At 45.9% G+C, this 57,671-nt stretch carries 43 protein-coding genes and 1 tRNA gene (2 of these 44 only partly in view); 14 read left to right on the plus strand and 30 right to left on the minus strand.

Annotated features, from left to right (window positions below):
- Positions 1–72, minus strand: the 5' portion of a protein-coding gene (locus ESB13_RS15950) for a hypothetical protein (protein WP_129004630.1). 180 nt of this gene lie to the left of the window's left edge; 72 of the gene's 252 nt are visible here — the first part of the coding sequence; its start codon is at positions 70–72; its stop codon lies off the left edge, out of view.
- Positions 73–279: 207 nt separating this feature from the next.
- Between ESB13_RS15950 and ESB13_RS15955 the strand changes: the two genes are divergently transcribed.
- Complete coding sequence (locus ESB13_RS15955; protein WP_164974233.1) at positions 280–1,392, plus strand: UDP-N-acetylglucosamine--N-acetylmuramyl-(pentapeptide) pyrophosphoryl-undecaprenol N-acetylglucosamine transferase; 1,113 nt, start codon at positions 280–282, stop codon at positions 1,390–1,392.
- A gap of 111 nt (positions 1,393–1,503) precedes the next feature.
- Here the strand turns inward: ESB13_RS15955 and ESB13_RS15960 are convergent, their stop codons facing one another.
- The 10 genes from ESB13_RS15960 to ESB13_RS16005 form a co-directional block, all read right to left on the minus strand.
- On the minus strand, positions 1,504–1,998 hold the full coding sequence (locus ESB13_RS15960; RefSeq protein ID WP_129004632.1) for a SixA phosphatase family protein: 495 nt from the start codon (positions 1,996–1,998) through the stop codon (positions 1,504–1,506).
- 45 nt (positions 1,999–2,043) lie between these two features.
- Entirely contained in the window at positions 2,044–3,891 is a 1,848-nt protein-coding gene (locus tag ESB13_RS15965) for an amidophosphoribosyltransferase (protein ID WP_129004633.1), read from the minus strand.
- Between the two features lie 57 nt (positions 3,892–3,948).
- Complete coding sequence (locus ESB13_RS15970; protein WP_129004634.1) at positions 3,949–4,509, minus strand: NADPH-dependent FMN reductase; 561 nt, start codon at positions 4,507–4,509, stop codon at positions 3,949–3,951.
- Between the two features lie 107 nt (positions 4,510–4,616).
- Entirely contained in the window at positions 4,617–5,285 is a 669-nt protein-coding gene (locus ESB13_RS15975) for a YceI family protein (protein ID WP_246022578.1), read from the minus strand.
- A gap of 33 nt (positions 5,286–5,318) precedes the next feature.
- Positions 5,319–5,846: a YceI family protein gene (locus ESB13_RS15980; protein WP_129004635.1), complete on the minus strand. Its 528-nt coding sequence runs from the start codon at positions 5,844–5,846 to the stop codon at positions 5,319–5,321.
- A 75-nt stretch (positions 5,847–5,921) separates the two neighbouring features.
- A complete protein-coding gene (locus ESB13_RS15985) occupies positions 5,922–6,371 on the minus strand; it encodes a MarR family winged helix-turn-helix transcriptional regulator (RefSeq protein WP_129004636.1) in 450 nt (149 codons plus the stop codon).
- 152 nt (positions 6,372–6,523) lie between these two features.
- On the minus strand, positions 6,524–7,891 hold the full coding sequence (locus ESB13_RS15990) for a peptidylprolyl isomerase (protein ID WP_129004637.1): 1,368 nt from the start codon (positions 7,889–7,891) through the stop codon (positions 6,524–6,526).
- A gap of 163 nt (positions 7,892–8,054) precedes the next feature.
- Positions 8,055–11,363: a translation initiation factor IF-2 gene (infB, locus tag ESB13_RS15995; RefSeq protein WP_129004638.1), complete on the minus strand. Its 3,309-nt coding sequence runs from the start codon at positions 11,361–11,363 to the stop codon at positions 8,055–8,057.
- A 61-nt stretch (positions 11,364–11,424) separates the two neighbouring features.
- Positions 11,425–12,672 carry a transcription termination factor NusA gene (gene nusA, locus ESB13_RS16000; RefSeq protein ID WP_129004639.1) on the minus strand — a complete coding sequence of 416 codons (1,248 nt, stop codon included), beginning with the start codon at positions 12,670–12,672 and terminating at the stop codon, positions 11,425–11,427.
- A gap of 55 nt (positions 12,673–12,727) precedes the next feature.
- Positions 12,728–13,198, minus strand: coding sequence for an LSm family protein (locus ESB13_RS16005; protein WP_129004640.1), 471 nt, complete (start codon positions 13,196–13,198; stop codon positions 12,728–12,730).
- 313 nt (positions 13,199–13,511) lie between these two features.
- Here ESB13_RS16005 and ESB13_RS16010 point away from each other — a divergent pair, with 313 nt between their 5' ends.
- A complete protein-coding gene (locus tag ESB13_RS16010) occupies positions 13,512–13,784 on the plus strand; it encodes a DUF4834 family protein (protein WP_129004641.1) in 273 nt (90 codons plus the stop codon).
- Between the two features lie 91 nt (positions 13,785–13,875).
- On the opposite strand, the gene ESB13_RS23815 is transcribed toward ESB13_RS16010, so the two are convergent.
- Both ESB13_RS23815 and ESB13_RS16015 read right to left on the minus strand, forming a co-directional pair.
- Positions 13,876–14,028, minus strand: coding sequence for a hypothetical protein (locus ESB13_RS23815; RefSeq protein ID WP_164974234.1), 153 nt, complete (start codon positions 14,026–14,028; stop codon positions 13,876–13,878).
- A gap of 263 nt (positions 14,029–14,291) precedes the next feature.
- Complete coding sequence (locus ESB13_RS16015; RefSeq protein WP_129004642.1) at positions 14,292–14,906, minus strand: HAD family hydrolase; 615 nt, start codon at positions 14,904–14,906, stop codon at positions 14,292–14,294.
- Positions 14,907–14,989: 83 nt separating this feature from the next.
- On the opposite strand from ESB13_RS16015, the gene ESB13_RS16020 reads away from it, so the two are divergent.
- The 4 genes from ESB13_RS16020 (at position 14,990) to ESB13_RS24200 (ending at position 19,942) form a co-directional block, all read left to right on the plus strand.
- Positions 14,990–16,168: a PepSY-associated TM helix domain-containing protein gene (locus tag ESB13_RS16020; RefSeq protein ID WP_129004643.1), complete on the plus strand. Its 1,179-nt coding sequence runs from the start codon at positions 14,990–14,992 to the stop codon at positions 16,166–16,168.
- 61 nt (positions 16,169–16,229) lie between these two features.
- A tRNA-Ile gene (locus tag ESB13_RS16025) sits at positions 16,230–16,303 on the plus strand.
- Between the two features lie 222 nt (positions 16,304–16,525).
- Positions 16,526–17,902: a T9SS type A sorting domain-containing protein gene (locus ESB13_RS16030; RefSeq protein ID WP_129004644.1), complete on the plus strand. Its 1,377-nt coding sequence runs from the start codon at positions 16,526–16,528 to the stop codon at positions 17,900–17,902.
- A gap of 21 nt (positions 17,903–17,923) precedes the next feature.
- Positions 17,924–19,942 (plus strand): DUF7151 family protein, encoded by a 2,019-nt coding sequence (locus tag ESB13_RS24200; RefSeq protein WP_220399687.1) that lies wholly within the window; start codon positions 17,924–17,926, stop codon positions 19,940–19,942.
- Positions 19,943–20,069: 127 nt separating this feature from the next.
- On the opposite strand, the gene ESB13_RS16040 is transcribed toward ESB13_RS24200, so the two are convergent.
- On the minus strand, positions 20,070–21,035 hold the full coding sequence (locus tag ESB13_RS16040) for a hypothetical protein (protein ID WP_129004645.1): 966 nt from the start codon (positions 21,033–21,035) through the stop codon (positions 20,070–20,072).
- Between the two features lie 132 nt (positions 21,036–21,167).
- On the minus strand, positions 21,168–22,388 hold the full coding sequence (locus ESB13_RS16045) for a hypothetical protein (protein ID WP_129004646.1): 1,221 nt from the start codon (positions 22,386–22,388) through the stop codon (positions 21,168–21,170).
- Between the two features lie 178 nt (positions 22,389–22,566).
- Between ESB13_RS16045 and ESB13_RS16050 the strand changes: the two genes are divergently transcribed.
- Positions 22,567–23,109 (plus strand): LOG family protein, encoded by a 543-nt coding sequence (locus ESB13_RS16050; protein ID WP_129004647.1) that lies wholly within the window; start codon positions 22,567–22,569, stop codon positions 23,107–23,109.
- An 83-nt stretch (positions 23,110–23,192) separates the two neighbouring features.
- On the opposite strand, the gene ESB13_RS16055 is transcribed toward ESB13_RS16050, so the two are convergent.
- The 15 genes from ESB13_RS16055 to ESB13_RS16125 all read right to left on the minus strand — a co-directional run bounded on the left by ESB13_RS16055 (position 23,193) and on the right by ESB13_RS16125 (position 46,391).
- A complete protein-coding gene (locus ESB13_RS16055) occupies positions 23,193–24,035 on the minus strand; it encodes an endonuclease/exonuclease/phosphatase family protein (RefSeq protein WP_129004648.1) in 843 nt (280 codons plus the stop codon).
- Positions 24,036–24,146: 111 nt separating this feature from the next.
- Complete coding sequence (locus ESB13_RS16060; protein WP_129004649.1) at positions 24,147–24,929, minus strand: hypothetical protein; 783 nt, start codon at positions 24,927–24,929, stop codon at positions 24,147–24,149.
- A gap of 116 nt (positions 24,930–25,045) precedes the next feature.
- On the minus strand, positions 25,046–28,543 hold the full coding sequence (locus tag ESB13_RS16065; protein WP_129004650.1) for a carbohydrate-binding protein: 3,498 nt from the start codon (positions 28,541–28,543) through the stop codon (positions 25,046–25,048).
- Positions 28,544–28,564: 21 nt separating this feature from the next.
- On the minus strand, positions 28,565–30,010 hold the full coding sequence (locus ESB13_RS16070; RefSeq protein WP_129004651.1) for a RagB/SusD family nutrient uptake outer membrane protein: 1,446 nt from the start codon (positions 30,008–30,010) through the stop codon (positions 28,565–28,567).
- Between the two features lie 18 nt (positions 30,011–30,028).
- A complete protein-coding gene (locus ESB13_RS16075; protein WP_164974235.1) occupies positions 30,029–33,301 on the minus strand; it encodes a TonB-dependent receptor in 3,273 nt (1,090 codons plus the stop codon).
- Positions 33,302–33,603: 302 nt separating this feature from the next.
- Entirely contained in the window at positions 33,604–34,824 is a 1,221-nt protein-coding gene (locus ESB13_RS16080; RefSeq protein ID WP_129004653.1) for a FecR family protein, read from the minus strand.
- A gap of 100 nt (positions 34,825–34,924) precedes the next feature.
- Positions 34,925–35,521, minus strand: coding sequence for an RNA polymerase sigma factor (locus ESB13_RS16085; RefSeq protein ID WP_164974236.1), 597 nt, complete (start codon positions 35,519–35,521; stop codon positions 34,925–34,927).
- A 142-nt stretch (positions 35,522–35,663) separates the two neighbouring features.
- On the minus strand, positions 35,664–36,914 hold the full coding sequence (locus ESB13_RS16090) for a thioredoxin family protein (RefSeq protein ID WP_129004655.1): 1,251 nt from the start codon (positions 36,912–36,914) through the stop codon (positions 35,664–35,666).
- A 63-nt stretch (positions 36,915–36,977) separates the two neighbouring features.
- The gene (locus tag ESB13_RS16095; protein ID WP_129004656.1) at positions 36,978–37,478 is read right to left on the minus strand and encodes a hypothetical protein; all 501 of its coding nucleotides are present in this window, start codon (positions 37,476–37,478) and stop codon (positions 36,978–36,980) included.
- Positions 37,479–37,489: 11 nt separating this feature from the next.
- Complete coding sequence (locus ESB13_RS16100; protein ID WP_129004657.1) at positions 37,490–38,353, minus strand: hypothetical protein; 864 nt, start codon at positions 38,351–38,353, stop codon at positions 37,490–37,492.
- A 30-nt stretch (positions 38,354–38,383) separates the two neighbouring features.
- A complete protein-coding gene (locus tag ESB13_RS16105) occupies positions 38,384–39,502 on the minus strand; it encodes a TlpA disulfide reductase family protein (protein ID WP_129004658.1) in 1,119 nt (372 codons plus the stop codon).
- A 3-nt stretch (positions 39,503–39,505) separates the two neighbouring features.
- On the minus strand, positions 39,506–40,876 hold the full coding sequence (locus ESB13_RS16110; RefSeq protein WP_129004659.1) for a RagB/SusD family nutrient uptake outer membrane protein: 1,371 nt from the start codon (positions 40,874–40,876) through the stop codon (positions 39,506–39,508).
- A gap of 28 nt (positions 40,877–40,904) precedes the next feature.
- On the minus strand, positions 40,905–44,438 hold the full coding sequence (locus ESB13_RS16115) for a SusC/RagA family TonB-linked outer membrane protein (protein ID WP_129004660.1): 3,534 nt from the start codon (positions 44,436–44,438) through the stop codon (positions 40,905–40,907).
- 111 nt (positions 44,439–44,549) lie between these two features.
- Positions 44,550–45,725 (minus strand): FecR family protein, encoded by a 1,176-nt coding sequence (locus ESB13_RS16120; protein ID WP_129004661.1) that lies wholly within the window; start codon positions 45,723–45,725, stop codon positions 44,550–44,552.
- 66 nt (positions 45,726–45,791) lie between these two features.
- Positions 45,792–46,391 carry an RNA polymerase sigma factor gene (locus tag ESB13_RS16125; protein ID WP_129004662.1) on the minus strand — a complete coding sequence of 200 codons (600 nt, stop codon included), beginning with the start codon at positions 46,389–46,391 and terminating at the stop codon, positions 45,792–45,794.
- 104 nt (positions 46,392–46,495) lie between these two features.
- Between ESB13_RS16125 and ESB13_RS16130 the strand changes: the two genes are divergently transcribed.
- From ESB13_RS16130 to ESB13_RS16160, 7 genes are all read left to right on the plus strand, one after another.
- Positions 46,496–47,086, plus strand: coding sequence for an RNA polymerase sigma factor (locus ESB13_RS16130; protein ID WP_129004663.1), 591 nt, complete (start codon positions 46,496–46,498; stop codon positions 47,084–47,086).
- A gap of 99 nt (positions 47,087–47,185) precedes the next feature.
- Positions 47,186–48,412: a FecR family protein gene (locus ESB13_RS16135; protein WP_129004664.1), complete on the plus strand. Its 1,227-nt coding sequence runs from the start codon at positions 47,186–47,188 to the stop codon at positions 48,410–48,412.
- Positions 48,413–48,642: 230 nt separating this feature from the next.
- The gene (locus tag ESB13_RS16140; RefSeq protein WP_164974237.1) at positions 48,643–51,957 is read left to right on the plus strand and encodes a SusC/RagA family TonB-linked outer membrane protein; all 3,315 of its coding nucleotides are present in this window, start codon (positions 48,643–48,645) and stop codon (positions 51,955–51,957) included.
- Positions 51,958–51,966: 9 nt separating this feature from the next.
- Entirely contained in the window at positions 51,967–53,382 is a 1,416-nt protein-coding gene (locus tag ESB13_RS16145; protein ID WP_129004666.1) for a RagB/SusD family nutrient uptake outer membrane protein, read from the plus strand.
- Positions 53,383–53,402: 20 nt separating this feature from the next.
- Positions 53,403–54,161, plus strand: coding sequence for a DUF4843 domain-containing protein (locus ESB13_RS16150; RefSeq protein ID WP_164974238.1), 759 nt, complete (start codon positions 53,403–53,405; stop codon positions 54,159–54,161).
- Between the two features lie 26 nt (positions 54,162–54,187).
- Positions 54,188–55,714 (plus strand): PKD-like family lipoprotein, encoded by a 1,527-nt coding sequence (locus tag ESB13_RS16155; protein WP_129004668.1) that lies wholly within the window; start codon positions 54,188–54,190, stop codon positions 55,712–55,714.
- A 22-nt stretch (positions 55,715–55,736) separates the two neighbouring features.
- Positions 55,737–57,671, plus strand: the 5' portion of a protein-coding gene (locus tag ESB13_RS16160) for a TlpA disulfide reductase family protein (RefSeq protein WP_129004669.1). 45 nt of this gene lie beyond the right edge of the window; only the first 1,935 of its 1,980 coding nucleotides appear in the window; its start codon is at positions 55,737–55,739; its stop codon lies beyond the right edge, outside the window.

A 57,671-nucleotide genomic window follows, 5' to 3' on the forward strand; every position in this document is an offset into this window, starting at 1 on the left:
AGTTTCCTGTGCACCCGGATCATGGGTATTACTTTTTGTCAGCACCAGCAAGTCCCTGTTTGGGGTATTCATACACACGTTGTTTTCAAAATATCGGATTAATAACTATTCAATTTTCGCTAGCCTACAATGCCCCTTCTGGGAGGACAGCCGCAGCCATGTTTTTTGGACGCACCGCATGATGCCATCAGTACGCTCAATAATAACAATAAAAAAATACTTTGGTTTATCTTACGCCTCATAATATGTATTTCTAAATTAAGTCTTTTCTCTGCTTTGATGAAAAAAAATAACAAGGGGACGGCGCTGGTTGCCCCTCTCGATTGGGGGCTGGGTCATACCACACGCTGTATACCTGTGATTAAACTATTGCAACAGAATGGTTATAAGGTAATTGTAGCTGGAGAAAAGCGACAGGTGCAATTGCTGCAGCAGGAATTTCCCGATCTTTTTGCGCTTGATTTACCAGGATACCGGATCCGTTACACGCAATATAAACGATTACTTCCACTTAAAATTTTATGGCAACTGCCTAAAATTCTACGGGCCATAAACCAGGAACATAAGTGGCTGAAAAAGACAATAGTTGCACATAACATACAGCTGGTAGTTTCCGATAACCGCTTTGGCTTATGGAGTTCCGGCTGCACCTGTGTGTTTATGACGCACCAGTTGGCTATTCAAATGCCTTTCAACTGGTTAGGCCGTATCACCCAACGTCTTAACTACCAGTTTATCAATCGCTACGCTGCTTGCTGGGTGCCCGATATGGCTTCAGCAGGCGTGAACCTGGCGGGAGCGCTCTCGCATCCCTCTCTCCTGCCGCGTATACCGGTTCGTTATATCGGCCCGTTGAGCCGCATACAACCTGTTAATGCAAACAATAATGAACCTTATAAATACAAATGGCTATTTGTGTTATCCGGCCCCGAACCCCAACGCAGCCTGCTCGAACAAAAACTACTTGCCGCAGCAGCCATACTACAGGAGCCGGCATTACTCTTAAGAGCTTTGCCCGGAGATACGGCTTTACCCAACGCCCCATCGAATTGCACCGTAGAGAATCACCTGCCCGGTAATGCCATGGCACAGGCGTTTGCCGACAGCGAATTCGTGGTAAGCCGCTCTGGCTATACTACCGTGATGGAATTATTGACTTTGAAAAAAAAATCGGTGCTGATTCCCACACCAGGACAAACCGAGCAGGAATACCTTGCCGGACATCTGCTTCGCCAGCAGTGGTGCTATAGCTGTGACCAGGATGACGATATTACCTTACATCTTAAAAAAGTAAACCGCTTTGCCTACATCGAACCGGAAGACTTTAAGAGTAATCTGCAGGAAGCGCTTGATCAACTGAACATGCCGGAACTTAACACGCACGGGCAGTAATAATAACGGCAGCATACATGTTCCCCGCCATAAGGCTACAAGTTTGAAATTCGGAAGACACAGCGGATTTCCCGTTTTTGCTTTAACATTCAGACAAAGCAATAAAAACTGCTACAGCACATTCTTGGGATAATCGAAAAAGAGAAAAGACTTAGCAGCTGTTTTAAAATCCTGCCAGCGTTCTGTTGCTACTTCTACCGCAAAAACAGCACAGGTGGGCATATTATCCAGGCGCACCTGGGTTAACCCGTTCACAAATTCGGTGATACCAGGATTGTGTGCACACATGATCACCGTTTGCAATTGATCGTCAAGTTGGACAATAAGCTCATCGAAAGTTTGAGGGGGGGCATGGTACAAACGAGGTTCACGCACTATTGCAGCCGATTTTAGACCATAAGCTTCCGCAAAATAACCAGCTGTTGTCATGGTGCGTTTGGCTGCACTCGACACAATGGCATCTACCTGCGGCAGGCGTTCTTTTAAACGCATTGCCATCACCGGCGCATCACGAACTCCTCTGTCGTTCAACGGACGGTCAAAGTCGGTTTCAACACCTGAACTCCAGCTGCTTTTAGCATGACGGATGAGGATCAGCTTTTTCATAATATCGGCTATTTTACCTGGCTATTCCAGCAAGGATTATTCCCATTAATAGCCCCTCACGTTCTTACCATCCATATAGTTGATGAACGCTTTGTTCACTACACGGTTACCACCAGGTGTGGGATAGTTACCGGTAAAGTACCAGTCGCCCAGGTTGGTGGGACAACTATCATGCAAATCTTCAATGGTCTGGTAAATCACCTGAACGGGAATAGACACGTCGGAAGGAGTAATCAGTTCTGCTATTTTTACCGAGATCTCTTCAGGTGTAAAAGGCTGGAAGACCTTCCTCACCACGTTTTCGGTATGCAGTTGGTTGGTACGCTGTAATTCCTTGCAGCGGTCGTAAATATCGGTCAGGGATTGTTCCATGCCTCTCTCCTTCAGCAGTTCAATAGCAGCACGGAAGGCGATGAAATCACCCAGTTTGCTCATGTCGATACCATAGCAATCGGGATAACGGATCTGGGGAGCGGAGGAAACAACAATGATCTTTTTGGGATTCAGTCGTGCCAGCATACGTACAATACTTTGCTTGAGCGTAGTACCCCGTACAATGGAATCGTCGATCACAACCAGGGTATCTACGCCTTTTTTAACGGTACCATAGGTGATATCGTACACGTGCTGTACCATTTCGTTACGGCTCGCGTCTTCAGTAATGAAGGTGCGCAGTTTCACGTCCTTGATGGCAATTTTCTCCTGGCGGATCTTACGGTTGATCATTTCGCTCAGCTTCTCCTCGTCAAAGTCTTTACCCCAGCTCATGATACGCTGGATCTTGATTTGGTTGAGGTAGTCTTCCATACCTTTTACCAGGCCGTAGAAAGCCACTTCGGCGGTATTGGGAATATAAGAGAAGATGGTATTCTTAAGATCGTAGTTAATGTCTTCCAGCACCCTTTTGCTCAGGTGATGGCCAAGGGCAATACGTTCGCGGTAGATCTTTTCGTCGCTTCCGCGGCTGAAATAGATCCTCTCGAAGCTACAGGCCCTTCTTTCCCTGGGGGCGATGATCTCTTCGATAGCGTAATCACCTTTTTCGTTTACGATGATGGCAGTACCGGGCATAAGCTCGTGTACTTCGTTCTCGCCTACATTAAAAGTGGTTCTGATAGAAGCCCTTTCACTGGCGGCAACGATCACTTCATCGTCGATATAGTAATAGGCGGGGCGGATACCATGGGCATCACGCATCACAAAGCTATGTCCGTTACCCAGCAGGCCTCCGATGGTAAATCCACCGTCGAAAAGCGGGGTTGCTTTCCTGAGCACTTCGGTAACATTTGCCGCGTTAGGACTAACGGTATCGGCCTGGGTGAGGAAGTGATGGACCACTTCCATCATGGCTGCCAGATCGCTTTGCTTCTGGAAAACCCCTGGATCTATATTAATGAGGTCGAATAATTCTTCTGTATTTACCAGGTTAAAGTTACCGGCAAGGGCCAGGTTTTTACCCGGAACGAGGTTACGTTTGATGAAGGGATGGCAGAACTCTACATTGTTTTTGCCCTGGGTGCCGTAGCGCAGGTGCCCTAACAGCAACTCGCCCAGCATGGGCAGGTGACCTTTCATAAGTTCAGGATGTTCTTTGATATCGGGCTGATATTTTTCAAACTCCTGGAGTTCCTGGCCTATTTTGAAAAAGAGATCGGCAATAGGCTGCGGAGCATTACTACGCATCCGCTGCAGGAAGGGTGAGCCTGTTGCCACATCAAGTTTAACAGCAGCGATACCGGCGCCATCCTGGCCGCGGTTGTGCTGTTTTTCCATGAGGAGATATAGTTTGTTAAGACCGTACATGACGGTTCCGTACTTCTGAAGATAATAGGAGAACGGTTTCCGGAGGCGAATGTAGGCCAGGCCACATTCATGTTTGATTTCTTCGCTCATGGTTATTAAAAAGAAGCCGCAAAGTTACGATTGTTCCGCTTTCAGAAAAGAGTTTTATTACAAAGCCTTCGTCGCCGGCGTTAAACTTTCGGCCAGCCAGAGGAATTCAGATACAAAAACATCTATATTTTTCTGAAAAGAGGGGTCAATAAGATTACCTGCCTCATCAAATTTTTTATCGATATGGGGAGTAATAAGCATATATGGCGATCCAATGCCAAATAAACCATTGATAAGCAACTGCATTTGCTGACTGGCCCTGATTCCGCCCAAGGCGCCGGGAGAAGCAGTGACTATTCCAAATGCTTTATGTTCCTGTTTGGGAAAATGATCGAAAAGGATCTTTATTGCCGGGGTATAACTGCCGTTGTATTCGGGACTGACCATTATAAAGGCATCGGCATTAAACATGCGGGAGGCCAATGGTTGTAAAGTTTCAGGGGTACTGCTTACGCTGGTAAAAACTTCTTCCTGCAACAGGGGCAGTGCCCAGTCTCTCACGTCCAGGAGCTGCACCTGGTGATTAGAGGTAGCGGAGAGATGTTGTTGGAGATAACGGGCCACCCGGCGGGTTTTGCTCTGCACCCTGGGGCTGCCTGCTACGATTTCTATATTCATAGCTCAAAAATAAAAAGGAAATGCCTTTTCTTCCCACCCTGCGTCTCCACCATTCCTACTCAAACACACACAAAACCATTATCACGGGAAGAAAAGGCATGATTTCCTTATTTCTTAGCCTGGAGGTTCAGCTTCAGGTTCACTTCTTTCTGGATCATCCAATCCTGTGGATTGTTAGGTCCTTTATAGTTCATACCCCAGATGGTACGGTCGATGTTGAAATTAGCTTCAGCGCTTACAGCATCTGCAGTAGCAGTTACTTTGGCAGGGAAGGTTACATTTTTAGTGCTGTCTTTCAGGGTAAGGTTACCGCTGATCAGGTGCGTAGCACCAGCCAGCAGGCTTTTTTGCCTGGTACTGTCGTAAGGCTCCACCTTAGTGATCTCGAACTTCGCAGTAGGATATTTCGCTACGTCGAAGAAATCAGCGCTTTTCAGGTGACCTTCCAGCATCGCACGCTTAGCGGTATCGGTGAGATCGATATCACGGATAGAAGCAGTGCTGATCTCGAAAGAACCAGCGGTAAGGTTACCGTTGTCTACTGATAAAGTACCAGAAGTAACGGATAAAGTACCGGTATGAGGATCTACACCACCTTTGTGGGCAGTATGCCATTCAAGGCGGGTAGCAGCTGTGTCGATTTTTAAAGCAGCGCCTGTAGTAGCAGCAGCTTCTTGTTTTTCACCGGTTGCAGCTGCGTCGGAGTTAGTTCCGCCGCCGCAGGAAGTAAGTACGATAGCGCCAACTATGGCAGCAGAAAGTGCTTGTTTCAGCATTGTCAAAGTTTTGAGTGGTTATGTAATTAAAGATTAAGCTTGTTTGATCATTTGAATGTTCAGCAACAGTTTCACTTCGTCGCTCACTACCAGTCCACCCGCTTCAGTTACAGCGCTCCAGCTTAAACCAAAGTCTTTCCTGTTGATCTTACCGGTTGCCTCAAAACCTGCTTTGGTTTGGCCGTAAGGGTCAACTACCGTACCAGTATACGTAACGTCGAGGGTAATGGATTTTGTATTGCCGCGAACTGTGAAATCACCGGTTAATTTATACTCGTCATCGCTGATCTTAGAGATGCCGGTAGAAACAAAACTGATCTTGGGAAATTGATCAGCCGCAAAGAAATCTTCACCTTTCAGATGACCATCACGCTGTTCATTTTTAGTGTTGATGCTGTTTACGTCTGCTTCAAAACTTACTTTGGCATCGGAAAAGTCTTCTTTCTCTGCCTCCAGGGTAGCGTCGAACGAAGCGAAACTGCCTGTTACGTTAGTGATCATCAGGTGTTTTACCTTGAATTCGATGTCGGAGTGTGCGGGATCAATTTTAAAAGTTGCCATGATTGTATTTTTTTGAGTACGATAATGTTTATTTAATATGAGTGTATATACATCTATTAGTATAAAAAAAAGGTATTAGTCCCTGAACCGATCTAAAAGATCGTTCAGTTGTTCCAATTCGTCATCATTAAGCTTGCAGCTGCTCTCATTCACATTTTCCATTACTTCATTCACCGTATCGAGCATATTGATACCTGCCAGCGTCAATGTTATTTTTGTTTCCCTTTTATCTTCGGCCGAAGTGTTGCGTTTTACGAGCTTTTTCACTTCCAGACGGTCTATGATCCTTGGTACGTTTGAGCTGCGTTCCAGCATCCTTCCGGCAATATCTCTAACACACATTTGCTCAGGATGTTTGCCTTTCAGTATTCTTAATACATTATATTGTTCGGGTGTTAGCCCGTATCCCTTTAATGCATCACTTACAGAACACCGAACCTGGTAAGCAGTGTACATGATATTTAGTACTGCTTTCACTTTCTGATTTTTAAATCCCCTGGTTTGTATGGCTGTTTCTAACTTCACAACACAAATGTATGTACATACATCTAATTAGCCAAAATAAAATTGTTAATACTATATACAAAGAGGGTGTATCAAAATTTGATACACCCTCTTTTATTGAAAATCAGCTTTTTATTTATCGATTGCTGTAGCAGGTGAGCCGCAGCAGCTTTCTATTTCGCCTGGGCCGATACTACATGCATCCATTCGCCAAGGTTAGAGCAGCCTCTGAACTCTTCATCAATATTTACGTAGTAACCGGGAATATGCTCCTTAAACCATTTGCGCATTACCTGTTCTTTTTTCTCTTCAAGTACCCTTCTGGCAATACGGTCGTAGTCGTCTTTCATATTTTCCCTGTGCGGGTTAGACTTTGTTTTCAGCATAACGATACGTACCACTTTACGGCCACGTTCATCGGTATAGGCCATTGGAGCGGAGATATCACCTACTTTCATAGTACTCAGCGCCTGAACGATATCGGCGCTAAGCTGATCGATGGGCACCTGGTTGGAACCATCCTGCTTGTTGGTAATGATACCACCATTAAATTTACCGGCTTCGTCTTCGCTGAATCGCACCGCTTCATTAAAAGTAAAGAGACCAGCTTCGATCTTTGATTTGATACTGTCGAGCTGAGCTTTCGATTCGTTTACTTCTACATCGGTAACGCCGGGAATACGGAGAATATGTCTTACAATAGCGTCGTCGCCGGAACGGCTAACGAGCTGAATGATATGATATCCGAACTTTGATTTTACGGCAGAGGAGATCTGGCCTTCTTTCAGGCGGAAAGCGGTAGAAAGGAAAGTAGGGTCCCACATACCTTTATCGTTACGGTTAAGGCTGTACTGGCCGCCGTTTTCTTTCACACCGGGATCCTGGGAATAGAGTTTTGCCAGGGCTTCAAAGCTTTTTCCGCCGGTTTCTACCTGCCTTTTGATATCATAAAGCTGTTTAATGACATATTCGTCTACGTCTTTATTGGCTTTGGGATATAATACGATCTGGCTTAATTCCAGCTCACTTTCATAGAAAGGAAGGCTGTCTTTAGGGATCTTGTCGTAGTAGGCCTTTACTTCTACGGGGTTCACCTTAACGTTGTCGAGGATCTTACCGCGCATTTGTTCTGCGAGTTTTCTTTCCCGGAATATCACACGGAAATCGTCTTTCAGCTGGTAAACAGTTTTACCGGCAATTTCTTCCAGCACCTGCTGTGAACCATACATATTGATGAAGCCACGCACCTGGTTATCGAGCAGGGCTTCAATTTCGTCTTCAGTAACAACAAGGGAGTCGCGCTGGGCCTGGAGCACAAGGGCTTTGCGGATGAGTTCAGATTCCAGCATTTCGCATTCAGTAGGAATAACAGTAGCGCCTTGCCTTTTGTAATCGGCAATCGCGTTCAGGATATCTGAGCGGAGGATGATTTTATCACCTACCTGGGCAGTGATCTTATCTGCCAGGATCTTCTTACTCTGGGCCTGGGAAACAGAAACAACGCCCAGGGCAACCAATGAACAAATGAGTAATTTCTTCATATTCTATATAGATACCGTCAAAAATAACCATTCAGCGTGTGCGAATGGCGGGAGATACATCTTTTAACAAAAAAAAGAATGCGGATTGGGGATTAGTTCTTAAAGCACTACGCCAACCCTGGGGTTGGCGTAGTTTATTGACGATGAGTATCCCGTTCAGGGATTACAGCGTACGTTTTACTTCTTCTTCTTCGAATGCTTCCACGATATCGCCTACACGGAGATCGTTGAAGTTTTTGATGGTTAAACCACACTCGTAGCCTGTAGCCACTTCCTTCACGTCGTCTTTGAAACGTTTCAGGCTGCCCAGGTCGGCATGTGCACCTTCGCCTTTGGGGAATTCAACGATACCATCGCGGATAACCCTGATCTTGTTGTTACGGGCGATCTTACCGTCGAGCACGTAACAACCGGCAACAGTTGCCTTGTCGAACCGGTACACTTCACGTACTTCAACGTTGGCCACGATTTTCTCCTGGATCTTGGGTTCCAGCATCCCTTCCATCGCGCTCTTGATTTCTTCGATCGCGTTGTAGATGATGGAGTAGAGTTTAATTTGTACACCTTCATTTTCAGCCAGTTTATTGGCCTGCATGGAAGGACGTACGTTAAAGCCTACGATCACCGCGTCGGAAGCTGTCGCCAGCAATACATCGCTTTCTGAGATCTGACCTACTGCTTTATGCACTACGCGCACTGCAATTTCCTGCGTGCTAAGTTTTTGTAAGGAGTCGCTCAACGCTTCTACCGAACCATCCACGTCACCTTTGATGATGATGTTAAGCTCTTTAAAGTTACCAAGCGCCAGACGACGGCCGATTTCATCGAGTGTGATATGTTTTCTTGCACGTAAACCTTGCTCACGCATGATCTGTGCACGTTTGGTAGCAATATCTTTTGCTTCGCCCTCATCGGCATAAACTTTCAGTTTCTCACCTGCCTGTGGAGCGCCGTTCAAGCCGAGGATCACTACAGGTGTGGAAGGTGGTGCCTCCTGAACCCTTTGGTTCCTTTCGTTGAACATGGCTTTTACGCGGCCAAAGTATTGACCCGATACCAGCAGATCGCCCTGGCGTAAAGTGCCGTTCTGAACCAGGATAGTAGCTACATAACCACGTCCCTTATCAAGCGATGCTTCAATAACGGAGCCTGAAGCTTCCCTGTTGGCGTTGGCCTTCAGGTCAAGGATCTCGGCTTCAAGCAGGATCTTTTCAAGCAGCAGGTCTACATTCAGGCCTTTTTTGGCAGAAAGTTCCTGCGACTGGTATTTACCACCCCACTCTTCTACGAGGATATTCATCTGAGACAGCTGCTCGTAGATCTTCTGAGGGTTGGCGCCATCTTTATCTATTTTGTTGATAGCAAACACCATTGGCAGCGATGCAGCCTGGGCGTGAGATATCGCTTCTTTTGTCTGAGGCATCACTGCGTCGTCGGCAGCGATTACGATGATAGCAACGTCGGCGGCTTTGGCACCACGCGCCCTCATCGCAGTAAACGCTTCGTGACCGGGGGTATCGAGGAAGGTGATCTTTTTACCTCCGGTGGTAGTTACCTGGTAGGCACCGATGTGCTGGGTGATACCACCCGCTTCACCTGCTACCACGTTAGCGCTACGGATATAGTCGAGCAACGAGGTTTTACCATGGTCAACGTGCCCCATGATGGTAACAATAGGCGCCCTTGGGAGCATGTTCTCCGGATCATCCACCAGTTCTTCTTCTTCCTCTTCATTTACATCGTCGAGGCCGATGAATTCTACTTCGAATCCAAATTCACCTGCAACAAGTTCAATTACTTCGGCGTCGAGACGCTGGTTAATGGATACCATGATACCGAGGCCCATACATTTACCGATCACTTCGGTGAAGTTCACATCCATGAGGTTGGCAAGTTCACTCACGGTAACGAATTCCGTTACCTGCAGTTTGTTATCATCACCCATTTCGCCCATTGATTCGGCGGCTTCCTCACGTTTTGCTCTTCTGTATTTGGCTTTCAGGCTCTTACCGCGTCCACCTGCGCCTGCAAGTTTGGCTTGTGTTTGCCTGATCTTTTCCTGGATCTCTTTCTGATCGATCTCCTTCACTTCCTGTGGTTGTGGACGGAAATCGCGGTTGCCGCCATGTTGTGGACGGCCTCCACCTGGTCTGTGCTGACCGCCGCCGCGGTTCTGACCTCCGTGGCCACCACCCTGGCGGTTGAAGTTGCCACCCTGGCCTTGTCCTCCGCCCTGCTGGCCACCCTGGCGGTGCTGACCACCACCTTGCTGGCCGCCGCCGCGGTTATCGCGGTTGAAGTTGCCGCCACCTTGTTGCCCCTGGCCTTGCTGGTAAGGAGGACGTTGCCCACCCTGCCCTTGCTGTCCGCCCTGGTAAGGAGGGCGCTGGCCTTGTTGCTGACCGCCCTGGGGCTGGTCACCTTTTTTATCGATGGGAATACGCTTGCGTTTGCGTTTTTCCTCACGGGGAACGGCTTTGGGTCGGGTGTCGTTATCTACAGGCAATTCTATTTTGCCTAAGATCTTGGGCCCCTCGATCCTTTCGGCTCGAATGTTTTCTACCACTCTTGGAGTAGGTTCTGCAGGATGTTCCTCCTGCGTAGCGGGTGCTAAGGATATTGATTCTGACACAACTTCAGCTTTCTGCGGTTGAGGTTCTTTGGGTTCCTCCTGCTGTTGAACAACGGGTGGAGGAGTCGCTTTTTTAGTTTCCTTTTCAACAGGAGCAGGGGTTTCGGCCTGCGGCTGTTGTGTTTGTTCTTTTTGCTGGGGCTGCTGTTGCGGCTCCGGCTTATTGGGTTTGGGTGTGATCTTTTTAGGTCTTGTAGAAGAGTCGATAGTAGACAGGTCTATCTTGTTGATGACTTTAAGTCCTTCGAATCCCGGGGTTTCAACTTTTGTGATTTCGGATTCTGCTGGAGTAACTTTCTCAGCATTTTCCTGAACTGGCGGCTGGGCCACAGGTTCTGGTTTTGGCTGAGGTTCGGGTTTTTCCTGGCGTACCTCTTCCTGAATGGGAGCAGGTGGCGGCGCAGGAGCTGCCGGTTGTGGTTGAGGCTGAGGTTCCGGTTGCGGAGTTACTGCCACCGGCGCTGCAGGGGCAGCAACAGGTGCTGGTGCCGGAACTGGTGCAGGAGCTGGTTCTTCCGCCTTAGGTTCTTCTTTTACGACTATGATCTTCTTCTCTTCTTTTTTAGGCAAACTGGCTGGTGCAGGCTCTTCTTCCTCCTTCTTCTTTTTCTCGCCCTGCATGCCCTTGGGAATTTCGATAAGGTCAGCCTTGTTCCTGGCCACTTTATCGCCCTGGAACTCACGTTGCAGCGCATAGTACATCTGCTCCGAAAGCTTTGCGGTTGCTTTCAGATCATCACGTTGAAAACCTTTGCCTACAAGGAACTCGACCAGTGTATCCTGGCCTATGTTGAATTCCTTGGCGGCAGCCAATAACCTTGGTAATTTCAATTCTGACATATTTATTTTACCACTTGCGGCGGTCCCCAACCGGGCCTTCCGCAAGCATTTTTTGACTTAATTATTCTTTCTCGAACTCTTCCTGCAGTACTTTTCTCAGTTCTTCTATCGTTTCTTTCTCGAGATCAGTTCTTCTTTCTAATTCAGACACCGTTAAATTCAATACGCTGCGTGCGGTATCACAACCAACTTTTTTCAGTGCATCGATCACCCATGGTTCAATTTCATCGGTAAATTCATCGAGGTCGATATCAAACTCTTCAACTTCTCCTTCATTATCGCGGTAAACATCAAGTTCAAAACCTGTCAATTCGCAGGCCAATTTAATATTCACCCCTCTGCGGCCAATGGCAAGTGACACCTGATCGGCCTTCAAATATACGTCAGCATGTTTTTTGTCGGCGTCAATATCCATATAGCTGATCTTCGCAGGCGTCAGAGAACGCTGGATGAGCAGCTGTGTATTGGCTGTAAAATTGATAACGTCGATATTCTCGTTTTTCAACTCGCGAACGATACCATGGATACGGCTACCTTTCATACCAACGCAGGCGCCCACCGGATCAATTCTGTCATCGAAACTCTCGACGGCCACTTTTGCTCTTTCACCGGGTTCACGCACAATTTTGCGGATGGTGATGAGGCCGTCGAAAATCTCAGGCACCTCAATTTCCAGCAATTTAGCCAGAAAATCCGGACTGGTACGACTGAGGATGATAACGGGAGTATTATTTTTCATGTCAACGCGCCGAACAACGGCACGTACGTTCTCTCCTTTTTTGAAATAATCCTGCGGGATCTGTTCGCTTTTAGGGAGAATGAGCTCGTTTCCTTCTTCATCGAGCATCAGCACTTCTTTCTTCCACACCTGGTAAACTTCGGCGCTGATGATATCGCCTATGCGGTCGCTGTATTTTTTAACCAACACGTTCTTTTTCAGGTCGCTGATACGGCTGGCGAGGGTTTGTTTTGCTGCGAGAATAGCACGGCGGCCAAAATCGAGCATGTCAACTTCCTGGTATAATTCTTCTCCTACTTCAAAGTCGGGTTCTATTTTAACGGCTTCGCTGTAGGCAATTTCCGCCAGCGGATCCATCACTTCTCCATCTTCCACGATCATCCTGCGACGGATGATCTCCAGGTCACCTTTCTCAGCGTTTACGATAACGTCGAAGTTGTTATCATCGCCGTACTTCTTGCGAAGCAACGTTTTAAACACGTCTTCTACCACTTTCATCATGGTAGGGCGGTCTATATTTTCAGCATCTTTAAAGTCCTGGAATGCTTCGATGAGGTTGATACTAGCCATAACTTACTTTTTAAATTCCTCCGGTCCTTTCCTTTTATAAGGCAAGGGCGGTGTTTTAAAATTGAATTTGAACGGTTGTTGTTTTTATGTTATTAAATGGAATCACCAATTGCTGTGTTACCGCTTTCTTTCCTTTGCCGGAAGTGTGTTCCAGCAAAAGATCTTCCTCTGTCACCTGCAATAGTTTCCCTTCTTTAGTTTCTCCGTCGAGGAAAACCACTTCTACCAAACGCCCTATATTCTTCACATATTGTCTGTGCAGCTTTAAAGGCTCGCTAATACCTGGCGAAGAAACTTCCAGAGAAAATTCCCCTTCGGGATATAAAGCTGCTTCTTCCAGCATAGCGTACAGTTTCCGGTTGAATTTCACACAACGGTCAATGGGAAGGCCATTGTCGCCATCGATATACACCTTAATGTTATTGGTAGGTTTGATTTTCACCTGCACTTTGAAGAATTCCGGCTGGTCGGCCAAAAGCTGATCTACCAGTTCTTCGATCTTTTGTATCGGTAATTCGTTGCTCATGTCTGATAAAAAGAGAAGGGAACATCTACTGTTCCCTTCTTTCGTTTCATTTTGCTGGTGCAAATGTACAATGGATTTGAGCGGATTCCAAATAAATATTGATGACGGATATCAGCTAAGGGCGACAGTAGACGCCAGGAGCAATGATGCCGTCCGGGTCGAGAGCGGCTTATAAACGGCTTTAAGGCGGCTCGGAGATGGCAAGTAGCCGGGAGTGGCTCATCATTCCCGGACAGCATGATGGTTAAGCAAATGCAAAAAAAGGAGGAACGGGACCTGCTACGCGGGGCAGACTCCTTACCTTTACCTGACTATGATGAGGTATATTTTACTGGCTTTTGTCTTTTATATATTGTACAAACTGATCTTTGATTTTGTCATCCCTGTATCCAGGGCAACCTCACGGGTACGCAGTCAAATCAAGGAAATGCAAAATATGCAGGAACAGCAGTTCAGGCAGCAGCAAGAGCATACACATACGCAAAGTTCCGCAACACATACTACTAGTTCCTCCAGCGCGTCCCAGAACCGGCCTGCATCCTCCGGGAAAGAAGGCGATTATATTGAGTTCGAAGAAATCAAGTGATTTTAGCCCTCCAAACCAGGAAGCTGGCTTTCGTTACACTATCTGCTCCCGTTCAACTAAATTAATGGAGCCGCCATCAATCCGGAATAATTTAGCGCTGCAAGTGACTTTTCAGCCAATAAATAACACCTTTCAGCGGCATATCGTATAAATGCTGCTGATCGGGAGAAACCTGCGCCTCGCAGGATGTTGTCACCGTTGTGGTTACGTGTACTTCGGTAGTGGTTACAGATGTTCCGGCCATTCTCTTTTTTTTGCTTTTGGCAGAGCAGGCAGTAAATGCGATCAGTAAAATAATTAAAAGGGTTGGTCTCATATCATAAGCCGAAGCAGGCATCTGTTCCCGCCGCGGACAACCAAGACAACGGCAGGTTGTAAATAGTTGCATCGGGGCAGACTTAAATTCCTGATTTTAAAATCCAAGGTTAAAATGCAAGTGTTTTAATCGAAAAACATTAAAAACAACACCATCGGCCGCACATTTATAGTAGCCAATTACATTCTTAGCTATAAGCTCAATTCCAGTACGGTAGCGGGTGGTTGCAGAAGGATGGTCTGCAAACCTGCTTCCTGGGCTCCGGCAATGTTCTTTGGCGTGTCATCGATAAACAGCGTTACAGCCGGATCAAGTTCCTCAGCCATACAAAGGCGGCGGAAAGAATCCGGGTAAGGTTTTCTTACACCCAGCGTATGGGAATAATATGCTTTAATAAAGAAGTCGTCGAAGTTGCGACCGCCAGACATAGCGGCATAACCGGCGCTGAAGGATTCGTGGTGAATCTGGTTGGTATTGGAGAACAGGAAGATGCGGTATTTGTCCTTGATTTTATCAAGCCATTCCAATCTTTCCGGTGCAAACTTACCCAACATCGCATTCCAGGCATCGCGGATCTGGTCATCGGTAGCGCCGATACCCGTTTGTTTTCTTAACTCACTGTAAAAATCGTCCGGAGCGATGGTTCCGGTTTCAAGCTGTTCGAACAGCGGGTTGGCGTGCGACTGGGTAAACCATTCATCGAAGTCATTCACTCCGAGGTTAATAAAAGCGTCGCGTGTTGCACCGTAATTGATATCAATAAAGATTCCACCGAGGTCGAAGATAATATTCTGAATGGGTTGCATGTGGCGAAGATAGGGATAGATGAATTATTTCCGGAAAACAGAGGTGGAGCGTAACTTACGGGCATCGCGGGTTAAACTATTATATGACATTGAAAAAACTTGCAGGCAAAATCCATTTATGGCTGGGCCTTGGTTCCGGGCTGATCGTTTTTATGGTAGCCATCACAGGCTGCCTGTATGCTTTTCAGGCGGAGATCCAGGAGGCTACGGAGCCATTTCGCTTCGTAAAACCACAGCAACAGCCGGTATTACCGCCTTCTCAGCTTGGGCGTATTGCAGATAGTGTGATGCCCGGAAAACATATTACCGCTCTTCTCTATGGCAAGCCAGGAACTGCCGCCCAGGCGATGTACTGGAAATATGAAGCATATTATGACCTCGTATTCCTGGATCCCTATACCGGTGCAGTGCAGCAGGTGAAGGATATGAAACATAGCTTTTTCCCGTGGATACTGGAAGGGCACGAATTTCTTTGGCTGCCGGAGAAGATTGGTCGGCCCATTGTGGCTACAGCTACCCTCCTGTTTGCGGCATTACTGATCAGCGGGCTTTATTTATGGTGGCCGCGAAATAAGAACGGAAGGCGGCAACGTTTCAGTATTAAATGGAATGCACGTTGGCGCAGGCGTAATTATGACCTGCACAATGTCCTTGGATTTTATATTCTTACGGTTGGGTTGATATTGGCAATAACGGGACTCGTCTTTGGATTTGAATGGTTTGCCAAAGGTGCTTACTATGGACTGACCGGCGGAAAAGAAATGGTTCCCTATTTTGATATGGGATCTGACACCACAGCTATAAGTGAGCATACTATCCCACCGGTAGACCAGGTTTACCTGCATATGCGAAAAGCGTTTCCACAGGCGGAGAACATCCAATTGTATTACCCTCAGAATGAGGCATCGGCCATTGATGCCAATGCCAACCCGGATGCTTCTACCTATTGGAAAGTAGATTATACCTATTGGGATCAGCATACACTTAACGAGATTCCGTCCCGGCATCTCTGGAAGCGGTTCCGGGAGGCGAATGCCGGTGACATGCTGATGCGGATGGCCTACGATATTCATATCGGCGCCATCTGGGGACTATGGGGGAAGGTACTGGTATTTTGCACCAGCCTGGTGGTGGCATCACTGCCGGTTACAGGATTTCTGATATGGTGGGGAAGGCGTAATAAGCATAAGAAAAAGGGTACCCGGAAATGGTCGTTGCGCCTCCGGAGAAAACACATTAAAGAAAAAGTAGAAAAAGCGTGAAAATTTGATATACAACACCTATTTTTGCGCTCCCGATAAGGGGAACATCTCTTAGAGATGAGGGCCTATAGCTCAGTTGGTTAGAGCACCTGACTCATAATCAGGGGGTCCCAGGATCATGCCCTGGTGGGCCCACAGAAAAAAGCAGTTACATACGAAAGTTGTAATTGCTTTTTTGCTTTGCCCCAACTGCATCAAAAATACCCGGTTAACCTCCTCTTTTTCTTCTATGCGCGCTGCTTTGAAATGAACCTTTAAAGTAGGCATGTGGTAAATATGAAGTCATATTAAAATTTATTGTGCAGAATAAAAAAAATAACATATTTTTAATCAGTTGACCATATTTATCCGATCCGAATGAACCCTAGATTACTTGCCATTATACTTTTTCCCTTAGCCCAATTTTCCGCCCAATATCTTCAGGCACAAGGTCTTATTACAGAAAACGGTTCTCACCTTGTTGTAAATGGCGCAGCCAGTATTGTGATTAATAATAGTGGCTTTAATAACTCGGGAAACTTTGTACCCGGAACCGGAACAGTAGCTTTTACGGGAGTTGCCGCTTCAGAAGTATCTGGCGCGCATCCTTCCAGTTTTTATAATTTTCTGATCAGGAAACCTGGCAGTTCACTCACGCTTTCACACAATATTGGTGTTTCAAATATCCTTACTATGGGAGACGGGCTTATTAACCTGAATGGTTTTGACCTGGACCTTGGAAGTACGGGCGCTATTTCAGGAGAGCGGCCATTATCACGCATCACGGGGACCGTGGGAGGATCTCTGATTCGATCTGCCATACTAAATGCACCTAACCAGGTAAATCCGGGCAACATTGGTGTGGAAATTACCAGTAGCGGCAATGCCGGTCTTACTGTTATCAGACGCAGCCACCGTTCAGTTCAGCTGGACGGCGGCTTTGGCATGCAACGTTTTTATAATTTCTCTGTTGCCAATGCGGGTAATGAACGTTATACTTTACGGTTTCATTATTTTGAAGAGGAACTGGCAGGCATCAGCGAAAGCGAGCTGGCAATTTATTCAGTAGACGCTGCCAATCCGGGCGGTGATCTGGAGCAAAGCAGTGTAACGAATGCCGCAGCCAACTACGTGGAAGTAAGTAATGTATCGCTGACGGGCAGCTTTGTTCCCGCCAGTAATATATCGGACCCGGCACGTTCTTCATATTTTGCTGTGGCAGCTGTAAGCAACAGGGCATTATTGAGCTGGGGCACCTTATATGAAATCAATACAGATCATTTTGAACTGGAAAGGTCTTTAGACGGCAGTTCGTTCAGCCGTTTTGCGATTGTACCGGCCGCGGGCACTGTTATTATTTCGAACGATTACACTTATACCGATCCGGAACTGTTGCAGGGACCTTATTTTGGCACCAGTCCACGGTATTACCGTTACAAAATCGTATTTAAAGATGGTCGCTCCAGCTATTCAAATATTATATCCGTAGCTCCGGAGGGCTATCCAAATCATATTTTAAGCGTCTATCCGAGTCCTACAACCGGACCACTAACAGTTCGATTCAGCAGTTTCCGCAATCAGAAGGTAACGCTGCAGGTAGTGGACAATCTTGGCCGTGTGGTGGAACAGAAAGAGACAAATGCGGTTATTGGTCCTAATATGATCAGTTGCGACATCAGTCATGTAGTAAAAGGAATTTACTATGTGCGCCTGCTAAATATCGAAAAACGAGCCTATAAAATCCTTAAGCAATAATAAAAGACAAATTCTGCTATTGTGAGAAACAAACAATTAAAACAAGCACTCTTAGGATTGTTCCTGGCGGGTTTCACGGCCGCTTCTGCCCAGAATGTGGGGGTCAATGCCGATGGTTCTACGCCTGACAACAGTGCTATGCTCGACATCAAGAGTACTGTAAAAGGACTTTTAATTCCCCGTATGCTTACCTCTCAGCGGATTGCTATAAGCGCACCAGCAACGGGCCTGCTGATTTACCAGACTGACGGCATTACCGGTTTCTACTTTAACAAAGGCACCGGTACAACGCCTGACTGGCAATATCTCGGAGCCATGGGACCTGCGGGCGCGAAAGGTTCCAATGCCCTTATCCGAACCACCACAGAGCCTGCGGGAGTGAATTGCGCTACGGGCGGCGTGAAAGTAGAGGTGGGCACCGACGCCAACAATAACGGCGTGCTGGATGCAGCTGAAATTATCTCCAATCTCACCACTTATGTTTGTAATGGGGCTACGGGTGCAACAGGTGCTACCGGGGCGACAGGATCGCAAGGTATTCAAGGCATTCAGGGAATTACCGGCGCAACAGGTCCTGCAGGTGCAACGGGTGCTACCGGGCCGACAGGGCCACAGGGACAACAAGGTATCCAAGGGATGCAGGGTGCAACGGGAGCTACGGGTGCTACCGGGGCGACAGGATCGCAAGGCTCACAAGGTATCCAAGGGATACAGGGTGCTACGGGTGCAACAGGTGCTACCGGGGCGACAGGGTCGCAAGGTATTCAAGGCATTCAGGGAGTTACCGGCGCAACAGGTCCTGCAGGTACAACGGGACCTGCGGGAGCAACAGGACCGACAGGTGCAACAGGGCCTGCGGGCGCAGCAGGACCGACAGGTGCAACAGGGCCTGCGGGAGCAACAGGACCGACAGGTGCCACAGGGCCTGCGGGAGCAGCAGGGCCTACAGGCGCCACAGGGCCTGCGGGAGCAGCAGGGCCTACAGGTGCAACGGGACCTGCGGGAGCAGCAGGGCCTACAGGTGCCACAGGGCCTGCGGGAGCAGCAGGGCCTACAGGTGCAACGGGACCTGCGGGAGCAGCAGGACCGACAGGTGCAACGGGACCTGCGGGAGCAACAGGACCGACAGGTGCAACGGGACCTGCGGGAGCAACAGGACCGACAGGTGCCACAGGGCCTGCGGGAGCAGCAGGGCCTACAGGTGCAACGGGACCTGCGGGCGCAACAGGACCGACAGGTGCCACAGGGCCTGCGGGAGCAGCAGGACCGACAGGTGCAACGGGACCTGCGGGCGCTACGGGAGCAACCGGCGAAGGATTCAGTAACGGCACTACAGGTGCTCAGATTTATCTCACCAGCTCATCGGCACCTTATGCGCCAGGAGTTCCTCAAACTGTAACTGGCGATATTACAATTGCAGCCAACGGCGTCACCACTATCTCGGCAAACGCTGTAACTAATAATAAAATCAATGATGGGGCTGTAACAGTAGCCAAAATCGGCAGCACAGGTGGTACAGCCGGCTCAACAACGTTCTTAAGGGGCGATGGACAATGGGCTACGCCATCCGCAGGCGGAGGCAGCTCCGGCGGAGTTGCCGTTATGGCAACCAATACCAATGCGCAATCATTACCACCGGGTGGAGCAGCATCTACTCCAACTGATATTACTTTCAATAACTATTCATCTGTAGCACTAGGAAGTTTTGATGGTGCTACATTCACTGTTGGCTCAGGCCAGAGCGGCACTTATATGATAACGGCACATGCTGTTTCTACCAATAGCGCTAACACAACTCAAAACGCTGCTGCACGGTTAGCAGTAAATGTCGACGGTACTATTGTAGCTTACGGCGTTTATATCTTTAACAATACGCTACCTGCCAGCACTACAAATACAGCACAGCTTACACTGGTTTACAATTTAAGTGCAGGCAACAAAGTGAAGATAGTAGGTACCAATTCTAACGCAAACACCAACAATAATGCTATTCTGTCGACCGACGGTACTACCCGCTTATCTATCATTAAGTTGTTTTAATCTAACTATCGTAATAACAGCAAACGAAAGAGGGCGCTTAGGCGCAACAATGGCCGGGATTACTTCCGGCCATTGTTATATTAAAACAGCCCCAGGGTACCTTAACGCGCAGGGGTCGGCAGTGGCGCTATTGCAACACAAACTTCACCATGGCATTTGTTTGCTCATCGGATGACATGAATACATCGTACTCTTTTCCATTGGCATAAATACGCATCATGGCGGTATTGGGAGGTATGTCTCCCAGGTTATTGGCATACATGATGAGCTCATTGTCTTTACCGGGAATCGCCCTGATATTAACGGTGATAGGCTGCGCTGTTAAACGTTTCCGGTTAACGATCAGTTCTTTATTAAAATAGAGAGAAATATTGTCGCCATCGATCACATTGTTATCCCAGATCTCAACTTTGACATCAGGGGACAGCAGGCTGATTTGCTGGATCTGGGTCCTTTTCCTGGAAAGCATTTTGAGCAAAGAAGCATCCACCATCACATCTTCCTGGCTTACAGCTTTGGACGAGAATTTTTCTATTTCTTCCCTGCTAACGGACACATCGTTATGCCGCAATATTGCCTCTATGGAATCCATATGATTCTTTTCCTTTGACACTGGTTTTGTACGTGCGAAGCGGCCTACACCTGCGCCGCAGTTATCGAACGAGTTTGCCGTCCAGCTTCCTGTTAAAGAATCTTTCTTATTATATGTGACGAGTTTCAGCCGGTAAGTGCGCAAACAGGAATAATGTGCAGAAAAAAGATGATTATCTCTCACGGCTACTTCTTTAATAATCCATTCACTTGCTTTTGCATCGTAAGTACAGGCCACTATCGCTGATGAATAATAAAAGTTGCCGCGGAACCAATAATAATGATAACTGATACCTGCCAGACTGTTGGAATCGACCCCTGTAATCTGTAGTATATCTCCTTTTTCCTCTGTTGAAGAAAGATGATGACCGGCAGCGCGTGTTATATCAGTTTTCCCATACCACTTACCTGTAATAAGCTGCGCGTTCACGCCGGGGCTGCATAGGCTCGCGAAAGCCGTTAATATCAACAGTATAAATCCAATCCTGATAGCCTTATCCATACGAATAAAAGTAAGTCACAATAGTAAAACAGCACCACTAGTGAAAAGAAATTTCCAATAGAGTTCCGGGAAACAACTCTCAGGCAGCAAATACAGCCCCGCCCTAAAGGCCTGACCTGCAGGAGAATGACCTTAATGCGACTTGCTTTCCAGCCATCTGTTTCTCATCATAAGCATCTTTTCCAGATCATCGTATGATTTTTCGGTTTGGATCCTGGAAATCTCCTTAAGGCTTTCTATGGAAACCGGCTGACTATCCAACGCCCGCATTTTGAGCGCAGCAGCAGTATATAATTCTTCTTCATATCCTTTTACCAGATCTGTCACTCCATAGGAATCCATATGTTTTTCCAACGGGAGATAAAAGACAAAGCCGGTGAAAATACCTTCATAAGTTTCCTGGTGTTGTGTAAACGGAAATAAATCGAAATGATCTTTTCCTAACGGGGCATTTTTAAAATCGAAGCCAATATCATCTTTGCCAGAAGCCTGGAAAGCCGCATCCCACTTTCCATCCTGAATAAGCGTTTCAGACATATCCTGGTATATTTTAGGCTTATTCTGGCTTTCCTTAGACACCTGAGGCAGTGGTGCAGCGGTATTTATCAGGACGTTTGCAAATGCATCCCGATATTTTTCTTTCAAATAATCACCGGTATTCCTGTAATGAATATCAAACGACTTCGAAAAAGCATGGCGGTAATTCATAATCACTAAAGCCTTTTTATGACCATCCCGGCTTTTCAGACTGTCGAAAGTCGCGATAATATTCTGTGCCATCAGGCTATCCCTATGCTCTACTATATTTTTGAAATAGGACTTAACGCTTTCAACCGAAGCCAGCTCTCCGCTGTTGGGGTGTCTTATATCTGAAACAAAGAGCTCTAATTTTTCATTTTTACCGAGGGACGTATTAAGCGTGTTCAGCTTTCCAATAAAAGTATAAAAATTCGTCATTTCCCATATTCCATAGTGCGCCATCCCTCTATAGGTATCCAGTTGCTGCAACCGTTTTTGCTCTTCAGTTTTGAATGAAGTATGAATAAATTCCTGAACTTTCTGACGATTATCAATGCTACCCACCTCCGTAAACACAGTACCTACTTCTTTTTGAAATGCTTTAGAGCTGACTATGTCATAAATAAGATCGTACTGCGTAAGTTCACCGTGATGCCTTTCGCACAGCACAACAATGTCATGCTTTTTAAAAAGCCCCAGAATATAGTCTTTAGCAGAGGTATGCTGCGTTTTAAGGAAAGCTACCTGTTCTGAAATTTCAGGGCTGTAATTCTGCCCCAAACAAAAGGACGCTGATAAAGCGCAAATAAGGATAGAAAAGATACTGGCTTTCATTTGAGGTTATATATGATGATAAGTGGCTTGTTGCCAAGACTAAATTTAGCACATTTTAACTACCCCTGTATTGTTGTGGTACATATGGGAAATGCGGGCTCTTGCAAAAGCTCTAAAGACTTACCAGTTTATCGAAGATTAAAGACCATCTTTGAGGCAGCTATCTTTATTTTTATCTATGTTTTCAAAATTTAAATCAGCCGCAGTATTCTGTGGCTCTAAACCTGGTCTTAATCCTGTTTTCATTCAACATGCTTCGGCGCTTGGGAAATTATTGGCCCTGAACCAGGTAACACTGGTTTATGGCGGCGGCAACAGCGGCCTGATGGGAGTAGTAGCCAATGAGATGCTGGACAATGGCGGACAGGTAGTGGGCGTAATGCCCGACCTTTTAATTCAAAGGGAGTTCAGACACGACAGGCTTAGCCAGTTGCATGTAGTGGAAGATATGCACGCCAGGAAAAAGCTGATGTACAGTTTATGCGAGGCAGTAATTATCCTTCCGGGCGGACTGGGCACATTCGATGAAATGATTGAAGTGATGGCCTGGAACAGCCTGAGCATCCATAACAAAAGAATCTTCGTAATCAATTCCGGCGGCTTCTTCGATCTGTTTATACAGCAGATGCAGCGGGTACAGGAAAATGGATTTCTTTATGGCGATGTATCCGGCGCGTTCGAGGTAGTTGATTTCCCTGAAAAGATCTTCTCTACAAAATAAAAGGTTACTCCTGAAACTTATTCCGCCGGGCAGGCGAGGGGGCTGATCATTGACTAATGCTCAGCCCCAATATAACAAGCCTGTTATTTTTTTAAGCTAACAATGGCCCATACAGGAAAGTGATCCGATGGATATTTGCCATTGTAAGTGTCCGTTAATACCGCATACTTCTTTGCAGTAAAAGCAGATGATGTAAAGATATGGTCAATTATATCTGAGCTGATATTCCTTCCGAAGTTGTTGAAAGTTCCGTTGTTGATGTAACGGGCAGGCGCTGTTTTTGATGCGTCCTTTAAAAACTGTGAATCAGCAAGTAATTTGTAACATCCAGAATCATAGCCACCATTTAAATCGCCGGTAAATAATACGGGGGCTTTGCGGGCTATTTCTTTTATTTTCCGCAATATCAGCTTACTGCTCTCTACACGGGCTATTTGTCCCTGGTGGTCGAAATGGGCATTGAAGAAAAAAAATACAGCACCAGTTTTTTTATCTTTTAACTTAACCCATGAGCAAATGCGGTTGCAGCATTTGGCATCCCAGCAAAGCGACGGCGTATCGGGCGTTTCGGAAAGCCAGAAATCACCTTTCTGAAGTAATTGAAATTTGTCTTTCCGGAAAAAGATAGCGGAATGCTCTCCACCGCTTTTTCCGTCGTTACGTCCTGCGCCGTAGCGATCGTATTCCTGCAACGTTTTACTTAGATCATCCAGTTGGTTAACGAGCGCTTCCTGCGTTCCAAGAATATCGTATTGATGAAAACGGATCAGCGCCGCTACGGCCGGCGCACGGTTTATCCATAAATTACCAGAGTCGCACTCGCAGGCAAAACGCAGGTTATAGCTGCCTACGGTATAGTTCTGTGCCTGGACTACTGCAGCCAGCAAAATGGCCGTTACTATCGTTGTTATTTTTATGAAGTTCATAAGTACTGCATTTAAAAATAGACGCGAAGGTAATGGCCATGTATTCGCCATGATGTTAATTGATTATTACCTATAAGACCCGGGACCAGGCAAACAGGAAGCTCCCTGTTCTTATTTAAACTCGACCAACTTATCAGTGGCCGGGTCATATTCGTAAAACAACCTTGTTTCAGAATCAAGGTAAAGCCATTGTATGATATTGGAATGAGTTCCTCTATCAACAGACAGCCCCAGCACAGTATAGTGCCTGTCATTTTTTTCCATTTCTTCGATAGAGTAAACAAAACCGTTATTTTCAGCATTATGAAGCTGCGCTTTTACAAGCTCCTTTTCAGAATAAGCGATATAATATTCGACCAGGCGATAAAGATAATCCTTGAAGTCTTCTCCATAGCTTTTCTCTCTGGCATGCCAGTATTTAATAGGCTTGGGATTGCTTTTGCGAAAAGCTTCTACTTTTCCATCTTTAATCTTTCTTACGTTCGTAAGCCATTCTGCAAAGTCCAGCCGCTCTCCTTCACCCGCAATCCAGATGCTATCCATTTTCCATTTTATCTCCAGGGTATCGCCACGAAGGAAGTTAAGTTTCCCTTCGGGAACATTATCACATACCAGCGACAGAAGCTGGCTGCTTTTCCTTATAAAACATAACATGTAATCACCATCCCCGCTGAAGTCGACATAGGTTACAGTATCAACAAATATTTTTTCAAGCGGCACTAGCCTGTCCGGCCTGAGATCGGAAGTATAGAGTTGGTCTTGTGCAGTGTCGGGTTTCGATGCCTGCATCAATCTACTGCTGTCTGCTATTTTTGCCGTATCGGCAGGCATCTCCTTTGGCAATTCCCTGCAGGAGTAAAGCAGGAGGATCATAGGTACTAGTAGCTTTTTCATTTATAGTCCTGTTTATTATATCGTTCCTTGTCTCCTAAAATAAAGAAAATAGGTATAACGAAAACTTTTACCAACAAGAAACCCGCTTTTGACAGCGGGTTTCTTGTTGGTGTTTTTTATAGTTTAATGATCTTGACCGAGACAGGCACAGCAGTCCCTTCCAGCCGTATGAAGTAGCTTCCGGCAGGAACGCCGCTTATACTTTTAATGATCTTTCTGCTGCCGCCAGGAACTGTCCATTGACGCAGTTGTCTGCCGTTCATATCCAATAGTTTTATTGTTCTGAAATTATGGTCTGGCAACTCTATTGTAAGCATCTCTCTTACCGGGTTTGGATACACTTTCAGTTGTGCTGTACTATTTAATTTACTATCCTCCGCTTCGGGAGCCACCGCCAGCGTATTCAGGCCTGTAGCCGCAGCAACTGGTTCCGTTGCACAATTGTCGAGCGCAAACCAGTTAAACTTAAAGGTGCCCTGGTACACGGCGATGTTAAAGTAAGAGACAGCAGGAAGAGTTACCGTATCAGTAATAGTAGCCCACTGACCATTGGTATTCGGGATGTTGATAGTGCCATAAACGATGCCGGAATTGTTCAATCTTGCTTTTGCCGGAGCGGTTGTCAACACCCTCAGACTTACGTTATATTTCCCTTTTACCGGGATACCCAGATTACTATATCCAAACCATTGATTATAGGCCAATCCTGTCAGGTTCTTTCCACCGCTGGTATCGGTTGTTGTTTCCAGGGTTGGTGTATTGGAATAGGAGTTAGTGATTTCAGCTTCAATCCTTTTCTTAAAAGTACAACCATAACCAGGAGAAAAGACTGCCGAACCGGTCAGGCCATCTTTTACAGCGGTAACCTTATAATATCCTGCAGGAGCTCCTGCAGTTACCACACCTATGGAAGACACCGTGTTTCCTTCGCCGGTTACAGACCATGTAGCCCCGGTGAATGCAAAGGCGGCCGCATACTGATCAAATCCCTGGGCAGTATATTGCTGCGAAGCGCCAAAGGGCAGGGTTAAACTATCAGGTACGATCTTAATAGATGCAAGATGCGGCAGTGCCAATACATTAATCTTTGCCTTGCCGAACATACTATTATAATGCGCTTTCACGTAATAAATACCCGGTGTGTCGCTGGCGGTAATAACGCCCTTGTTATCCATCACACCTCCTTTTGGAAGCACCGACCAGGTAAATGGCAGATCCAACCTGCTGCCGTCGCTTCCATAAGCAGCCGCTTTAAATTGCTTGCGTGCGTTTACGAAAACACTGGTGCTATCCGGTGTTACCGTGATATGCGACAGGGAAACCTCGGTAGCCCTTATCACCTTCAACCAGTTGAAGTTCCAGCCCGAAGCAGTGGACTGCAGGATAAGCGTTCTCTTGCCACCGGGCAATTGAAAAGGGGCAGATGTTACCGTTGTCCAGTTTTGCCATCCACCACTTGCGGGAAGATTGATGGTGGTTAACAATGTATCACCAACCATCACCTTAACAGTTGCGGCCGTGTTAACAGCTACCCGAAGCTGAATGCGGTAACTGCCTGTCCAGGGCGTATTGATATCATATTCCAGAAAGCTGGTGGAGGCGATATAACTAACATTCAATACGCCACTTGTATCCTGTACCGGTTCTGTACAACAGGTATTACTGTAGTCAAAAGCTTCCGCTTCTATTCGTGCCGGAATAGGCTTATAGTTGGCAGTGCGTATGGTAACATTTGCCGTTGCCCTTATTGTATCGATACCAGACGCAGCAGTAGCAGTTACAATACCTGGGGCAACAACAGTAGCCAGCCCTGTATTTGTAATACTATTACCAGTGCCCGTTATTGTCCATACCGGGGTTAGCTCCATAGGAAAATCATTCTGATCAAAGATCCTGGCAGTGTATTGATATTTTTTACCTGGTATAAAAGCACGATTGGCCGGGCTTATAATCATACTATCCGGAACGGGAGTACCTATCCCTTTCTGGTAAACACGAACATAATCAACCAGCATACTGTCGGGCCAGTCGGCAGCAGTAATGGCGCCGCCCATACCTCCGCCAATGGCGAGGTTAAGGATCACGTGGAATTTCTGGTCAAAAGGCCAGTCACGCCAGGTTGTTTTAGGATTAACATAGGTATAGTTCTTTGTTCCATCGAACAGGAAGACAATGGAATCTTCTGTCCATTCCATACCATAGGTATGAAAAACAGTATCGACATCTGGCATCAGCCTTGATGCAGAAAGGTGTCCTCCATTCTGCCAGTTATTATTCTGGGTGTGCACGGTAGACAGAACGGTTCCGAAGCTATTGCCAACATGCTCCATAATATCCAGTTCACCACTTTGCGGCCATGCGCCGTAAGCGCTTGTTGTGGGCATGAGCCAGATAGCAGGCCAGGAGCCTCTAGCCCTGGGAAGTCTGGCACGGACCTCTACTTTTCCGTATTTAAAGTCAACCTTGTTCTGTGTGATCAGGCGTGCCGAAGACCAGGGATCAGTAGTATTGTAGTTGGGAAAATCCCTTTTTCCTGTGATGACCAGACAGCCATTGCGCACGCGGGCATTATCATAAGAAGTGTCAGTATATACCTGTTGTTCACCATTAATCCATGCCTTGGGCCTTGGATCTACCGTCCATTTGGTAAGGTCGGGCAAGCCGGAGCCATTGAACTCATCGGAGAAGATGAGCGTGTAATTGGGATTCCCTTCAAATACTACATTTCCTTTAGCAATGTATTGTGCTGCCCCGGAGGAATCGAGCTGTGATCCGGCAATCGTTAGTTTCAGATCGTAACGCGAATAGTTAACGGAGGAATTACCACCTAATACAATATTCACTACTGTATCGTTCACCCTGTGCAGGCTGTCGATGAAAACACCCGCCGGAAAAGGGGCCGTCCATTGAGACTTATCGAGTATGCTCTTAAACGTATTACCATGTACAGTAGCCTGAATTAAAGCACCTTGCTCCTGCCCCATTGATATGCTTGTATTACCGAGTGTAACAGAAGCTGGATCGGGGCCCTGCACCAGGTCGAAGTATAAGATCCCGCTTGCTTTTTTCCCGTCAATAAAATGAACTTCCAGGCGATTGAGATCGGTTCTATTACTTACAGTTTTAAAATCGAATGTTGCTTCTTCCCAGGTATTGATGTTTTTTATCTTATAGGTGAAGTAAACTGCTTTGTTATAGTTGGTACCTGGCTGCAGCTTGAACATCACATCTTCTTTGACATTACTATAGACCAGCATTTTAAAGACCGTGTTGCCATGCAGATCAAACGAGTCAGGCAAGCTACAGCCGGCTGTCATCCATTCAAAGGAAGTAGTGTCTTTATTGAATTTAGCCACTTTGCTGCTTGTATTCAGCCCGCCTGGCGCCGGATTAGGTACACCAAATTCCACTTTACCGGTAGTAGTATTACCGGCATAGAAGTCCCACCGGCCAGAGCAGGGCCCATTTCCTTCCATATCATCCAGGATCAGGAACTGCGCCTTGAGGTTTCCGCAAAGGCCTATCAGCAGGAACAGGAGAACGGAATAAAAACGGGCTGGTACAAACATGGCAAAGGCATCCCCCCTTGTGGGAGCAATCGTTAGGTATTTCATAAAGGCAGTGTTTAACGGATGTTATTTCAAATTAGGATTCATAAGCACGTCGGCTCCCGGAATTGGCAATGTATAGTTGGCTTTGGTGATAGTACCTACAGGTTTCAGATCTCCATCGTTTTTATTGGCATTGGCTTCTTCTACTTTTTCCAGTCGCACGAGATCGAACCAGCGGCACCATTCACCGGCGAATTCCCAGGCTCTTTCGTTCACGACTGCATTGGCAAATTCAGCAGGAGCCATGCCAGCAGGCAGATCGGTTAATCCTGCACGCTGCCTCACGGCATTTATTGCTTTGTAGGCATCATCGTTAACAGTTCCGCTACGTGCCAGAGCCTCGGCGTAGGTAAGCAACACATGCGCATACCTGATCATGATGACGGGATTGGCAGACATGTAAGTATTCTTTGTTCCTGACTGAATCGTAAACTTCTTATAGTAAGGATGTTTGGTAGAAACATTCTGCCAGGGAACAGTATTGCCGTTTATTACGAAGCTAGTAGAGAAGGTTTCATCTTTACGGCTGCCCGCGGGGAAGTTGTTGAAGAAATTAAGCTCAGGGAAAAAGTCAGTCCACCCCCCTTCATCTTCGGGCATAGTAGACAGGCCATAGAAAGAATTATACGTGATCCACTGGCCTCTTGTGTAAAGAGCAAACACATCTTCTGAAGTGCCGCCCGCAAAGATCTTCAGAAAACCACCCTGGTAGAGATCAACAGCATAAGTTGTTTTATTGTCGATCACTTCTTTTGCTTTAGAGGCTGCCAATGCATATTTGGAAGCATCTTTAATGGGCCATCCGCCTTCGGTAAGATATACGTCGGCCAGCAATGCCTTTACGGAGCCTTTGTTCGGCCTTCCCGGTGCACGTCTGGTATTAGGCACCCAGGCCTCTGCTTTCTTCAGGTCTTCTTCTATCAGCGGATAGATTTCGGCCGGTGTACTTTTATGCAGGTTCAGGTATTCGGAACTGAAAGTTTCGGAAGGCACGACGGGCACGGCCCCCCAGAACCTGGTGAGCCAGTAGTAAGAGAGCCCTCTTAGAAAATATGCTTCTCCTACTATTGCCTGAATAGTTGCTTCGCTACCGTCGGTAACCTTAGTATAGTTATTGATAATATTGGTGGTTGACTGAATAACTTTATAGCAACCGCGCCAGATAGGCACCATACGACTATTAAGATCGGCAACGTTAAAGCGGTCGAATTCGCGGAACTCTTCCTTATTTGAGCCGGGATGGGTAGTAAGATCATCGGCCCCCATACACATGGCTATCTGCGAAACAGTAGTAAAACCACTCTCCCATGGAATCATAAGACTGCCATAGGCACCTGTTAATGCAGATTCCAGGCCTGCCTGGTTGCTGATGCCGGCGTTACCCAATACCAGTCCATTTGGTTCTTCTGTAAGCTGCTTGGAACAGGAAGCAGCGATAAATATGAAGATGATGAGATAAAGCTTTTGCATCTCTAGTAATTTTAATGATTAAAAACTAAGCGTACATCCTCCTATAAAAGTTCGCACGTTGGGATAAGAACCAAAATCGATCCCCTGCCTGATGTCACCTGCAGAAGAGTTTGATTCCGGGTCAATACCAGAATAACCTGTTATAGTCCAGATATTGGTAGCGCTCACGAACAGTTTTAAGCCTGCTTTTCCTTTGAAGGCCTTGCGTGGGATATCGTAAGACAGGCTTATGTTTTTAAGGCGCAGAAAATCTGCTTTTTCAAGGAAGCGGGTAGACTGGGTGAAGTTGCGGTTAGTAGTGCTGAAGGCAGGGATATCAGATGTTTCATTTACGCCCGGGATATACCTGTGTTTAATGTCGACATAGGTAGCTTCCCTGGCGTCGCCGCCATGATACATGGCAGCAGCCTTGTTGTAGTTGAGCTTATCAAAGCCCATCATTGCGTGGAAGAAGATATTAAACGTAAAACCTTTGTAGGTTACTGTGTTATTCCAACCCAGTGTAGTAGTAGGCATACCTGATCCTATTACACTATAGTCGCTGGCATCTATTACATTATCGCCATTGACATCGAGATAACGGGAGTCGCCTGCTTTTGCACCAAAGTCACCGGCTTTAGTATCGCCCGGTTTCCAGGTACCGAGGTAGGTGAGTCCCCAGATAGAACCTAATGGCTGACCAGGCATTACTACGAATTCAGGTTGCAGTGACATACCACCGCCTATTTTGCGGTTATTGGGATCAAAGATGATCTTATTCTGACCGGTAGAGATAACACGGTTCTTTACAAAAGAGGCATTGAACCAGCTACTCCAGCCAACGGCTGTTTTATCGAACACTTTAGCATCGAGTGCGATTTCAAAGCCTTTGTTCTTAACAGAACCGGAGTTCCTGATAACAGGGTTACCGCCAAGATAGATAGGAAGCGTTTCAGTAAGCAGCAGATCACGGGTATCTTTTATGAAATAATCTGCAGTAAGAGAAAAGCGGCCTTTTAAAATTGCGACATCAATACCCAGATCTTTTTGAACAGTGGTTTCCCATTTCAGTTCCGGGTTGCCAACGTTCCCCAGTATAATACCGGTTTGCGAAGCGGTGTTGTTAAAAGAAGCCACCCTGTTTGAATAGGTTGCAAATGTGCCGTATGCATTTATATTCTGGTTACCTGTATGTCCCCAGCTACCGCGTACTTTCAGGTTACTGATCAAAGGTACCGTTCTCATGAACGATTCTTCAGACACGACCCAGCCAACAGAAGCGGAGGGGAAATAGCTGTATTTGTTGCTGCCTACAAACTTGGAAGAACCGTCTCTGCGTATGGCAGCGGATAACAGGTATTTATTTTTAAATCCGTAAATGGCTCTTCCCATCAGAGAAAACAATGCAGATTCGGAAGTACCGGAAGATGGCGTGCCGGGCGTACCGAGGCCAATGTTATTCCACATAAAAGACTCGTACGTAAGCGCAGATGCGCCTGCGGAAACATAGTTAAAATTATTCTTCTGAAATTCCATCACAGCGGTCAAGTCAAGGTTATGATCGTTATTAAACTGTTTGTGATAGCTCAGCGTATTGGTGCTCTGCAACCTTATCTCTTTGTTTGAGCCATAACTGGCTATAGATGTGTTTGAGTTCACGACCTTTCCTGCAAAGCTTTTATTATCGTAACCAAGGTAGTTGATACCGTATTGCATGTCGAACGAAAGCCCATTTATAATCCTGAATTTAAAGCCTCCCATAGCGTTTGCCAGCAATCTTTCAACAACCGTCAACTGGTCGGTAGTCAAGGCCAGTGGATTAAAGAATACGGAGCTGACAGGATCGCTTACGGTATAACCTCCTACATTATTACGAACAGGCACAGTAGGGGACCATGTGATAGCCTGAGCCAGGGGACTATGAGGGCCATCGGCAGGGATATCTATATTCTGTGAACTGCTGTAAGAGCCAATGATATTGATGAAAGCAGAAATCCTGTCATTCAGTTTGGCGTTGATGTTAGAACGGATGTTATATCTTTTGATATAAGAGTTATTGATCACGCCATTCTGATCGAGGAAGTCGCCGGAAAGGAAGTATCCTCCTTTTTCAGTGCCACCGGAGAGATTAAGCAGGTATTCCTGCGTACCTGCACGGCGGAAGATCTCATCCTGCCAGTTGGTCCCCCCATTTGTTTTAAAGCTGTCAATTTTGGCTTGTGTAAAGGGTAACGCTGCGCCTGTAGCAGCAGCATGTGCATTTGCAGTTTCGGCGAAGTCGCCGGCGTTGAGCAGATCGAGTTTTTTAAGTACCGAAGCGGAAGAGAAACGGGCTGTAGCATTCACCCTTACTGCTCCCCTGGCGCCTTTTTTAGTAGTAAGGATCACGACGCCATTAGCGCCGCGGCTGCCGTAGATAGCTGTTGCCGCCGCATCTTTCAGGACCTGGATGGTTTCTATATCATCGGGGTTGATGGAAGAAAAATCGGCGCCGACAAAACCATCTACTACGTATAACGGGCTGTTGTCGCCGGTAATGGAGTTAGATCCGCGGATGCGGATACGAACGGCGCCACCGGGAGCTCCTGTTGAATTAGTTACCTGTACCCCGGCGGCGCGGCCCTGCAGCACCTGGTCGAGTCTTGTTACAGGCTGTTCTTTAAATGCTGCGCTGGAAACGGAACTGATGGCACTGGAGAGCGTTGTACGGCGTTGTTCGCCATAACCTATCACAATAAGCTCACCCATTTCGGCTGTTACCGGTTTTAGATTTACGGCAATGAAATTTCTGCCCTGTACAGGAATTTCCTGTTTGTCGAAACCAAGAGAGGTAATCACCAGAACAACATTGGCATTAGCAAGCTTAATTTCATATTCACCATTTTCATTGGTGACTGCTCCCCTGTTGGAGCCTTTGATCTGTACAGCAGCGCCGGCAACCGGATTCCCGGTTTCATCGGAAACCTTTCCTTTTACCAGGTGATCATCTGGTGCTTCGAGCATAGGCTGCGGCGTTGGCCGCCGTTTTACGATGATCGTTTTACCATCGATATCATAAACCAACGGTTGAGTGCGGAAACACTGTTCAAGCACCTTATCGAGTGGCTGGTTCCTGGCCTCTACCGTTACGGCTTTGGCGATGGCGAGCTGCTCATCGGTATACAGGAAATTATATCCTGTTTGTCTTTTAATTTCTTTAAAGACCTTTTCAAGCGATGAGTTGTGCACGGAAAGTGTTACAGTGGTTTGCGCGATACTGCGGGCATGTACCTGCAGCATGGTGGCGGTTAGTAATAACACAATTAGTTTCATAATCAATAACGATTTGGCAAATAATCGTATCAAATGGTTTTTCTTATGGGCAGACGGCTGCCGTCTGCCTTGGCAATCAAACGTTAATGGCATACATTTGTAATAATCGGCGTTAATAAATGGATGAAAGTTTATGGACCCGATCTTCAGCCGCATGTGGTACGAACACTTGCGGCTTTTTTATCTCCTTTGGTCGGCTTGCAATCAGTTAAGGACTCATGGCTTCAGCAGATTTTGGTTACTAATAGTTAAGTTGAAAGAGGTTTAGGGTTGTAACAGTTATTTCAGGCTGAGACTGTTCCTCAGGGTGATACAATTATTTTACGGCCGGAGACCTGGAAATGGACTTCTCCGGTCTGCTGCATCATATTCAATAGTTTTTCAATAGACGCATCGCTGGACAGTCCTCCCCTGAAGTGTGCATTTGGCACATCCCCCTTGTACTCAATCTCCACATCGTACCATCTTGCGATCATCCGCATAGCAGCACGGACATCGGTTCCGGCAAACTGGATAAGATCATTTTTCCAGGCTATCGTTTCTTCGGTATTTACATTATTCTGCACTTTTAATATTCCGTTGCGGAAGAGGCTGGCGCATTGACCCGGCACCAGGATCTTTTGTTTATCCTGCGCATCTGCGGCAGGGGCATTCACTTTAACCTTGCCCTGCAATAATGTTGTCTGCACCGCTTCTTCATCGGAATAGGCCATTATATTAAAGCTGGTACCCAATACCTGTACCTGCATATTATCCAGATTCACAAAGAAAGGCTGAGACGCATTTTCTGCGATCTCAAAATAAGCTTCCCCTGAAAGGGTCACCTCTCTTTGGGAACCATTGAAAGCAGTGGGATAATGTAAGCGGCTGGCTGCATTGAGCCAAACTTTAGTTCCATCGGGCAGTGTAATATGGTACCTGCCGCCCCGCGGCGTTGAGATGGTATTGAACAAGTTCGCCGCTGCCGGGCCTGACTGTTGCTGGTAGGCCAGTTGGCCATTGGCCAGCTTTACCACCTGGGTAGTTCCTTGCGTTGCCAACGCGCCGTTTTTAGCATCGTTAAGCGTAATAGTGGAACCATCGGCGAGGGTTAATATCGCCTTGTTCGTTCCAGGGCGGATGCTTTCCTGCGCAGCAGTATTTTTTGCCAGCTTTGGTGCCGGATCCTGCTTTAATAAGCGATAGGCGGCAGTACTGCCAGTCAGTAATAGCAACGCTGCGGCCGCCCATTTCCACCAATGCCTGCGAGGCTGCGTATTCATGAGATGCACTTCCGGTTGCACTTCCGGCTCTTCTTCCTGTAGTTTATCCCAGGTTTCATTGAAGATTTCAACGATATCGGTTTCGGGCGAGGCATATACTTCTGTCTGTTCTATAAACAGCCTGGCAATCGATTCGTTAATCTGTAGCAGATTTTGATTGTCATGAATAAGCGTCCTTAACTGCCTGATTTCGGCGACGGACATTTTTTCATCATCCAGGTATTTCTGCCATAATAAGATAAAGCGTTCCTGTTTGTTCATATGACCTGTTTAAAGCAATCTGCCGGGCCTCCGGCAGGTATGGCTTTTTTATACAGACGTGTAAGAAAACAGGAGGAATGCGTATACCTGAAAAAAAATATCAAGCTTGTAAAACAACAGTCCAGATTAATAAAAAGACACCTTCGTGATATTGCGCCATATATTTCCTGATAGCGCTTAAAGCACGGACCATATAGGATTTGGAGGTAACCCGGGTAATATTCATACGAACGGCGATTTCCGAATGACTTAATCCTTCGAAACGGCTTAGTTTGAACACTTGTTGCATCTGAGGAGGGAGATTATTAACGGCTCTGTTGAGTAAGCCCTCCAGCTCATGATATTCTGCATTTTCGTGCGGATTGGCAGCATCGTCGCGGAAATAAGCAAGCAGGTAATCTTCGTTGTTAGCTGTAAAAACTTTTTTTCGCAGATGATCGATAGCGAGATTACGTGCCAGGGTATATAGAAAAGATCTGAAATAAATGACATCGGGTAGCTGTTCTTTATTTACCCAAAGTTTGATAAAAGTTTCCTGGGCGAGATCCCTTGCTAATTCAGGAGATTTTGAGATTTTAAGGCCAATAGCATAGATCTGATTCCAATAGTGTTCAAAGACAATGCGATAGGCGTCGCGGTCGCCATCGGCGATACGCAACAGCAGTTCCGGCTCGTTGTATGTAGTGACAGATGGCAAAGCTTTAAAAATCGTTGTAATACTAAAGTAAGGAAAAAGCCGGAGTAAAATTTACTCCGGCCTTAATATCTTAAAGTATTCATATGGGATCGTTCCCAAATAAAATACGGCAATTGAAAGGCTGTAAACATACACTATTGCATTACTGTTGATGCAGCATAGCCTCCAGCATTTTTTTTCTTTCTGCCTGCATTTTATAGAATGCTTCTTGTTTATTTTCCAATTCGGACAGCAACATCAACTCTGATTTTATAACAGCCAGGTCCCTGGCTTTATCCGGCATGCGTTCCAAAACAGCTACTTTATCTGCCCAATAACCCTTAAAATTGGACATCGAAAAAGCTTCATTGCTTTTAAATGCGCTATCAATCCAATACAATGCAGTTTCAAGTGCTGTAGAATCAGTGCATTTACCGGTAATAAGGGGACTGTACCAGTCGACCCAGGTTCTTGTGCTGATGTTCTTATAAACACCTTTTTTTACGGCATTGTTCACCCTTGTCACATACGCCATCCAGTTGCGACTGTATTGCAGCTCTTTTATACGTACAGTTGTCACCAGTTCTTCTTTTGACGTAATTCCTTTTTCATCCATCATTGCCAGCAGCTTTTGAAAAGCAGCTTCGTCAAATACCTTCCCAGCCTTTACCGCAGACAGGAGTTGACTGGCATTACGGGTGTATTTTTCAGCCAACATACTTTCGACATTAGCCTTCCCGAACTTTTCATCAAAGGAATTTCTATTGGCATAGATATAAGTTATTACAGGCGAAAAGGGCGTTTGTACCTGTTTAGCTATTAGCTGATAGATATCTTTCTCGAAATAGCGTTCTTTTGGAATAATAGATAAGTAATGCAATGCTACTTCTCTTTCGCGGGAATCAGCCATCTTGTTGAGAAACTGCAAATATGCTGCAACAACTGCAGGATCATCTTTATGCTTATTGTAATCAGCTTCCAGCGCAACTTCGGCATATCCTCCACTCAAAGCTTTTGAAGCTTCTGCCAGCAATGGAGCAGCCTTCATAAAGCCAACCGCACGATGTACAAGATTGCCGGCTCCGTCAACCCATAACAACGTTGGATAAGCACCCACATGATAGTTTTTAGCCAGGGCGACACCTGCTCCAACTTCTATATCTGTTTTAAAGCAGATAAAGTTACTGTTGAAAAAAGCGGCTACTTTTTCATTGGGAAAAACTTCTGCAGCGAGCTTCTTACAAGGCACACACCAAGAGGTATAACAGTCGATGAAGATGAGTTTCTTTTCTTTTCTGGCTTTGGCGGTTATTTCAGCCCAAGTGCCTTTTTCAAAATGAACACCTCCGTTCTGTTGAGCCAATACCAACCCGGAATAGAGTCCCAACCAAACAACAAGTATTATCTCCTTCATAATATCAATTAAATATTCGCATTAAAAAAGGGGCCGTCCATTCTTTTGTTCAGCCCCTATCGTTTACTTACTGCCGAAATCTATATTTTTTTCTCTAAATGGATTTTCCGCCGTCTCCGAATAATAGTTAGCGCCTGTGAAGAATTTACCTAATTCCAGATAACCAACTATCAAAAGACTATTCTTATATTCCGGATGTATATATAAGGCGTAATAATACTCCGGAGGCTCAACCGGATTCAGATATATTCCTTTAAGTTTAAATCCTGCAATCTGTTTAGGGACTTTATTGGGATCACCTATAATATCTCTGGTAGCAACTTTATATTCGGTTATAACATCACTGGGAAAATATTTAAGGAAAAGCGTCCCATCCTCTTGCTCTTTGCAGGAAAAATTTCCTTTAGGCATACGACGGGTAGACTCCCATCCAACCGTTTTCGCGGTACCTTTTTTAAAAAAAATGGAAATGTAACCTGCACTTATATCCAACTTTGACGCAGTTTGTGCATTTACTTTAATAAAGGCAACTGCAGCTATCAAGAAGAAAAACACTCTGGCCATGTCAGTATAATTTAGTTTGTTGGGGTTCCAGAATATTTACAAAAGCCGGTAGTTGTAGCCTTTGGGCGTAACGGAGTTCCATAGGATTGGAAACTCAATCTAAAAGAAATGTCCCAGTTATAGCTTGTAATATTATTCTCGACCGATGTAACCGTTTCATCTTCACCGATTTCTGCACCAATTTCGCCAACACCCGCATTTAAGCCGGCTCTTACCAAAACCCTGCCTGTACTCGTTTTCGTAAAGGTCCGCTTCTCAAGCAGATCTCCATAAGAACGCCCAATTACCGCCTGTTCCTCTCCTCCCACGTTAGCATAAGGAGTGTAGGGTACTTCAGTAGTTCCAATAGCCGGACCAGTTAAAAACACGGACACATTTCCCAGCAGGAAGGCTGAGGGCATCCATAAGTTTGAAATATTATACTGCACAGGGATCAACAGTGTTAAGACATTACGTCTTTGTGCAAAAGGAAAAGTTACACGATGATAATATTGAACATCACTAGGGCCAACATCAATCCCATCAGCAGCAGACCAATCTTCATCTTCCAAAAGATAAATCTCCTCACTAGCTCCTGGATCTAAATCAGCATCATAATCAGTGCGATATAATGAAGACCGAGCATCAGGCCCAGCGTTTAAGGCGCTATCTCTAAAGAGATTAATCAAACTATCTGACTTCTTAATATCTTTAAAATATTTCATCAACAATTGATATTGAACTTTAGTGATATTAAGACTAATTGAATCACGGATCCGCCCGGGTGAACTGATTTCATCAGCACCTTCATTAGAAATAGATGTTTGCTTTGTACAGGAAAAAAAAGGAAAAAGCATCAGAAACGCAATAGCATTTCGAATAGATAAAAGACGCATATTAGCATGTATTGGTGAAATAGGATATACTTAGTTAAAAATTTCTGCCAGTCTTTTTTCCAGATCAGGTCCTTTCAGATTTTTAGCAATAATCTTTCCGTTCGGATCCACCAATACATTCTGGGGGATGCCGTCAATGCCGTACAGGGCGGCGGCTTCATTTCTCATCTTCAGGTCGGCGACCTGCTTCCAGGGCAGTTTATCTTCTTTAATAGCAGAAAGCCAGTTGTCTTTAAATGCCTCAATATCGAGAGATACGCCAAGAATTTCCAACCCCTTTTCGTGATAGACCAAGTAAGCTTTTACTACATTCTTATTTTCTTTGCGGCAGGGACCACACCAGGATGCCCAGAAATCAACCAATACATATTTGCTCCTGTAGTCCGATAATTTTACAGGCTTACCTTCCGGATCAAACTGCGTAAAGTCTGGCGCCATAGTCCCCACAGCAGTCGTATTGATACTTTTGAGTTGTGCAGCATAACTTTTTGCCGATGGCGTAGCTTTTACGCTCGCCGACAGCTTCTCAAATAATGGGGCAGCCACTTCATATTCGGGAATAACCCCTGCATATTTCTTTAAAGCCAGCAAACTCAGGAAACTACCCGGCCTGGTCTTTAAGAAATTGAAATAAACAGTTCTCTTCATTTCCGAAATGGAATCGCTTTGCAGTTCTATCCGCGACATGAGTGCCGTATCGTTTCGTTGTTGCGCCGGCATATTTTTATAGTAGGCATCAAGCTGCTTCTTTTTTTCTTCTATAGGAGCCAGCGATGCATTAAGTTGCTTGTAGTCGTCATTGAGCCGGGAGCCGCTTATAGTGCTATAAGCAAGCGAATCGGCCACGGCATGAAGTCTGATGATGCCAGGCTCCAGGTAAAGCTTCAGGTGTTCTGATCGAATTCTACCTTTCGGCGTTCTCCCCATTACTATCAGCGTAACTTCTGCAGGTTCTTCGATTGCCCCCTTTAGTTCGAAGTGGCCATCTTTAATTTCAGCAGTATCGTTGATGATAGGGCTGAAGCAAATGATCTTCGCCGTTGCTGTACCTGCAAACCCATCCATTTCTCCTTTCAGTATATATTCTGTTTTCTGCGCCATTGCCAGGGCGGGAAAGAGAATCATAGCAGTTATAATAGTCTTCTTCATTTTTTAAGGATTTTGTTCCCACGTTGGATTAAAATACATTACCTGGAGTGGTATGCGCAGCACATACCGGGGGCTACCTGGTTGCAGTGTAGCGATAACACTGCCGGTTCCGTTATATCTTTCAACCGCGGGCATACGCCCTTCCGCATCATACCTTCGCATATCAAACCAGCGCATACCGCAAAAAGCAAGTTCAAAACTTCTTTCCGCTATGACCTTTTGTAATACCTGTTCTTGATCAGTAGACGTAAACTTCTGGTAACTGGCTGTGGGGAAGCGCCTTTTTCGCAGAGAATCCAACTGATCACAAGCTTTTGTAAGGTCATTATTTCTCGCAGCCGCTTCTGCAATGACCAGATACATTTCAGCAACAGAGATACCCCAACTGGGTGCCGCATACCCGGACGGAACGCCTGCATGCATAAAAAGCGTGCGCCCTCTTACTGTAAAACTATAATCTCCCAACTGGGTGTAATAGAATTTCAGGCGAAGATCCTTCGTATCAAAAGAGCGAAGGAATGATAATACGGGGATCTCGCTTCCCAGGTAAGAAGTGCCGCCCAGCCGGGCATAAATAGCATCTGCCCGCTTCATAACATGCGGGATACTTTTGGCATCGGGAAGCGCCGTATAGTCTAAAACTTTTGCAGTGCCATTATCTAATGCCAACTGAGCATTCCGGGCCGCTTCCGAATAATTCCCCATATACAAATAGGTTCTGGCCAACACGCCATAAGCCGCCGCAACGGTTCCCCTGAAACGATTAGAAGCATTTTCTTTAGGAAGATCAGGAATAGCGGTTTTAATATCGGTAATAATCTGATCGTAGATCTGCTGTACAGTGGAACGGCCAGGCATTACGTCGGTAACATCAACAGAAGTCACGAATGGAACAGCCAGGTCTTTATCAGCCGTAGTTTTATCATACACCTTTGCATACAGGTTAACCAGGTAGAGATATTCAAATGCTCTGCCCAGCAAAGCCTCCCCTTTTAAGCTGTTTCTATCCTGCACTGTACCATCTGTAACCTTTTCTATATTATTGATTACCGTGTTGTACAGGTAAATTGATTTGTAAAGTGTTTGCCAGATAAGCGCACTACCGGGCACCTCTTCAACAAACTGTTCCTGCCAGGTGTAGATTCTGTCATTTGAGCTGGTGAGAGTACTGGAAATTGTAAGTAAATCTTTGCAATCGTCAAGCATATTCAACTGAGACGGAACAGAATTTTCCAGTTCAATATTATTGAGCCACTCATCATAATCACGTGTGGTTTCGAGCAGCCTTACTCCTTTAGGTTCTATATCCAAGTATTTATTGCAGGAACTAAGCAGCAATACCATTATCGAGAGGAAGCAGATATATTTTTTCATTTGTATTACAGTCTGTTAATTGAAAGGATCAGAAATTAATATGAACAGCCATTGTATAGGTTGGAGTGAGGTAAGTTTTTTCGTAGCTACCTGTGGCTACGCTATAGTTCTCCTTATTCATCGCCACGGTATATACATTGGAAGCCTGCGCACGGATCTCAAAATCAGACAAACCCATTTTTTTCAGGAACCTTGTTCTTCGGAAGCTATAGGCCACCGTGATATCACTAACAGTGATATAAGTGCCATTTTTAACAAACCTGTCTGAAGCTGCTAAATAGCTGTTATAACTAGAATATTTCAACGCTGGCATTACATCGGGAATATTTTCGTCGCCAGGTTTCCTCCAGAAATTATTCGCTCCTTCATAAGGACGCATAGCCGATGCCAATGGTAACGGCAGGCGTACACGAAAACCTCCGAAATAGTTGGCCATAACAAACACGTAGAAATTGCCGATATCCACCCTGTTACTAAGACCAAGATTATAAGGTGGAATAGTAGTACCTGCATAGTCTACATCATCAATCCCCTGATCGTCTACGTCGAAGTTTTTAGTCTTGCCTTCTTTATCATAGATCAGGGTAGCCCCCTTATCATCTACCCCCGCATAGCGGTACGTGAAAACACTTCCCACGGCATAACCTTCGAGATAGTTGGTCCTGTTATTAAGCGCATAGGTAAAAGATTTACTATTAGGAGGCACGTTTACATTGTATACTTTCAGAATCTTGCTCCTGTTATACGACAATACAAATCCTGTATTCCAATTAAATCCAGGACGGTTGATCCAGTCTGCATGCAAACCTATTTCAAGTCCGGTATTCCTTATGGAGCTTTGGTTGATGATAGCAGAGGTAACACCCCTGGTAGGATCAACCTGGTTCGAAGCCAGGATATCCATACTTTTCTTCATGTAGTAATCAATATTACCCGTGATATTCTTAAAGATCTTATAGTCGATACCGATATTCAGGTTATAAGTCCGCTCCCAGCGCAGCCTGCTATTGGCAGGGGAGTACAATTGCAGTGAGTTAAAAGTATTGTCAAAGGTATTGAGCACCGAAGACGCTATTACCTGTGGCAAAGCATTCTTAGCAATATTTCCGTTAAACCCAAGCGCTGCCCTCATTTTAATAGCATTCAGCCATTCCAGAGAGTTGACAAATTTCTCCTTATCGATATTCCATCCGGCGCCAATAGACCAAGAGGGTTTGTAACGATTTTTAGGATCGGAACCAAATAAGTTGGATTGATCGACACGTGCGCTACCCGTTAAGGAGTATTTATTTTTAAAGGAGTAAACGGCATTGGCATAGCCAGATACAAAGCGATCTTCGGTGTATTGCTGCGCGAACAGTCCACTATAGGATAGGGGTGCATTATTTTTATGATACGCCGATACAAAGCTGGTTTGTATCACACTATAGTTAACGGCTCTTTGCAAAAGCGTTTGATCGCTATAGCCAAAATAGCTGGAAGTTCCGCCTTTGCTTACTACACGCCTGATTTCTGTACCCGCTATCAGATTCAGAGAATGATCGCTTGTAATCTGCTTATTATAATTCAGCTGGGCACGCGCTGTATAACTTTCTGTACTGGAATGAGTTTGTTGTAGGAAATCGCCTTTCGGAATATTATATACCAGGCCAGTAGTACCCGTTTGTGTATAGTAATTGACATATTGCCTTACTTCCACTGCATTTTCGTTGGCAAGGTGCCGTTTTTCGGCCCGGGAAGTTTCGTAGACTCCACCAATATTGGCATTAAGGCCATTACCTATATCGTACCTGAAATTAACTGTAAAGCGGTTTGTTATCGTATTGGTTTTATTGCTCACCAGGTTCAATTCATTCAAAGGATAATGCAGGTTATCCAGCAACCCATTCGCCATCAGCATATCATTAAGTTCAGGCATCATGTTAGACCCTGAAAACACAGGGAGTGCGTTGCCATTATCATCCTGCAAGCGCTCATAAGGGTACAGGCTGGAAATGCCAATAACGGGAACCGCTTTCTCCCTCGACTCCTGGAAATTTGTGGTGAGTTCCAGCGACAGGCGTTTAGACATCCTGAGGTTGGTGCGTGCATTAAGACCAAACCGGCTATTGCCATTTTTTACTTTCGACAAATCACTTTGATTGAACTGGGCAGTAATGAAATAAGTAGCATTTTCATTACCACCTGAGATATCGAGGTTATGTGTTTGGGTAGTGGCATTTTGCAGGAACAGGCGACCATATTCATTGGTGTTGTTGTGCAGCTTCAATGCTTCCAGCTGGCTATTGGCCTCTTCCGCAGTGATAAGCCCCGCGGCTTTTTTTGCCAGAACAACGTATGGCGGGGGATAAGTAAAAATACTGCCTGCAGACAAATTGGTCATTAACATCCAGGCCGTGGCGCCAATATTGGCGTTGCTTTCCTTGATGTATTCAATAGTGGTGTTGGAGCCATCTTTATCCCAACGGTAACGATCATAGTTTTCCTTAGGCGTTATGCTGAATGTGGTACGGTAGGCGATATTGGGTTTTCCCAGTTTTGCTTTTTTACGTTCTATCACTATTACGCCGTTCGAAGCTCTCACCCCATAAATAGTGGCCGCAGCAGCATCTCTTAAAACGGTAACAGATTCAATTTCGTTGGGATTAATGGTTGCCAGGGACAACTCGGTAGGAAAGCCGTCAATCACAATAAGCGGTTGTTTACTGCCATTAATAGTAGAGATGCCCCTGATCTGGAACAAGCTGTTGCCTTCGAATTCAATATCATTATTGATCATCAGGCCGGGTATCCTGCTTTGCAGGCCAGCGAGAAAATCGGTGGTATTGATACGGCTATCATATTCTTTATGCGACATGATGCTGACGCTGCCTGTACTCTGTTCCGGCCTGATCCGCTGGTAGCCTGTATTCACCTGTATCGCGACTTCATTAAGCTGGGTTACTTTTATCCGTGCTGTAATACTGATGCGTGTTCTGCCGCTGAGGCTTATCTCCTGTTTTTCAATGGCGACACCATTAATTATAAGCACGGCATCTTCCGCTACAGCAGACAGTTCAAACGATCCATCGTCGTCCGTAGAGGTTACTATTTTAGTACCTTTTACAGAAACGTATATTCCAGCGAGGGCGTTTCCGAGGCTATCGACAATTTTTCCTTTTATATTTTTGGGCGGCAATAACGCCAGCTCTCTAAGAACAGCTTCTTCTTTTTTCCTGAGGAGTATTTCATTGTTATTTACAACAAAGCTAACCGGCAATCCTTCCAGGCATATGCTCAATGCCTCGTTGATTGATTTGTCTTTTACATTAACGGATAGCTTAGGTAAATTAACAAGCAGGCTACGATTAAAATTGAAGCCATAACCTGTTTGCGCTTCAATAGACCGAAGGATTTTTTCCAGGGGAACATTTTTTTCATGAAGGGTAACTGTTTGACTGAGGACACCGGCCCGGACCGATGCCACCATGAAAAACAGCATGGTGCACAAGAGCTTTAATCGCATAAGAAGTTGTTGGGGCGTCACCTGTGTGCAGGTTTTGCCGGGTACAAGTAAAGACATACTTTCGTACTAGTTTTGGTTAAATGATAAAATGATGTTGCAGTCATGAATCTTCCGAAACATTCGCCGTTCCGGAGCCTAACCCGGAGCGGCTTTTTTTCGAAAAATTATTTAGGGTTGAATCATAAGACGTTTATCTTTTAGTTGAAATTTAATGCCGTTATTTTTTAGTATTTCCAATGTCCGCAGCAAGCTTTGCGAGCGCGAGTAGTTTACCCATATCATTTGCTGCTGCAATTCTCTTTCATACACCACTTCTATATCATACCACCTCGCAATAATTTTCAGGAAATCCGGAACAGAGATGGACCGGAATAGAAAGCGATCGTCTTTCCACGCAATGGCTTCTTCAATATCCGCCGGGTTAATATTTATGCTGCCTGCTTCAGCCATTATGGCCTGCTGGCCCGGCTGAAGTTGTTTTAGCGCCCCCTCGCGCCCAACAACTACAGCGCCCTGAACCAGCGTTGTTTTTACAATTCCGTCTTCTTTATAGGCAGATATATTGAATCCTGTTCCTAGCACTTTCACAATACAACCTTCGGCATCGACTTTAAAAGGCTGGCTTTTATTAGCAGCGACTTCAAAATAGGCTTCTCCTTTCAAGGACACCTGGCGTTCCGATCCGCTGAATATTGCCGGATAACGCAGTTCAGACGCAGCGTTCAACCATACTTTGGAGCCATCCGGCAAGACGAGCCTGAATTGCCGGCCGCGTGGCGTAGACAGTATATTTACAGGAACCGCACCGGCCTGTGCGTTTGCCGATACGGTGTAGGAGAGTTCATTATTATATAAGACCAGGCTGGTTTCATCTTCCAGGGCAATGCGGCCATTACCCATGCTATCCAGCACCAGCCGACGGCCATCGGATAAGGTTAAGACAGCCCCCTCATGCCCCGGCGCAATATCATGCTGCAACTTAGTTCCAGCGACGGCACCATCCGGAGCTTTATACCACCACCAGGCACCTATGGACAGTACTATAACTGCGGCAGCAGCCCACCAGAAACTACTCAGTCTTACTACCGTTACTTTCTTCGATTTGCTTCTATTATCATCCCCCATCAGCTGTTGCAACCTGGCCCAGCCAGACTCCATATTCAGCTTATAGTGCTCCCTTTCCAGGACTGCATCCCTGAGCCACAGTTCATCGTTGAGCAGGGATAAGACTTCGCGGTTATCTATGGCAGCATTCTTCCAGGCATCAAGCACCTGTTGCTGTTCAGCGGAAAGCACCTCTCCCTGGCGATATAAACGGATGATATGTAAAATAGATTCGTCCACAGTTACTCCTATATAACTGGCAAGCAATCCTGTTGTGACAAAAAAGTTTAGTTTTTTTTCAGGCTCCTATCGCATCTTCTCAAAGATGATATAAAAAAGCAGCAACCTTTCCAGGTTACCTCTGACAACACGGCTGCGGAGCATACTAATGGCACGCTCTTTCCGCTTCCTCACATTGTCAGTAGTCAGCTGCAGAATATCGGCGGTCTCCTGGATACTGCGTTCCTGAAGGAAAAGAAGCGTAATCACCTCCCTGTATTTCTCGTCCAGGTTTTCAATTTCGCAATGAATTTCCTGGACCATTTCGGAGAGCATCATCCGACTATCGGCCCAAACCTCACGTTCTGCTGTTGTTTTGCTGATAGCATCATGGTGTCGTGCATGTACAGATTGCTGTTCCAGCCAGGTAAGGCAGGCGTTCCTGACTGTTTTATAAAGAAAGGAGCGAACGGCATGAAATGAATTGAACTGAGAACGCCGCTCCCAATACCTAGCAAAGGCGACTATTACATAATCTTCGGCCTGGGCCTGGTTGTCAATAAGTTTCATGGCAAAAAATACCATCGCCTGGTAATATTGCTGGTAAAGATCGCGCAGGGCAATTTCGTCGCCTTCTGCGATACGGCTGATCAGGGATTCATTGATATGGGGAACACCGGCAGTCAAGGGGCATCATGCTGTAAGCCGCTAAAATACGCAGAAACATCTAGGTCACACACATTTAGGCAGCTTTTGCAGTACTATACATACCTTTACGCAAAACTGCGTGATTGAGTAGTTCACTATCGGATATGGAGTTGTTGAGCAGGATGGCGGAAGGAGACGCCAATGCCTTCCAGAAACTTTTCTACCAGCATTGGGAGAAGATTTTTTCCATAGCGGTTATGTACACCAAATCGGAAGTGCTGGCAGAGGAACTGGTACAGGATATTTTTTTAAAAATATGGCTTCACCGCGAGAAAATACAGGACCAAAGTAATTTCCAGGGTTACCTGTTCATCACTGCACGGAATCATATATATAACAAACTAAGGATCAAATCGCAGGAAACAGAATACCGGCAGGAGCTGCACGCGCATTTTGCCGATTCCCGGGCTGCCGACGACCTGCTGATATTAAAGCAATCGCAGGAGCTTATTCACCAGGCAGTGGAAAGCCTTCCACCGCAGCAACGCAAAATATTTATCCTCAGCCGCTATGAAGGCCTTACCCTGGAAGAGATAGGTGCTCAAATGGGCATTTCACCGCTTACCGCCAGGGCACATATGCGCAAAGCGCTGGCTTCACTACGAAGCTTTCTTCAGCAACACTCCGGCGATCTTTCACTTGCCCCCGTACTTTATATTCTGCTCTCAAAATAAATTTTCAAACCGGCTACTCCCTCCTTCTTTTTTCCGTGTTTTTATAGTTAGTAAGGCAACTGACGAAGCCAAAACATTACCGAAAACTGCTTTTATATAATGCCAACGGAAGAGAGAACACAATATTTAATTCAGAGATACCTTTCGGACGAGCTTTCCGGGCAGGAATTAGACGAATTCCTGGATTGGGTAGCCAGCGGGTCAGGCGAGGAAACGCTGAAAACTTCCATAGATGCCAGTTTTGCATCAGGCGATTGGCCAGGGGTGGAGGATGATTCGCGGCGGCATACATTATTCCATCATGTTACAAAAAAAGGCCATATTGATATTAATGGCGGCCAGCCTAGACCTATTGTAAGACCTCTATACAGGACCTTACGTGTGGCAGCTGTGGTTTTATTGCTGCTGTCCGCTGCTTCTGTAACCTGGTACCTATTGCAAAATAATCATAGGCAGGAAAAATTGGCTGTAAGCCCAACTTCTCCCAATGCCCCCGTTATTTCGCCTGGCGGCAATAAAGCAACATTGACGCTTGCCGACGGCCAGGTGATTATTTTAGATACAGCAGCCAATGGCACGCTTGCCAACCAAGGCAACGTAAAGGTTAGTAAACTGGCGAACGGACAGTTATTATATAAAATTGAAGGAACAGCTACGGGCCAGCAGGTTCCTGTATGGCAAACGCTAAGTACTCCCAAAGGCGGGCAATATAAAGTGGTTTTACCCGATGGCAGCACTGCCGTACTAAACGCTGCAAGCTCTTTAAAATTTCCCTCCTATTTCTCCGGGAAAGAACGGCAGGTAAGTGTTACAGGAGAGGTTTATTTTGAAGTAGCCTCCAAACAGGGCACACACCCCTTTATAGTATCTGTCAACAACAGGCAGGGACACCCCCTGGCCAATGTTACTGTGCTTGGTACAGATTTCAATGTAATGGCATATGATGAAGAAGGATATTGGGCAACCACCCTGTTAAACGGAGCGGTTAAAGTAAAAACGCCATCAAAAGAAACAAAGCTAAAGCCCGGGCAGCAGCTACAGATATCCAATGCCAGCAAACGGGAACAGGTATTGGAAGGGAAGGACGAACAGGCGGTGGCCTGGGTGAAAGGTTATTTTCATTTCGACAAAGCGGATATACATGCTGTGATGCGTCAACTGGAGCGCTGGTATAACATCACTGTTGAATATGAAGCCGCTCCTGTTAAGAAGTTCAGTGGAACCATACCACGGGGCGTAAATGCAACAGAAGTATTAAAAATGCTGGAGCTTACGAATAACGTTCATTTCAGCATTGAGGGAACTGTTATTAAAGTAAATAATTAAAATATCATTATTCACCTTTAAACGGCAACAATTGATCTGAAAAAAGTAAAACTGTAATTGAGAAAAGCCCGTATAAAAACAGAACCGAAATGCTACCAACATTCCGGCTCCCAAGGGCAAATAAAAACCTGCTAAAGTCATTTTTTACCCAAAACAAATGTATGTGTTTAACTGCTTTGAACAAAAACAAGGGAGGAGCCTTCCCCTTGCTTACCAAAACATGGATGGTTATGAGGTTATCTTTTATATTAATGTTGGCCGGGAGCCTGCACGTGTATGCAGCCGGGTTTGGGCAAATGGTTTCACTGGAAGCGAAAAACACATCGCTGGAAAAGATCTTTACGGAGATCCGGAAACAAACCGGCCGTAATTTTCTCTATTCAGATGAAGACCTCGCACTCGCCGGGAAAGTAGATGTGTCACTGGTGAAAAAGCCTTTGACAGAAGCCCTCAATGCTTTGCTGGAAAATACGCCGCTATCGTACCAGATAGTAAACCAGGTAGTAGTCATTAAAAAGAAGGAAGTATCGTTAGGTTACCTGGCGCCGCCTCCTGCTGTTGTTATCAGCGGCAGAGTTGTTACAGACAAAGGTGAAGGAATTGCCGGCGCTTCTGTAGTAGAGGAAGGCACCAAAAACGGTACGGTCACCAGCACTTCCGGGGCTTTTACGCTGAGAGTAACCCGGACACCTGTAACACTGGTATTCATAAGTCTTGGCTATAAAAGGAAAGCCATCGAGAATGTAACCGGCGGCTCTTCTTTATCTATTGTTATGGAATCTGAAGCAGCGGATAGCCTTTCGGAGGTGGTAATTTCAAATGGTATGTTCAGCCGGAAGCTCTCCAGTTATACAGGTGCTGTTTCTACCTTTACTCAAAAACAGCTGGCTACGGTGTCCAATCAGAACGTATTAAAAGCGGTTGCTATTCTTGATCCTTCGTTCCAGATAGTAGACAACCTGAATGCGGGTTCTAATCCCAATACATTACCAGATATACAACTGAGAGGTCAAACAGGCATTGCTGATGTGCAAGGTACTTATACATCGAACCCCAATCTCCCGTTATTCATATTAGATGGTTTTGAGACCACACTCGAAAAGGTAAATGATATGAACATGAACCTAATTGCCAGCATCACCATTCTGAAAGATGCGTCTGCAAAAGCGATCTATGGTTCCAAAGCCGGTAATGGCGTTGTGGTAATTGAAACCAAGGCACCAACAAGCGGCCAGCTTCGTTTATCGTATTCCGGCAATTTTGATGTTACGGCACCGGATCTGAGTAGCTACAAGCTTACCAATAGCATGCAGAAAATAGAAGCAGAGGTTTTAGCTGGCAGATACAGCTCTCCCATTCCTTTAGTTGAAGCCGGACTGGTTGCTGAATATGCTCAAAACCTGCAAGCTGCATTAAGCGGCGTCAACACCTACTGGCTATCGCAACCGCTCCGTAATGCTATTGGCCAGCGGCATGGGTTGGTAATGGAAGGCGGAGAGGGAGGTTTGCGCTACTCTGCCAATATGAACTTTACCAATGTTGCCGGTGTGATGAAGGGATCGGACCGCAGGACCATTTCAGGTGGTGTAAACCTCATATACAGGAAGAACAAGGTACAATTCAGGAACAGCCTTACCATAGATAAAAATCATTCCCAGAACTCTCCTTACGGCAGCTTTACCAATTTCGCCCAGCTCAATCCTTACTGGAAAATGACGGATGAGAATGGTAACTATATAAAAACATATAATGTAGGATCGGCCACCCTGGTGGGCAATCCTATGTATGATGGTTCTCTGAATTCAAAGGATTATACTGCCTATACGAATATCATCGAGAACTTTTATGCCGACTGGGACGCAGCCAAAAACCTGAGGTTAACAGCACGTATCGGTTACAATGGCCAGATCAACGAATCGCACCAATTTATACCCGCCAGCAATTCGCGCTACGTTAATATATCTCCTACGCTGGATACTTATCTTGACAGAGGACAATATACACTCAGGAATGGCAAGCAAAACATGCTGAATGCCGATGTGCTAGCCAACTATGCTTTGAGCTTTGGCCTGCACCATCTTTATCTGAATGGCGCCTGGTCGTTGAACACCTCAACTATCAGCACCAACGGAATGACGATGGTAGGTTTCCCCAATGATAAAATGAATGATATTTCGTTCGGGCGCAGATATGCTGACGGGTCAAAAGCTGTTGGTACTGAGAATACGAGCCGCGCTATTGCCTTAACATCTGCGATCAGTTACTCTTACAATGAAAGGTACCTCGTTGATCTTTCTTACAGGGGGAATGCCAGTTCGCAATTTGGTGCGGATAAGAAGTGGGGCTTATTCTGGTCTGCCGGCCTGGGCTGGAATGTTCACAGGGAAGCGTTCATGAATGATCTTAATTGGGTAAACCTGTTAAAGTTCCGTGCTTCTACCGGCACTACCGGCACGCAGAACTTCAACTCTTACCAGTCACTGGCCACCTATCAATACATTACAGACCGTACCTATAACGGTGACATAGGGATAGACCTGATGGCATTGCCCAACCCAGCTTTACAATGGCAACAGGTTAAAGACAATAACTTTGGTGTAGACCTGGGTTTGTTTAACAAGCTGAGTCTGCGATTCGACTATTATATCAGGGATACTAAAGATCTGCTGAGTGATATGATCGTAGCTCCTTCCAATGGTTTCAGCACTTATAAGTCAAATATCGGAGAATCGAGGAACAAGGGTTTCCAGTTGGGATTAAATATGATACTGTATTCACAAAGCAGTACGAGAACCAATCTCAGCTTCTTTGCGAACCTTGCGCATAATACGAATAAGATCACTAAAGTATCCAACTCACTGGTACAGTTAAACAGGAAGCTTGATGCAAGAAAAGACTCTACCACTACCGGAGCAGCAGACCAGCGCAATCCTTCCACGAGGTATGAGCCTGGCCAGTCTATGAACGCGATCTGGGTTGTACAAAGCAAGGGCATTGACCCTGCCAACGGCAAGGAGATCTTTGTCAAGAAAGACGGATCACTTACGTACAACTGGTCTTCTGCGGATTATATTGTAGGAGGTGACGCCAACCCGTTGTATAACGGTACGTTTGGATTCAACTTCATGCACAAGGGCTTCACCGCCAACTTTGCTTTTGCCTACAGGTGGGGTGGTCAGCAATACAATACAACACTGGTAAGCCGTGTTGAAAACGCAGACTTTGCTTACAATGTAGACCTGAGGGCGCTTACCGAGCGATGGAAAAAACCAGGCGATCAATCGTTATACAAAGACATTGCCGTACACACCGATACCAAACCCACAACAAGGTTTGTACAGGACCTGAATGAACTGTTATTCTCTTCCGTAAGTGTGGGATATGATTTTGGGAATATGCGCTGGATAAGGCGTATGGGCGCCAGCCGTATGAATTTCATGATAAATATGAATGACCTGGGGCGCATCAGCTCCGTGAAAACGGAAAGAGGTTTGGATTATCCTTTCGCCAGAACTATTTCAGGCTCTTTACAAATCACTTTTTAATTGTAGCACATGAAACTGAAACATCTTCTAATATCTACTTTTCCTGTGTGGATGTTCACTGCATCCTGCAACAAGTTCCTGGACGTAAAGCCCAAGACACAGATCGACGGCAATGATGTATTCAAAGACGAACAGGGTTATATAGATGCGCTCACCGGCGTGTACCTGAACCTGAACGCCGATAAACTCTATGGCAAGGAGCTGACATTCGGCTTTGTAGAGGTGATAGGCAAGCAGCATACTACGATCACCGCCACTTCCCAGGAGTATTATTATCCTTCGATATATGATTACCTGAACACTGCATCGCGCAGTAAAACAGATGGCATCTACGGCGGTATGTACAATGCCATTGCAGAAGACAACAATATCATCAGCCATCTCAATGCCGACGGGCCTACCAAATTTACCGGTGTCAACTACAGGGTCATCCGCGGCGAGGCTTATGCCTTAAGGGCGTTGATGCATTTTGATCTGCTACGGTTATTTGGTCCTTCGCCTGTTGCTACGGATGCAGCAACCGTTAAGGCTATTCCTTATTTCGAACAACTGACGGTATCGGCACCTGCGCGATTAACAACGGCCGATGTACTGAAAAAAGTGATTTCAGATCTCAGCAGCGCTGAAGCAGATCTCCAGGATATTGATCCTGTAAGTCCTGCCAGCACTACACCTTCTACCAATTCCGGTTTCCTCAGGAGCAGGGGGCTTAAGATGAACTACTATGCAGTGAAGGCGTTGCAGGCAAGGGTATATTTATATGCCGGCGATAAAGAGAAAGCCCTGGCGGCCGCAAGGTCAGTGATCAACAGCAAAGTGTACACATTCGCTCCGAAATCGACTGTAACAGCAGGAAACAGGCTATTTAGCCAGGAGCTGATCTTCTCCATTCCCAAATCGGATATGACCACTGTTATCACCAACTACTTTACCCCTCCTGCCATTGGCGCGGGAATCGGTAATGTACTTACCAAGTCTGATGCAGAGTATTCGCAGGTTTACGAGTCGTCTACCGATATCCGGTATTCGCAGCTTACCGGGTACGACGCCAACACACGTATCAGGTATTCCACCAAGCTTTCACAGACAACGGAAACGGCGAGGATACCCATGTTCCGCATGTCGGAGCTATACTATATCGCTGCCGAATGCCTGATGGATTCCAATCCTCAGGATGCTCTCAACTACCTGTCGGCAGTTCGTGTAGCCAGAGATGTTCCTGCTTTATCAAATACACTGACACCGGCACAGATCAGGACTGAAATATTCAAGGAGTACCAGAAAGAGCTGTACTGCGAGGGACAACTGTTCTACTACTACAAACGGCTGAATTCCGCTACGATCAACGGCGCAACTGTTGGCAAAGCGCAATATGTATTACCCTTACCCGATGATGAAACAGAATATGGCAACGGTGGTAATTAATGAACACAAAACCAACTAAAATGAAACTGCATTCTATCAAACTATTATACCTGCTGATCGCCGTAATGGGATTGGCTTCCTGTTCAAAAGAAATCGGCAGCTATAATGATGAGCCAAGAGTTTATTTCTTTGAGCGCGGCAAGGACCTTAATCAAACCCGTATCACATTCCGTTCCTTCAGTTTTCTTACCTACCCTTCGAATGTGGTAACAGATACTGCGCTGATAAAGGTGAAGATCATGGGCAATACCAGTTCACATAACCGTGTAGTGCGTGGGCGTACCATTGCTACCGGCACTACTGCCACAGAGGGTGTACACTATGATTTCGTGAATGGCGTAATACCTGCAGACTCCATCTGGGGATATCTGCCGGTGGTGTTACGCAGGACCAGTGATATACGCACCAAAAGCATAACTCTGAATGTAGGCATCGCCGCCACACAGGATTTTAAACCAGGGGTAGTAGAAGACAGCACATTCACACTTACCTGGAGCGAGAACGTGGTGAAGCCTTCGAACTGGGATGGCATTATTTCGCTCGGCTATTATTTCGGGACCTATAGTGATGTTAAATGGCGCTTTATTATACTCACTACCGGCGTACAAAGTTTTCCGCTGCAACAAAGCGCAAGGGTACCGCCAGCACCGGGAGAATATTCTTCAGCTGCCATGCTGGACATAAACAGGGTAATGAAAGCAGCGCTGGCGCAATATAACGCCACTCATACTCCGGCTCTGACAGATGAATCCGGCAACCTGGTGACGTTTCCTCTGTAGTGTATTATTCATCATTAACTAGTAACATGAAAATAGCTTTTAAACATATCATCGCGGGTTTCGCAGGTTTATTGCTGCTGAACGCCTGTAAAAAAGATCTGGGCAATTATTCTTATACCAGTGTACCGGTGCCTGTTATAGACACTACAGGCATAGGCGGCGCCAGGTTTGTGGAAAGGTACGGCACGCTGGATATCAATCCAACGATCAACTATAAGAATGAAGGTGCGCTTAAATACCAGTGGACGATGCACCAGTTCGTTGCGGGAAGCAGCGGCCCTACGATACCTTCGCGTGTATTATCAACAAGCCGTCATTTATCGGCCTTAATAACAGAAACGGTAGGCGAGTACCGCCTTGAGCTGCTGGTTACTGATACTGCCAATGCATTAAAAGCGAACATCCTGTTCACAGTAACCGTTTCAGCAGGTCTTGAATATGGCGTTATGGTGCTTCATGGCACGGCAGATTCTTCTGATATAGATTTCATAGTTACAGCGAATGCTATACCTGTGGCGGGCATTAACCCACGCAGGCTGCGTGGTCTTTATAAAGCTTCCACAGGCACCAAGTTTCCCGGAGCGCCAAGATTTGTAAGCCAGGAGCGCCGTTCGTTCAGTACTCAAAACTGGATAACACTTGGCAGCGACAAACATCTCTCACGTGTAAGCGGTTCTGATTTCACCTTACTGAGAGCAGACAAGCAATATTTCCGCAGAGCAGACGCAGTGATTGCTCCCGAGGCATTAGGATTCTTAGCCAATTCCTATACAGCGCTCATCAACGACGGCAAACTTCATATTTACAACACGACCTATGAGGTAGATGGCTTATTTGGCGGCCCAATTGACGGGGATTATAAACTGGCACCATATGTGGCTTATCAATCGGCATCTTCGGTACTTGCCGCGGTGTACGACCAAAAATACGGCAGGTTCCTGCGTCCTTCGGGCATGGGTGGTTTTATGGTTGACTTTACCGTTGCCCCGGCGAACACCAATGCGCCTTTCAATCACAGGCAAATAGGCAAGGATATGCTATTCATGGATCGTGGGTTTAGCGGCAACACACATTCTTTCTTTAAAGACCGTACCGGGAACGGCTATTGGTTATATATCAGCAATTTCAATAAGACCGATGACGGCACACTTGCTATTGCTGCTTATGATATGACCAACCTGCCGGAAATAGCGTCTGCCAAATACTTCCAGACAAGTGAACTGGGTTATATAGATTTTTATGCTACTGACCGTAAGGTGTATGCTTATAACTATCAGGGCAGCAATACAGCCACACTGGCCCTTGACAACATTCCTTCGGGTGAAACGATCACCTGTATGCGGTTGTTCAAACCCAGGCCCAACTACAACCTGACGACATCTGATGGCGCCGTGCTTTACATTGCCACATGGAATGGCACACAGGGTAAAGTGTATGAATACATGGTGAATGGAAACAGTGGCCAGATCACCACTCCTGCGGCGCAGGTCTTCGAAGGCTTTGATAAAGTAGCGGATATAAGTGCGAAGGGAAGAGGCAGCGGAACTTATTAAGATAACCTACAGATAAAATTAAATGAGTACAAAAAAATGGATGATCCCGGCATTGGCTGCTGCATTTACAGCAACCAATGCCAATGCCCAGGGTATTGTAAAGTATACGCCTGCGCGGGTAACGGGTGGAGATTCAGTTTCTATTTATTACAACCCGGAGAATAGCATTTTAAAAGGACTTGCTCCGGTAACAGGTGTTATATATCTATACCGGAATAATGACTGGGAGGCGCATGATCTTTCTATGCGAATGACAGATTCCGGATGGATAGCGCGTTACCTGGTGCCTGTTGGGACTACATTGGTGATCCCGAATTTCAGTGCCAATGGCAAAACAGATAAAGGCGGTGTAACAACTTATGCCAGTGTTGCTTTTGACAAGAGCGGGCGCCAGATGCCTATGTCGCTGGCGGCATGGGGTTTCCTGAGAACACCTGTATTAAAAGAGCAGACTCCGCCGGCAAGGACGGATTCAGCAGTTATTAAACCAGAGGTAAGCCTGTTCTGGATGAATAATGAACTGCGTGATCACCCGGAAAGCAGGCGTAAGATCTTTTTCAACGCAATGGCCATTCTTCAAAAGGCCAATCCGGGAAAACTGGATAGTATACTGCCTCGTGAGATCAAATTTATCTCCAGTCTTCCGGATGCAACAGAGCAGGAATTAATGGATATAAGCAAGGCATATCGCCGGTTGATGGGAAAGCCTGCATTGGCTGATTCGATGGATAAGGTGATCATGGCAAAATTCCCCAACGGTGTTACTGCGAGGGATAAAGAGATATACAAGATATTCCGGGCAACCCAGCAGGAAAGAGCTGAGCTATGGAACAGTTTTGTACAAAGGTTTCCGCTGGACTCTTTCAGGAATGTAAATACTGAGGCAGAACAGATGTGGTACGATAAAAACTATCGTGCTGTGGTGTATAGCGAAATGATCAATAAAAATTATGCCTTCCTGAAAAAAATGATCCCGGCTGCGCCACTTACCAGTCAGACTGAATTTCATCGCCTGCTGGTGATGGGGCCTTATGAGCATGGAGAGGTTACGGCCGATTTTATTTTACCTTATTCTAAAATGCTGGTAGAGCATATTGAATACAGGAGCCTGCATAAAGATGGAGCGGAAAGCAGGTTTTACGCGCCATCGCAATGGGAGCAATTCGTACTGGGGTGTGCAACACCGGCTTTTTTTGGACATGCCAGCCTGCTTCATCAAGTTGGTAAAGACAAGGAGTCGCTGGTTTGGGTGGAAAAGGTCAAGGGACAACCAGCTGCGCAAAATGCTGCTTTCCAGGGTTTGTATGCTATACTGCTGGAAAACAACGGCAGGCATAGTGATGCCATACAAGTAGTGGAAAACAGTGTAGCACTTAACAGCGTGACTCCGGAGGCCATTGAACTTCTGAAAAAGGAATATATTAAGAAGAATGGTTCGGACAAAGGATTTGAGGCTTATTTCAATGGTTTGAAGAATGAAGATAAGCTTAATGAACAACGTGCTCATATACGCCAGCAGATGCTCAACAAAGTTGCTCCTGGCTTTAAGCTGGAGCAGTTAAAAGGCGGGTTTGCCGACTTGTCTCGTATGAAGGGGCATATTGTAGTGATAGATTTCTGGGCTACCTGGTGCGGGCCTTGTAAAGCTGCATTACCTGGTATGCAAATGGCTGTGAACAAATATGCCAAAGATGACAAGGTTGATTTCTTCTTTGTTGCCACGCAGGAAACAAAGCCTGATTATAAGGAGCAGATCAAAGCGTTCCTGAAGGCCAATAACTATAACCTAAATGTGCTGTATGATGGCAAAAGCGCTAATGGCCATTTAGACCAGGCTTATAGTAAATATGCCAGCACCGTACACTCCAGTGGCATTCCGGCGAAGTTTATCATAGACGGCAAGGGACAGATCCGTTGGTACTCTGCCGGGTATTTTGGAAGTCCGAGTGCATTAGCC

Origin of the sequence: Filimonas effusa (assembly GCF_004118675.1) — a bacterium.
GTDB classification, from domain to species: Bacteria; Bacteroidota; Bacteroidia; order Chitinophagales; family Chitinophagaceae; genus Filimonas; species Filimonas effusa.

Bases quoted from the DNA above. Each gene is read 5' to 3' on its own strand.
- ESB13_RS16040 (WP_129004645.1), bottom strand. From the start codon at position 21,035: ATGGATAAGGCTATCAGGATTGGATTTATACTGTTGATATTAACGGCT.
- ESB13_RS16150 (WP_164974238.1), top strand. From the start codon at position 53,403: ATGAAACTGCATTCTATCAAACTATTATACCTGCTGATCGCCGTAATG.
- ESB13_RS16100 (WP_129004657.1), bottom strand. From the start codon at position 38,353: ATGCGTCTTTTATCTATTCGAAATGCTATTGCGTTTCTGATGCTTTTT.
- ESB13_RS16145 (WP_129004666.1), top strand. From the start codon at position 51,967: ATGAAACTGAAACATCTTCTAATATCTACTTTTCCTGTGTGGATGTTC.
- ESB13_RS16055 (WP_129004648.1), bottom strand. From the start codon at position 24,035: ATGAACTTCATAAAAATAACAACGATAGTAACGGCCATTTTGCTGGCT.
- ESB13_RS15990 (WP_129004637.1), bottom strand. From the start codon at position 7,891: ATGAAGAAATTACTCATTTGTTCATTGGTTGCCCTGGGCGTTGTTTCT.
- ESB13_RS15965 (WP_129004633.1), bottom strand. From the start codon at position 3,891: ATGAGCGAAGAAATCAAACATGAATGTGGCCTGGCCTACATTCGCCTC.
- ESB13_RS16080 (WP_129004653.1), bottom strand. From the start codon at position 34,824: ATGAACAAACAGGAACGCTTTATCTTATTATGGCAGAAATACCTGGAT.
- ESB13_RS15955 (WP_164974233.1), top strand. From the start codon at position 280: ATGAAAAAAAATAACAAGGGGACGGCGCTGGTTGCCCCTCTCGATTGG.
- ESB13_RS16030 (WP_129004644.1), top strand. From the start codon at position 16,526: ATGAACCCTAGATTACTTGCCATTATACTTTTTCCCTTAGCCCAATTT.
- ESB13_RS16090 (WP_129004655.1), bottom strand. From the start codon at position 36,914: ATGAAGGAGATAATACTTGTTGTTTGGTTGGGACTCTATTCCGGGTTG.
- ESB13_RS16005 (WP_129004640.1), bottom strand. From the start codon at position 13,198: ATGAGCAACGAATTACCGATACAAAAGATCGAAGAACTGGTAGATCAG.
- ESB13_RS16110 (WP_129004659.1), bottom strand. From the start codon at position 40,876: ATGAAAAAATATATCTGCTTCCTCTCGATAATGGTATTGCTGCTTAGT.
- ESB13_RS16095 (WP_129004656.1), bottom strand. From the start codon at position 37,478: ATGGCCAGAGTGTTTTTCTTCTTGATAGCTGCAGTTGCCTTTATTAAA.
- ESB13_RS16105 (WP_129004658.1), bottom strand. From the start codon at position 39,502: ATGAAGAAGACTATTATAACTGCTATGATTCTCTTTCCCGCCCTGGCA.
- ESB13_RS16075 (WP_164974235.1), bottom strand. From the start codon at position 33,301: ATGAAACTAATTGTGTTATTACTAACCGCCACCATGCTGCAGGTACAT.
- ESB13_RS16155 (WP_129004668.1), top strand. From the start codon at position 54,188: ATGAAAATAGCTTTTAAACATATCATCGCGGGTTTCGCAGGTTTATTG.
- ESB13_RS16135 (WP_129004664.1), top strand. From the start codon at position 47,186: ATGCCAACGGAAGAGAGAACACAATATTTAATTCAGAGATACCTTTCG.
- infB (WP_129004638.1), bottom strand. From the start codon at position 11,363: ATGTCAGAATTGAAATTACCAAGGTTATTGGCTGCCGCCAAGGAATTC.
- ESB13_RS16050 (WP_129004647.1), top strand. From the start codon at position 22,567: ATGTTTTCAAAATTTAAATCAGCCGCAGTATTCTGTGGCTCTAAACCT.
- ESB13_RS16020 (WP_129004643.1), top strand. From the start codon at position 14,990: ATGACATTGAAAAAACTTGCAGGCAAAATCCATTTATGGCTGGGCCTT.
- ESB13_RS16070 (WP_129004651.1), bottom strand. From the start codon at position 30,010: ATGCAAAAGCTTTATCTCATCATCTTCATATTTATCGCTGCTTCCTGT.
- nusA (WP_129004639.1), bottom strand. From the start codon at position 12,672: ATGGCTAGTATCAACCTCATCGAAGCATTCCAGGACTTTAAAGATGCT.
- ESB13_RS16140 (WP_164974237.1), top strand. From the start codon at position 48,643: ATGAGGTTATCTTTTATATTAATGTTGGCCGGGAGCCTGCACGTGTAT.
- ESB13_RS16045 (WP_129004646.1), bottom strand. From the start codon at position 22,388: ATGAAAGCCAGTATCTTTTCTATCCTTATTTGCGCTTTATCAGCGTCC.
- ESB13_RS15960 (WP_129004632.1), bottom strand. From the start codon at position 1,998: ATGAAAAAGCTGATCCTCATCCGTCATGCTAAAAGCAGCTGGAGTTCA.
- ESB13_RS16115 (WP_129004660.1), bottom strand. From the start codon at position 44,438: ATGTCTTTACTTGTACCCGGCAAAACCTGCACACAGGTGACGCCCCAA.
- ESB13_RS15970 (WP_129004634.1), bottom strand. From the start codon at position 4,509: ATGAATATAGAAATCGTAGCAGGCAGCCCCAGGGTGCAGAGCAAAACC.
- ESB13_RS15980 (WP_129004635.1), bottom strand. From the start codon at position 5,846: ATGGCAACTTTTAAAATTGATCCCGCACACTCCGACATCGAATTCAAG.
- ESB13_RS15975 (WP_246022578.1), bottom strand. From the start codon at position 5,285: ATGCTGAAACAAGCACTTTCTGCTGCCATAGTTGGCGCTATCGTACTT.
- ESB13_RS16060 (WP_129004649.1), bottom strand. From the start codon at position 24,929: ATGAAAAAGCTACTAGTACCTATGATCCTCCTGCTTTACTCCTGCAGG.
- ESB13_RS23815 (WP_164974234.1), bottom strand. From the start codon at position 14,028: ATGGCCGGAACATCTGTAACCACTACCGAAGTACACGTAACCACAACG.
- ESB13_RS16015 (WP_129004642.1), bottom strand. From the start codon at position 14,906: ATGCAACCCATTCAGAATATTATCTTCGACCTCGGTGGAATCTTTATT.
- ESB13_RS16065 (WP_129004650.1), bottom strand. From the start codon at position 28,543: ATGAAATACCTAACGATTGCTCCCACAAGGGGGGATGCCTTTGCCATG.
- ESB13_RS16010 (WP_129004641.1), top strand. From the start codon at position 13,512: ATGATGAGGTATATTTTACTGGCTTTTGTCTTTTATATATTGTACAAA.